The organism is Actinoplanes sp. NPDC048988, assembly GCF_043197815.1.
In the GTDB taxonomy this organism is placed as follows: domain Bacteria; phylum Actinomycetota; class Actinomycetes; order Mycobacteriales; family Micromonosporaceae; genus Actinoplanes.
In genome coordinates this window covers 169288-224408 of the sequence record NZ_JBICTW010000012.1, presented here as the reverse complement: position 1 = coordinate 224408, position 55121 = coordinate 169288, and the positions used below count along the sequence as shown (strand labels likewise).

At 71.3% G+C, this 55121-nt stretch carries 54 protein-coding genes and 1 pseudogene (2 of these 55 only partly in view); 31 read left to right on the top strand and 24 right to left on the bottom strand.

Annotated elements, in window-relative coordinates; genetic code table 11:
- The 3 genes from ACGFJ7_RS31570 to ACGFJ7_RS31560 all read left to right on the top strand — a co-directional run.
- Positions 1-1106, top strand: the 3' portion of a protein-coding gene (locus ACGFJ7_RS31570) for a histidine kinase (protein ID WP_360259911.1). Its footprint begins 1 nt before the window's first position; 1106 of the gene's 1107 nt are visible here — the last part of the coding sequence; the start codon is cut by the window's left edge — 2 of its three bases fall inside, at positions 1-2; the stop codon is at positions 1104-1106.
- A complete protein-coding gene (locus ACGFJ7_RS31565; protein ID WP_360259909.1) occupies positions 1103-1750 on the top strand; it encodes a response regulator transcription factor in 648 nt (215 codons plus the stop codon). The genes ACGFJ7_RS31570 and ACGFJ7_RS31565 overlap by 4 nt, the downstream gene beginning before the upstream one ends.
- 77 nt (positions 1751-1827) lie before the next feature.
- Positions 1828-4035: an MMPL family transporter gene (locus ACGFJ7_RS31560; protein ID WP_392645371.1), complete on the top strand. Its 2208-nt coding sequence runs from the start codon at positions 1828-1830 to the stop codon at positions 4033-4035.
- On the opposite strand, the gene ACGFJ7_RS31555 is transcribed toward ACGFJ7_RS31560, so the two are convergent.
- The gene (locus ACGFJ7_RS31555; protein ID WP_392645369.1) at positions 3959-4522 is read right to left on the bottom strand and encodes a TetR/AcrR family transcriptional regulator; all 564 of its coding nucleotides are present in this window, start codon (positions 4520-4522) and stop codon (positions 3959-3961) included. The two genes, ACGFJ7_RS31560 and ACGFJ7_RS31555, sit on opposite strands and share 77 nt — an antisense overlap.
- Positions 4523-4612: 90 nt before the next feature.
- Here ACGFJ7_RS31555 and ACGFJ7_RS31550 point away from each other — a divergent pair, with 90 nt between their 5' ends.
- Positions 4613-4966 (top strand): DUF4267 domain-containing protein, encoded by a 354-nt coding sequence (locus ACGFJ7_RS31550; protein WP_392645367.1) that lies wholly within the window; start codon positions 4613-4615, stop codon positions 4964-4966.
- Position 4967: 1 nt separating this feature from the next.
- Here ACGFJ7_RS31550 and ACGFJ7_RS31545 read toward each other — a convergent pair whose 3' ends face one another.
- The 4 genes from ACGFJ7_RS31545 to ACGFJ7_RS31530 are packed head-to-tail and all read right to left on the bottom strand — an operon-like array spanning position 4968 to position 7468.
- Positions 4968-5600, bottom strand: a complete 633-nt coding sequence (locus tag ACGFJ7_RS31545) for a pyridoxal 5'-phosphate synthase (RefSeq protein WP_392645366.1) — start codon at positions 5598-5600, stop codon at positions 4968-4970.
- Positions 5597-6364, bottom strand: coding sequence for a class I SAM-dependent methyltransferase (locus ACGFJ7_RS31540; RefSeq protein WP_392645364.1), 768 nt, complete (start codon positions 6362-6364; stop codon positions 5597-5599). The genes ACGFJ7_RS31545 and ACGFJ7_RS31540 overlap by 4 nt, the downstream gene beginning before the upstream one ends.
- A 35-nt stretch (positions 6365-6399) precedes the next feature.
- Complete coding sequence (locus ACGFJ7_RS31535) at positions 6400-7278, bottom strand: MerR family transcriptional regulator (RefSeq protein ID WP_392645362.1); 879 nt, start codon at positions 7276-7278, stop codon at positions 6400-6402.
- A complete protein-coding gene (locus ACGFJ7_RS31530; RefSeq protein ID WP_360259895.1) occupies positions 7265-7468 on the bottom strand; it encodes a hypothetical protein in 204 nt (67 codons plus the stop codon). The genes ACGFJ7_RS31535 and ACGFJ7_RS31530 overlap by 14 nt, the downstream gene beginning before the upstream one ends.
- A gap of 279 nt (positions 7469-7747) precedes the next feature.
- Here ACGFJ7_RS31530 and rpoD point away from each other — a divergent pair.
- The 3 genes and pseudogenes from rpoD to ACGFJ7_RS31515 form a co-directional block, all read left to right on the top strand.
- Positions 7748-8788: pseudogene (gene rpoD, locus ACGFJ7_RS31525) on the top strand (RNA polymerase sigma factor RpoD); the annotation flags it as partial.
- Positions 8789-8837: 49 nt separating this feature from the next.
- The gene (locus ACGFJ7_RS31520) at positions 8838-9167 is read left to right on the top strand and encodes a metalloregulator ArsR/SmtB family transcription factor (RefSeq protein ID WP_360259893.1); all 330 of its coding nucleotides are present in this window, start codon (positions 8838-8840) and stop codon (positions 9165-9167) included.
- Positions 9164-9634 (top strand): SRPBCC domain-containing protein, encoded by a 471-nt coding sequence (locus ACGFJ7_RS31515; RefSeq protein ID WP_360259890.1) that lies wholly within the window; start codon positions 9164-9166, stop codon positions 9632-9634. Before ACGFJ7_RS31520 ends, ACGFJ7_RS31515 begins: the two co-directional genes overlap by 4 nt.
- Positions 9635-9657: 23 nt before the next feature.
- Here ACGFJ7_RS31515 and ACGFJ7_RS31510 read toward each other — a convergent pair whose 3' ends face one another.
- Positions 9658-10056: a hypothetical protein gene (locus tag ACGFJ7_RS31510; protein ID WP_392645360.1), complete on the bottom strand. Its 399-nt coding sequence runs from the start codon at positions 10054-10056 to the stop codon at positions 9658-9660.
- Between the two features lie 133 nt (positions 10057-10189).
- On the opposite strand from ACGFJ7_RS31510, the gene ACGFJ7_RS31505 reads away from it, so the two are divergent.
- Genes ACGFJ7_RS31505 through ACGFJ7_RS31495 form a run of 3 tightly spaced genes read left to right on the top strand, consistent with a single transcriptional unit; the run spans position 10190 to position 12797 of the window.
- The gene (locus tag ACGFJ7_RS31505; protein WP_360259888.1) at positions 10190-10753 is read left to right on the top strand and encodes a TetR family transcriptional regulator; all 564 of its coding nucleotides are present in this window, start codon (positions 10190-10192) and stop codon (positions 10751-10753) included.
- A gap of 11 nt (positions 10754-10764) precedes the next feature.
- Positions 10765-11832 (top strand): alkene reductase, encoded by a 1068-nt coding sequence (locus ACGFJ7_RS31500; protein ID WP_392645358.1) that lies wholly within the window; start codon positions 10765-10767, stop codon positions 11830-11832.
- Positions 11829-12797, top strand: a complete 969-nt coding sequence (locus ACGFJ7_RS31495) for a zinc-binding dehydrogenase (RefSeq protein WP_360259882.1) — start codon at positions 11829-11831, stop codon at positions 12795-12797. Before ACGFJ7_RS31500 ends, ACGFJ7_RS31495 begins: the two co-directional genes overlap by 4 nt.
- On the opposite strand, the gene ACGFJ7_RS31490 is transcribed toward ACGFJ7_RS31495, so the two are convergent.
- Complete coding sequence (locus ACGFJ7_RS31490; protein WP_360259880.1) at positions 12787-13491, bottom strand: ElyC/SanA/YdcF family protein; 705 nt, start codon at positions 13489-13491, stop codon at positions 12787-12789. The genes ACGFJ7_RS31495 and ACGFJ7_RS31490 overlap by 11 nt on opposite strands.
- Positions 13492-13543: 52 nt before the next feature.
- On the opposite strand from ACGFJ7_RS31490, the gene ACGFJ7_RS31485 reads away from it, so the two are divergent.
- Genes ACGFJ7_RS31485 through ACGFJ7_RS31470 form a run of 4 tightly spaced genes read left to right on the top strand, consistent with a single transcriptional unit; the run spans position 13544 to position 17623 of the window.
- Entirely contained in the window at positions 13544-14155 is a 612-nt protein-coding gene (locus ACGFJ7_RS31485; RefSeq protein ID WP_360259878.1) for a TetR/AcrR family transcriptional regulator, read from the top strand.
- Positions 14156-14175: 20 nt separating this feature from the next.
- On the top strand, positions 14176-16527 hold the full coding sequence (locus tag ACGFJ7_RS31480) for an MMPL family transporter (protein ID WP_392645355.1): 2352 nt from the start codon (positions 14176-14178) through the stop codon (positions 16525-16527).
- Between the two features lie 47 nt (positions 16528-16574).
- A complete protein-coding gene (locus ACGFJ7_RS31475) occupies positions 16575-16877 on the top strand; it encodes a PadR family transcriptional regulator (protein ID WP_360259874.1) in 303 nt (100 codons plus the stop codon).
- On the top strand, positions 16874-17623 hold the full coding sequence (locus ACGFJ7_RS31470) for a hypothetical protein (RefSeq protein WP_360259871.1): 750 nt from the start codon (positions 16874-16876) through the stop codon (positions 17621-17623). The genes ACGFJ7_RS31475 and ACGFJ7_RS31470 overlap by 4 nt, the downstream gene beginning before the upstream one ends.
- Before the next feature lie 956 nt (positions 17624-18579).
- Here the strand turns inward: ACGFJ7_RS31470 and ACGFJ7_RS31465 are convergent.
- Complete coding sequence (locus ACGFJ7_RS31465; RefSeq protein WP_360259869.1) at positions 18580-18942, bottom strand: hypothetical protein; 363 nt, start codon at positions 18940-18942, stop codon at positions 18580-18582.
- Between the two features lie 122 nt (positions 18943-19064).
- Between ACGFJ7_RS31465 and ACGFJ7_RS31460 the strand changes: the two genes are divergently transcribed.
- On the top strand, positions 19065-19280 hold the full coding sequence (locus ACGFJ7_RS31460; protein ID WP_392645353.1) for a hypothetical protein: 216 nt from the start codon (positions 19065-19067) through the stop codon (positions 19278-19280).
- A 45-nt stretch (positions 19281-19325) separates the two neighbouring features.
- On the opposite strand, the gene ACGFJ7_RS31455 is transcribed toward ACGFJ7_RS31460, so the two are convergent.
- Together ACGFJ7_RS31455 and ACGFJ7_RS31450 are read right to left on the bottom strand one after the other, a co-directional pair.
- A complete protein-coding gene (locus ACGFJ7_RS31455) occupies positions 19326-22358 on the bottom strand; it encodes a PAS domain S-box protein (protein ID WP_392645351.1) in 3033 nt (1010 codons plus the stop codon).
- A gap of 4 nt (positions 22359-22362) precedes the next feature.
- Entirely contained in the window at positions 22363-23814 is a 1452-nt protein-coding gene (locus ACGFJ7_RS31450) for a GGDEF domain-containing protein (protein ID WP_360259865.1), read from the bottom strand.
- Between the two features lie 163 nt (positions 23815-23977).
- Here ACGFJ7_RS31450 and ACGFJ7_RS31445 point away from each other — a divergent pair, with 163 nt between their 5' ends.
- Complete coding sequence (locus ACGFJ7_RS31445; protein WP_360259863.1) at positions 23978-24232, top strand: hypothetical protein; 255 nt, start codon at positions 23978-23980, stop codon at positions 24230-24232.
- Position 24233: 1 nt separating this feature from the next.
- Here the strand turns inward: ACGFJ7_RS31445 and ACGFJ7_RS31440 are convergent, their stop codons facing one another.
- Positions 24234-25040, bottom strand: coding sequence for a LysR substrate-binding domain-containing protein (locus ACGFJ7_RS31440; RefSeq protein ID WP_360260054.1), 807 nt, complete (start codon positions 25038-25040; stop codon positions 24234-24236).
- 82 nt (positions 25041-25122) lie between these two features.
- On the opposite strand from ACGFJ7_RS31440, the gene ACGFJ7_RS31435 reads away from it, so the two are divergent.
- Both ACGFJ7_RS31435 and ACGFJ7_RS31430 read left to right on the top strand, forming a co-directional pair.
- Positions 25123-25824: an SDR family oxidoreductase gene (locus tag ACGFJ7_RS31435; protein WP_360259861.1), complete on the top strand. Its 702-nt coding sequence runs from the start codon at positions 25123-25125 to the stop codon at positions 25822-25824.
- A 61-nt stretch (positions 25825-25885) separates the two neighbouring features.
- Positions 25886-26959 carry an FAD-dependent oxidoreductase gene (locus ACGFJ7_RS31430; RefSeq protein ID WP_392645348.1) on the top strand — a complete coding sequence of 358 codons (1074 nt, stop codon included), beginning with the start codon at positions 25886-25888 and terminating at the stop codon, positions 26957-26959.
- Between the two features lie 4 nt (positions 26960-26963).
- On the opposite strand, the gene ACGFJ7_RS31425 is transcribed toward ACGFJ7_RS31430, so the two are convergent.
- Complete coding sequence (locus ACGFJ7_RS31425; RefSeq protein ID WP_360259857.1) at positions 26964-28631, bottom strand: DEAD/DEAH box helicase; 1668 nt, start codon at positions 28629-28631, stop codon at positions 26964-26966.
- A gap of 78 nt (positions 28632-28709) precedes the next feature.
- Between ACGFJ7_RS31425 and ACGFJ7_RS31420 the strand changes: the two genes are divergently transcribed.
- From ACGFJ7_RS31420 to ACGFJ7_RS31400, 5 genes are all read left to right on the top strand, one after another.
- Positions 28710-30077, top strand: coding sequence for an APC family permease (locus tag ACGFJ7_RS31420; RefSeq protein WP_360259855.1), 1368 nt, complete (start codon positions 28710-28712; stop codon positions 30075-30077).
- Complete coding sequence (locus ACGFJ7_RS31415) at positions 30074-31063, top strand: acetamidase/formamidase family protein (RefSeq protein WP_392645346.1); 990 nt, start codon at positions 30074-30076, stop codon at positions 31061-31063. The genes ACGFJ7_RS31420 and ACGFJ7_RS31415 overlap by 4 nt, the downstream gene beginning before the upstream one ends.
- Entirely contained in the window at positions 31060-31800 is a 741-nt protein-coding gene (locus tag ACGFJ7_RS31410; protein ID WP_360259850.1) for an SDR family oxidoreductase, read from the top strand. The genes ACGFJ7_RS31415 and ACGFJ7_RS31410 overlap by 4 nt, the downstream gene beginning before the upstream one ends.
- Positions 31797-32720 carry a serine/threonine protein phosphatase gene (locus tag ACGFJ7_RS31405; protein ID WP_360259848.1) on the top strand — a complete coding sequence of 308 codons (924 nt, stop codon included), beginning with the start codon at positions 31797-31799 and terminating at the stop codon, positions 32718-32720. Before ACGFJ7_RS31410 ends, ACGFJ7_RS31405 begins: the two co-directional genes overlap by 4 nt.
- A 109-nt stretch (positions 32721-32829) precedes the next feature.
- A complete protein-coding gene (locus ACGFJ7_RS31400) occupies positions 32830-33678 on the top strand; it encodes a hypothetical protein (protein ID WP_392645344.1) in 849 nt (282 codons plus the stop codon).
- Here the strand turns inward: ACGFJ7_RS31400 and ACGFJ7_RS31395 are convergent.
- Positions 33604-34242, bottom strand: a complete 639-nt coding sequence (locus ACGFJ7_RS31395) for a hypothetical protein (protein ID WP_392645342.1) — start codon at positions 34240-34242, stop codon at positions 33604-33606. The genes ACGFJ7_RS31400 and ACGFJ7_RS31395 overlap by 75 nt on opposite strands.
- 50 nt (positions 34243-34292) lie before the next feature.
- Between ACGFJ7_RS31395 and ACGFJ7_RS31390 the strand changes: the two genes are divergently transcribed.
- Complete coding sequence (locus ACGFJ7_RS31390) at positions 34293-34844, top strand: hypothetical protein (protein WP_360259842.1); 552 nt, start codon at positions 34293-34295, stop codon at positions 34842-34844.
- Positions 34845-35094: 250 nt separating this feature from the next.
- Here ACGFJ7_RS31390 and ACGFJ7_RS31385 read toward each other — a convergent pair whose 3' ends face one another.
- The 5 genes from ACGFJ7_RS31385 to ACGFJ7_RS31365 form a co-directional block, all read right to left on the bottom strand.
- A complete protein-coding gene (locus ACGFJ7_RS31385; RefSeq protein WP_392645340.1) occupies positions 35095-35883 on the bottom strand; it encodes an inositol monophosphatase family protein in 789 nt (262 codons plus the stop codon).
- A gap of 99 nt (positions 35884-35982) precedes the next feature.
- Positions 35983-36597, bottom strand: a complete 615-nt coding sequence (locus ACGFJ7_RS31380; protein WP_360259838.1) for an Ltp family lipoprotein — start codon at positions 36595-36597, stop codon at positions 35983-35985.
- Positions 36598-36890: 293 nt separating this feature from the next.
- Positions 36891-37469, bottom strand: a complete 579-nt coding sequence (locus tag ACGFJ7_RS31375) for a dihydrofolate reductase family protein (RefSeq protein WP_360259836.1) — start codon at positions 37467-37469, stop codon at positions 36891-36893.
- Positions 37470-37562: 93 nt separating this feature from the next.
- Positions 37563-38597, bottom strand: a complete 1035-nt coding sequence (locus tag ACGFJ7_RS31370; RefSeq protein ID WP_392645338.1) for an alpha/beta hydrolase-fold protein — start codon at positions 38595-38597, stop codon at positions 37563-37565.
- A 41-nt stretch (positions 38598-38638) separates the two neighbouring features.
- Positions 38639-40171 (bottom strand): heme peroxidase family protein, encoded by a 1533-nt coding sequence (locus ACGFJ7_RS31365; protein ID WP_392645336.1) that lies wholly within the window; start codon positions 40169-40171, stop codon positions 38639-38641.
- 190 nt (positions 40172-40361) lie between these two features.
- On the opposite strand from ACGFJ7_RS31365, the gene ACGFJ7_RS31360 reads away from it, so the two are divergent.
- Positions 40362-40703 carry an immunity 53 family protein gene (locus ACGFJ7_RS31360; protein ID WP_392645334.1) on the top strand — a complete coding sequence of 114 codons (342 nt, stop codon included), beginning with the start codon at positions 40362-40364 and terminating at the stop codon, positions 40701-40703.
- A gap of 21 nt (positions 40704-40724) precedes the next feature.
- Here ACGFJ7_RS31360 and ACGFJ7_RS31355 read toward each other — a convergent pair whose 3' ends face one another.
- Both ACGFJ7_RS31355 and ACGFJ7_RS31350 read right to left on the bottom strand, forming a co-directional pair.
- Positions 40725-41222, bottom strand: coding sequence for a DUF6985 domain-containing protein (locus ACGFJ7_RS31355; RefSeq protein ID WP_360259828.1), 498 nt, complete (start codon positions 41220-41222; stop codon positions 40725-40727).
- Positions 41223-41239: 17 nt separating this feature from the next.
- A complete protein-coding gene (locus tag ACGFJ7_RS31350; RefSeq protein WP_392645332.1) occupies positions 41240-44545 on the bottom strand; it encodes a beta-L-arabinofuranosidase domain-containing protein in 3306 nt (1101 codons plus the stop codon).
- 164 nt (positions 44546-44709) lie between these two features.
- Here ACGFJ7_RS31350 and ACGFJ7_RS31345 point away from each other — a divergent pair, with 164 nt between their 5' ends.
- Entirely contained in the window at positions 44710-45867 is a 1158-nt protein-coding gene (locus tag ACGFJ7_RS31345; protein ID WP_392645330.1) for an MFS transporter, read from the top strand.
- Positions 45868-45920: 53 nt separating this feature from the next.
- Positions 45921-47531, top strand: a complete 1611-nt coding sequence (locus tag ACGFJ7_RS31340) for a lectin (protein WP_360259821.1) — start codon at positions 45921-45923, stop codon at positions 47529-47531.
- Positions 47532-47558: 27 nt separating this feature from the next.
- Here the strand turns inward: ACGFJ7_RS31340 and ACGFJ7_RS31335 are convergent, their stop codons facing one another.
- On the bottom strand, positions 47559-47987 hold the full coding sequence (locus tag ACGFJ7_RS31335) for a nuclear transport factor 2 family protein (RefSeq protein WP_392645462.1): 429 nt from the start codon (positions 47985-47987) through the stop codon (positions 47559-47561).
- On the opposite strand from ACGFJ7_RS31335, the gene ACGFJ7_RS31330 reads away from it, so the two are divergent.
- A complete protein-coding gene (locus ACGFJ7_RS31330) occupies positions 47904-48530 on the top strand; it encodes a TetR/AcrR family transcriptional regulator (RefSeq protein ID WP_392645327.1) in 627 nt (208 codons plus the stop codon). The genes ACGFJ7_RS31335 and ACGFJ7_RS31330 overlap by 84 nt on opposite strands.
- A gap of 146 nt (positions 48531-48676) precedes the next feature.
- Here the strand turns inward: ACGFJ7_RS31330 and ACGFJ7_RS31325 are convergent, their stop codons facing one another.
- Positions 48677-49084: a transposase gene (locus ACGFJ7_RS31325; RefSeq protein WP_392645326.1), complete on the bottom strand. Its 408-nt coding sequence runs from the start codon at positions 49082-49084 to the stop codon at positions 48677-48679.
- 595 nt (positions 49085-49679) lie between these two features.
- On the opposite strand from ACGFJ7_RS31325, the gene ACGFJ7_RS31320 reads away from it, so the two are divergent.
- Together ACGFJ7_RS31320 and ACGFJ7_RS31315 are read left to right on the top strand one after the other, a co-directional pair.
- Positions 49680-50912 carry a VWA domain-containing protein gene (locus ACGFJ7_RS31320; protein WP_392645324.1) on the top strand — a complete coding sequence of 411 codons (1233 nt, stop codon included), beginning with the start codon at positions 49680-49682 and terminating at the stop codon, positions 50910-50912.
- Complete coding sequence (locus ACGFJ7_RS31315) at positions 50912-51613, top strand: peptidase (protein WP_360261086.1); 702 nt, start codon at positions 50912-50914, stop codon at positions 51611-51613. Before ACGFJ7_RS31320 ends, ACGFJ7_RS31315 begins: the two co-directional genes overlap by 1 nt.
- Positions 51614-51630: 17 nt before the next feature.
- On the opposite strand, the gene ACGFJ7_RS31310 is transcribed toward ACGFJ7_RS31315, so the two are convergent.
- Both ACGFJ7_RS31310 and ACGFJ7_RS31305 read right to left on the bottom strand, forming a co-directional pair.
- Positions 51631-54378 carry an ATP-binding protein gene (locus ACGFJ7_RS31310; RefSeq protein WP_392645322.1) on the bottom strand — a complete coding sequence of 916 codons (2748 nt, stop codon included), beginning with the start codon at positions 54376-54378 and terminating at the stop codon, positions 51631-51633.
- A 43-nt stretch (positions 54379-54421) separates the two neighbouring features.
- The gene (locus ACGFJ7_RS31305) at positions 54422-55009 is read right to left on the bottom strand and encodes a TetR family transcriptional regulator (protein ID WP_392645320.1); all 588 of its coding nucleotides are present in this window, start codon (positions 55007-55009) and stop codon (positions 54422-54424) included.
- A gap of 96 nt (positions 55010-55105) precedes the next feature.
- Here ACGFJ7_RS31305 and ACGFJ7_RS31300 point away from each other — a divergent pair, with 96 nt between their 5' ends.
- A protein-coding gene (locus tag ACGFJ7_RS31300) for an FAD-dependent oxidoreductase (protein ID WP_392645318.1) crosses the window boundary here: on the top strand, positions 55106-55121 show its beginning. It continues 1112 nt past the right edge of the window; only the first 16 of its 1128 coding nucleotides appear in the window; its start codon is at positions 55106-55108; its stop codon lies off the right edge, out of view.

Below are 55121 nucleotides of genomic sequence, written 5' to 3'. Positions count from 1 at the left end.
TGATCAAAGGGCTGGCGCTGCGCTATCTGTGGTGGGCCGAGACCTGGTTCACGCTGGCCTGCCTCGTGATCCTCGGCTTCGCCGTCGCCGGGCTCGTCACGGGGGCCCGCGACGGGCCGGCCCTCGGCGCGACCCTGGTCACGCTGGCGTTGCTGCTGGGGTGGCGGCGGGCGGCGGTGGCGGGCTGGGTCGCCGGGTTCTGCGCGATGGCCGTGCTCGCCGTGCCGGGGCTGTGGTCGGGGGTCATGGCCGGGGCGCTGCAATTGGCGCTGACCAACCTCTTCATGCGCCGGGGCGGGAAGCTCGCCGTGGCCGCCGCCGTACTCACGTTCGCCGAGCTCTATGCGGTTCTCGCGGTCGCGCAGGCTCCTCCCGGGCTCACCGCGACCGTGACGCTGGCGGTCTGGACGCTGGGCGCGGCCGGGTCGGGGGCGGCTATCCGGTCGCGGCAGCAGTACATCGCGGCCATCGAGGAGCGGGCGCGGTGGGCGGTCGAGACGCGGGAGGCCGAGGCGCAGCGGCGGGTGGCCGAGGAGCGGCTGCGGATCGCCCGGGACCTGCACGACGTGGTCGGTCACCAGGTGGCCGTGATCAAGCTGCACACCGGGCTGGCCCGGCGGACGTTGCGGGCCGACGCCGACCGGGCCGAGGCGGCGCTGCGGGAGGCCGAGGCGGCGACCGGGACGGTGCTGCGGGAGATGGCCGGCATGCTGCGGGTGCTGCGGGAGACCGACGAGCCTCCGGCGGGGCTGGCCGGTGTCGAGGATCTGGTCGCCACCTTGCGGGCCGGCGGCATGGACATCGCCGTCGAGCGCGAGGGCGACCCCGGCCGGGTGCCGGATCTGGCCGGGATGACCGCCTACCGGGTCGTCCAGGAGCTGCTCACCAACGCCCGCAAGCACGGGCACGGGCCGGTCGAGCTGGCCGTCCGGATCGGGGGCGGAAGCCTGGTCGTCGAGGTGTCGAACCCGGTCGCGGCCACGGCGGCGGGCACGCCGGGCTACGGTCTGATCGGCATGCGGGAACGGGTGGCGGCGGCCGGCGGCCACCTGAGCGCCGACCGACGGGGGACCATGTTCCGGGCAACAGTGGAGCTGCCGCTATGAGCGTGCGGGTGCTCATCACCGACGACCAGGCCCTGATCCGGGCCGGGCTGCGCGGCATCCTCGAGTCGGAGCCGGGCATCGAGGTGGCCGGTGAGGCCGCCGACGGGGCGGCCGCGGTCGAGGCCGTCCGGGCCGGTGGGGTCGACGTCGTCCTCATGGACCTGCGGATGCCGGTCATGGACGGCCTCGAGGCGACCCGCCGGATCGCCGCCGAGCCGGGCGTCGCCGTGCTGGTGCTCACCACGTTCGAGAACGACGCCAACGTGCTCGACGCGGTGGCCGCGGGCGCCCGCGGATATCTCGGCAAGGACGCCGACCCGGAGACGGTCGTCGACGCCGTGCGCCTGGCCGCGCGCGGGCAGACGCTGCTCTCGCCGAAGGCGATGGCCGCCCTCGCGTCGCGGGCGCACCTGCCGTCCGTACCACCGCAGGCACCCGATCTGCCCGGCGCCGGGCTGACCGACCGGGAGCGCGAGGTGGTCCGGCTCGTCGCCACCGGCATGACCAACGACGACATCGCCGCGCGTTTCACCATCTCCCCGCTGACCGTGAAGACGCACGTCAACCGGGCCATGGCCAAGCTGGGCGTCCGGGACCGGGCCGCCCTCGTCGTGGCCGTGCTCGGCATACCGCGAGAAGAGTAGGTACTCCGGCGGCGGTACGCCGCGGTGTCTGCGGCGGGACGACGACACCGGGGGGTGCCGGCGGCCAGGCTTTCGGTATGGCACGTCTTCTCTATCGGCTCGGTGTCGCCAGTGCGCGCCGTCGCGGTCTCGTCCTGCTCGTGTGGGCGCTGGTGGCGGTCGCCGTCGGCGCCGGCGCCGCGACCGGCATGAAGTTCGGCGACGGCGGTTTCTCCATGCCCGGCTCCGAATCCAGCCGCGCCCTCGAGCGGATGGGCACGTACTTTCCCGGCACCGGCTCCTCCTCGGATCAGGACAGCCTTCAGTTGGTGCTGAGCACGCGCGACGGCTCGCCGCTGACCGTTGGCGCCGCGCGGACCGCGCTCGCGGAGGCGCGGAAGGTTCCCCACGTCTCCTCGGTGAGCAACCCCTTCGACCCCCAGCGGCCGTACGTCTCGGCCGACCGCACCACCGCGGTCGCGACCCTCACCTTCACCGGCCTCACCGACGACGACACCGAGGCCACGTACGACCGGGTCGTCGCCGTCGCCGAGCAGGCCCGTACCGCCGGCCTGAACGCCGAGGTCGGCGGCTCCATCGAGGCCATGGGGGCCGAGGTGGGCGGGGTCAGCGAGATCGTCGGCGTGCTGCTGTCGTTCGTCGTCCTGCTGGTCACCTACGGCTCCCTGGTCGCGGCCGGCGCCAACATCCTGGTCGCGCTCGTCGGTGTCCTGGTCGGCATCCTGGGCGTGCTGGCCTTCTCGGCGCTGCACCCGATCAGCTCCACCACGCCCACCCTGGCCGTCATGATCGGCCTGGCCGTCGGCATCGACTACAGCCTGTTCATCCTGGCCCGCGTCCGTAACGAACTGCGGGAGGGCCGCGGCCTGGAGGACGCCATCGGCCGGGCCGCGGGCACGGCCGGCTCCGCCGTCGTCTTCGCCGGCACCACTGTCATCATCGCCCTGGCCGGTCTGTCGGTCGTCCGCATCGGCTTCCTCACCGAGATGGGCCTGGCCGCCGCGGCCACCGTGGCGGTGGCCGTGCTGATGGCCCTCACCCTGCTTCCGGCGCTGGCGCGCTTCATGGGTACGAGGGTGCTGCCGCGCCGCGAGCGCGGGGGCGCCTCGCACGCGCAGGCCCGGGCCACCCGCCTCACCTTCCTGGACCGCTGGATCCGGGTGGTCGTCCGCCGGCCCGGCCTGATCGCGGTCACCGTGGTGGTGGGGCTGCTCGCCCTGTCCGTGCCCATCCTCTCCATGAAGACGGCCCTGACCACGCCCGGCGGGGAGGACCCGGCGAGCACCCAGCGCGCCGCCTACGACCTGATCGCCGAGAAGTTCGGGGCCGGCTCGCAGAGCCCGCTGATCGTGCTGCTCGAGGGCGACGGCGCCGGCGGCCAGGTCGCCGAGGTCACGGCCGCGCTGGGCAGGCTGCCGGACGTCGCCGCGGTCGATCCGGCCGGGGTCACGAAGTCCGGCGGCGCCGCGCTGCTGCGGGTCATCCCCGAGAGCGGCCCGATCGACGACAGCACGTACGAGCTGGTGCACAGCATCCGCGGGGTGACGTTCGCCGGCGTCCAGCTGTCGGTGACCGGCCAGACCGCCATCGACATCGACCTCAACCACGCGCTGCGCCAGGCCCTGATCGTCTACCTGGTGCTGGTGGTCGGGCTCTCGCTGCTCCTGCTGATCGTGTTGTTCCGCTCGCTGCTGGTGCCGCTGATGGCCACGCTCGGCTTCCTGCTGTCGCTGGGCACCGCCTTCGGCGTGACCGTGGCGGTCTTCCAGTGGGGCTGGCTCAGCGGCCTGTTCGCCGCGCCGGCCGGCAACCCGATCCTGAGCTTCGTGCCGATCCTCATCGTCGGCATCCTGTTCGGCCTGGCCATGGACTACCAGGTCTTCCTGGTCTCGCGCATCCACGAGGCCCACCGCAAGGGCCTGACCCCGGCCGAGTCGGTTCTGGACGGCTTCGGCCGTACGGCGGTGGTGGTGGCCGCCGCGGCCCTGATCATGACCTCGGTCTTCGGCTCCTTCGCCATCGCCCCGATGTCGATCATCGCCTCGATCGGCCTGGCCCTGACCGCCGGCGTGCTGGCCGACGCCTTCGTGGTCCGCATGATCCTGGTGCCGGCCCTGCTCGCCCTGCTCGGCGAGAGGGCCTGGTGGATGCCGCGCGGGCTGGACCGGATCCTGCCCCACATCGACGCCGAGGGCCAGTCGCTGACGGTCAGCGCGACAGCCGGCTCAGCAGCAGCGCCAGCCGTCGCTCATGGAGCTCACGCGGCAGGCGGCCACCGCGGGTGAGCGTGGCCAGGCCGTGCAGGGCGCTCCAGAGCAGCTCGGCGAGCAGGCCCTCGTCGTCGCCGGCGGCGATCGGGCGTACGGCCGCAAGCAGCTCGTCGAAGCAGTCGTGCAGGGCGCCGGGTGCTTCCGGGGTGGCGAACGGCAGGGTGCTGGCGCGGTTGAACATCGCGTCGTAGAGGGCCGGCCGCCGCTCGGCGAAGTCGAGGTAGGCGGCGCAGACGCCCGCGAGCCGGTCCCCGGACCGCTCGCGGGCGTCGCGCATGTGGGCCGCCATCTCGGTGAAGCCCTCGACGGCGACGGCGGCCATGATGGCCTCCTTGCCGGCGAAGTGGCTGTAGAGCACGGGCTGGCTGTACTCGACCCGCTCGGCCAGGCGCCGGGTGGTGACCGCCTCCCAGCCCTCGGCCTCGGCCAGTTCCCGGGCCGCCGTGATGATCAGTTGCTCGCGCTCGGCCCGCTCCCGCTGCCGCCGTGCCTGGGTCGTCATACCCACGATTCTAGCACCGCTAGGTTTTCTACCAACGCTCTGTTAGCGTCGGTAGGAGTTCTAGCGGCGCTAGCAATTCATGGAGGAACCATGCTCGCGTACGGCCTGGCCATTGCCCTCGACCTGTTCATCATCTTCATCGGTGCCCGGTTCCTGCTCCAGCCCGAGACAGCGGCGGCCGGCTACGGCGTGCCGTCGCCGCGCGGCGCCTACCTGAGCGTCAAAGGGGTGCGCGACCTGACGTACGGCGTCCTCGGCCTTTGCCTGCTCTTCTTCGCGGGCACCACGGCGGCGGCCTGGTTCATGCTCGTGGTCGCCATCGCCCCGTTCGGCGACACCGTGATCGTGCTGCGCAACGGCGGCACCCGCGCCACCGCCTTCGGCATCCACTTCGCCACGGCCATCGTGGTGCTGATCAGCGCGGCCCTGCTGTTCGCCGCCTAGCTCACGGCCAGAGCAGGTCGCGGGTCCAGCCCGAGGGCGTTCGGGCGTAGCGCAGGCGCGTGTGTTTGCGCTCCTTGTCGGCCTGCCAGAACTCCACCCGGTCCGGGGCGAGGGTGTAGAGCGTCCAGCCCGGATCGACGAAGTCCGGGTCGGTGTCGATCCGGTGGCGGGCCCCGGCCACGGCCTCGTCGAGGACGGCCCGGTCGGCGAGGACCTGGCTTTGACGGCCGAGCGAAGCCTCCGCGCGGGAGCCGGGCGGGCGGGCCAGGAAGTCGGCGGCGCTCCGTTCGGGCGGCGCGGGGTGCACGGGGCCGCGGACCCGGATCTGGCGGCCCTGCGGCGACCAGTAGAAAGTGAGCGCGGCGACCGGATCCCGGGCCAGCTCGCGGCCCTTGGGGCTGGCCGCGTGGGCGGCGAACTGCCAGCCGTCCTCGTCGACGTTCTTGAGGATGAGGACGCGGGCGCCGGCCCCGGCCGTGGACAGGGTCATGGCGTGCGGCTCGTGGACGCCCGCGTCGACGGCGGCCGTCAGCCACTCGATGAAGAGCTGGTCCGGCCGGGCCGGCGCCGCCGACGGGTCGAAGGACGGCAGCTCACCGGCGAAGACGGGCAGGGCCCGCAGGTAGTCCCTCATCGGCGGTGCCCCACGATCAGGCGCAGCGAGCCCTCGAACCGCGGTTGGGTACGGAGGTGGCCGTATCTCTCGTCCCACGCCCCCGATTCGAGGTCGGCGCGCAACGACTCGACGGCTCGCGTCGTGGCCGCCTCGTCGACGAACCCCCAGGCCGACTGGGCCGCCCGCACCCGGGGATCGAGGAATTCCGACGGGCGGGCGTAGAAGGCCTCGGTGAAACCGTCGGTGCAGTCGATGGGTACGGGCACCTCGCGCACCTCGGAGCGGGGCCCGATCGCGTGGGCGATGACGTCGACGGCGGGAAACCGGCGCCGCTCGGCGGCGATGAGCTCCGGCACGTAGGCGGCCAGCCAGAACCGGTCGAGGGCGGCAGCGTCGAAAGTCAGCACGAGCACCGGCCCACGGGCGACGCGGCGCAGCTCGGCCAGGCCGCGGGCCGGGTCGGGCCACTGGTGCACGGTGACGGTGGCCATCACCGCGTCGAACGCGCCGTCGTCGAACGGCAGGTTCTCGGCGACCGCGTCCAGCGCGGGAACAGCCGACGGTGGGCGCTGGGCGCGCATCCGGGCCGAGGGTTCGACCGCTGCCACGTACCGGTCGGTGGGCTCGTAGGAGCCGGCGCCGGCGCCGACATTGAGGACGGTCCGGGCGTCGCCCAGGGCCGCGTGCAGGGTCGCGGCGATCCGAGGGTCGGGGCGCCGCTGAAGCGCGTACCCCGAGCCCCGGGTTTCGTAGTCGACGTCGCCGCTCAAGATTTTCGTCATGACGGCGACGCTAAACCCGTACCCAAGGGTCCGGGTCAAGAGCGATTGAGCCAGCGCATCACCTCGAGCGCGTGCGCGGCCGGGTCGGGAATCGGGTGGAAGACGTGCTCCACGCGGTCGCCGGCGACGACCAGGGTGAGCCGCTCGTAGAGGGTCAGATCGCCGGCCGCGAGGGTGGGCAGGCCGAGAGCGGCGGCCAGGCCGAGGCGCGGGTCCGGGATCAGGGGGTACGGGAGACGGAGCCGGTGCACGAGCTCACGCTGGTAGCCCGTGGACTGCGCGGACAGGCCGTACACCCGGGCGGCGCCGGCGGCCAGGAGCTCGGCGTGGTGGTCGCGCAGCCAGATCGCCTGGTCGGTGCTCCCCCGCGCGCCGTGGATCTCCAGCAGGCCGCGCGGCAGGTCGACGCCGGGGCGGCCGGTCAGCGGATAGACGAAGATCACGCTGCGGCCGGGGCCGAGTGCGCGCAGGTCGACCAGGCGGCCGTCGCTGGCGAAGAAGGTGAGCGGTGGCAGCCGCCGGCCGGCCAGCTCGGCCACGCCCGGGCCGGGGGAAACCCCGCCGGTCACCACCTGGCGCGCGGCCTCGTCGATGCGGGCGTCGAGGGCGGCGCGCTGAGCGGTCAGCTCACTGATGCGTTTCTCCAGGTTGGTGACCGTGCTGCGGAAGGTCGCGAGGGCCGCCGCGCAGACGTCGTCGCCGTTGGCGATGGACTCGACGAACGGGCGGGTCTCCTCGACGGACAGGCCCAGCGCCATGAGCTCGCGGATCTGGGTGACCTGCCGCACCGCCACCGGCTCGTACTCCCGGTAGCCGTTGCTGAGGCGCCGGGGCACGACCAGACCGGCCGCCTCGTAGTAGCGCAGGGCCCGCACCGTCGTGCCGGTGCGGCGCGCCAGCTCACCGACTCGCACGCCGCCCCCGTCGGCGCGGCAGGCGCGGCCAGCGCTTGCCCAGCACCAGGTAGGCGGCGTACACGGCGGCGACCAGGGCCAGCGCCAGGCCGGGCCATCCCTCGTGGATGACCAGCGGCGGACCCGCCGACAGCAGCGCCAGCGCGAGGGCCAGCCGGTGTGAGCTGAGCCGCCGGGGACCTTGTGGCAACGCGATCCCCCTACCCGTCACAACTGTTCTGGCCCCAGAAGTATCCCAGCGGCCCCCATCGCGCCCGGCGGCACCGTCACCCCGGGTCGTTCACCACACGGTCTGGCCGGGCTCTGACCACGTCTCGGGCGGCGGGAGCGGCCCCAACCCGGTTATAATTCCCTGACCTCGCGGTTCGCGAGGACCAGATGGCCTCTCCGCGGTGCGAACCCTGCGGCCCGCGATGCCACGAGCCATCCCGGGAGCCTGGGCATGACATCCAGTACCGCCCGTTCCGCCACCGCCGTCAGTTCAGCCGCCGCCGGTTCCGCCGCCGGGCCGTCTGATTTCGACTGGGACACCGACGAGGCCGCCGAGACCGAGGCCGTGCGCCAGGCCGCGGCCGAGGCGCAGAGCGTCGCCACGACCGACACCGTGCGGGCCTACCTGCGCGAGATCGGCCGCGTTCCGCTGCTCACCGCGGAGCAGGAGGTGACCATCGCCAAGCGGATCGAGGCCGGGCTCTACGCGGCCGAGCTGCTGCGCGCGGCCGACGCCGACGGCACCGAGATGGACGGCGTGCACCGGCGCGACCTGCGGTGGATCGTCCGCGACGGCGACCGGGCCAAGAACCATCTGCTCGAGGCGAACCTGCGGCTGGTCGTGTCGCTGGCCAAGCGCTACACCGGGCGCGGCATGGCGTTCCTCGACCTCATCCAGGAGGGCAACGTCGGCCTGATCCGCGCGGTCGAGAAATTCGACTACGCGAAAGGCTTCAAGTTCTCCACGTACGCGACCTGGTGGATCCGCCAGGCCATCACCCGCTCGATGGCCGACCAGAGCCGCACCATCCGCATTCCGGTGCACATGGCCGAGATCATCAACAAGCTCGGCCACATCCAGCGCGACCTGCTCCACCGCAACGGCCGGGACGCCACGCCCGAGGAGCTGGCGGCCGAGATGGACATGCCGGTCGAGAAGATCCTCGAGATTCAGCAGTACGCCCGGGAGCCGATCTCGCTGGATCAGACGTTCGGCGCCGAGGGCGACTCCCAGATCGGCGACTTCATCGAGGACAGCGAGGCGGTCGTCGCCCTCGACGCGGTCAGCTTCGGCATGCTCCAGGACGAGATCGAGGCGGTGCTGGCCACGCTCACCGAGCGCGAGGCCGGCGTGGTGCGGCTGCGCTTCGGCATCCGCGACGGCAACCCGCGCACGCTCGACGAGATCGGCCAGGTGTACGGGGTGACCCGCGAGCGTATCCGCCAGATCGAGTCCAAGACGATGGCCAAGCTGCGCCACCCGGCCCGCTCTCGCCAGCTGTCCGACTACCTGTTCTGATCTTCCGGAGCCCTTGCGCGGTGCCCACACGGCGTCAATACTTAGCCTCGTGGCTAACTATTCGGCGCAGCTGGACGACGTCTTCGTCGCCCTGGCCGACCCGACCCGCCGCGGCGTCGTCCGCCGGCTCGGCGAGGGCCCGGCGACGGTCGGCGAGCTCGCCCGCTCGTACCCCATGGCCCTGCCCTCCTTCATGAAGCATGTGCGCACGCTCGAATCGGCCGGCCTGATCCACACCGCCAAGCAGGGCCGGGTCCGCACCTGCGCGCTCAACCGCGAACGCCTCGCCGTCGTCGAGGACTGGCTCGCCGAGCAGCGCGACGTCTGGGAGCGGCGCACCGACCGCCTCGAGCAGTTCCTTCAGGAGGACCGATCGTGAACCCCGACCTCGACCTCAGCCTGCAGCGCGTCATCCGCGCCCCGCGCGCCGCCGTCTGGAAGGCGTGGACCGACCCGGACCGCTTCGCGAAGTGGTGGATCCCCGCCCCCGCCGTGTGCCGCGTCGACCGCCTCGAACCCCACGCCGGCGGCGCCCTGCGAACCAGCGTGAGCGACGGCGGCTCGGCCTTCGCACCCCACATGGACGCGGCCTTCCTGGTGGTCGACGACCTGGAACGCCTCGTCTTCACCAACGCCGTCGACAGCGCCTGGCGCCCCGCCACCCCACAGCCGGTGGCCATGACCGCCGAGATCACCTTCGCCGACCATCCCGACGGCACCGACTACCGCGTCCTGGTCCGCCACGGCGACCCGGCCGCCCGCGCCCACCACGAAAAGCTGGGCTTCCTCGACGGCTGGGGCACCGTCACCGGCCAACTGGCCCGCGAGGCCGAACAGCTCAGCTAGTCCGTCACCCTGGCCGCTTTCGCCTAGCCCGGGCCGGCCGACCACTCTCGCAAGCGTTGCTCGATCTCGTTGCCGGCCGGGTCCGACGAGACGAAGGTGTCCAGGCCGAACCGCGTGGTCAGAGTCCTGACCTCGAGGTACAGCAGTTCCGGATCCGGGCTCGAGATCCACCAGTCGCACTGGCCCACCCAGTTCCACAACAGGATCCGCATGCCGCCGGCTTCGAAGCGCAGCACCGTGTGCCCGGGCCATCCCGCCGACGGCGGCCGCTCGTCGTAGCGGTGGCGAAGGAGCTGGATGGTCGGCGCGTCGAGCTCATCACTCTGCGCGCCGATCCCGTACGGCTGGTCCAGACAGTCCGTGTCCCAACGGCGCGCCGCGATGAACTCTTCGACGCCGGCCGCACGGCGCGGCCAGGACACGAGCGACCTCGGGAGTGATCCGTTCGCGCAGTCGCCGAAAAGGCTCAGGCATCGCCGTCGATCCTGGCGCCGACGTGGCAGCCAGCGGCAAAGTGCCGGTCACTGCCACGTTGGCAGGTGCTAGCATGTTGCTGTGACAGGCAATGATTTGCGCGAGCGCCGCCGGCTCGCCACCCAGGCGGAGATCGAGGCGGTGGCGCTCGAGCTGTTCAGTGAGCGCGGGTCGGAGCGGACCACCGTCGAGGACATCGCCGCCGCGGCCGGGGTGTCGCAGCGCACCTTCTTCCGGTATTTCCCGACCAAGGAAGATGCCGCGCTCGGGGTCAACCGCTCGTTCCAGGAGGCCTTCACCGCCGAACTCGCGCGGGGCAGGAACGTGTTCGAGGCCGTCGAAGCGACACTGGCCGCGGTGCGGACGCGCGACGGGGCCGTCGACCGGCTGTTGCGGGTGCGCTGTCTGCTCGCGCGCGACGACAACCTCAACCGGGCCGCTGTCGCCTTCGACAGCCAGGCCTGCCATGCCAACCAGGAGCTGATGGGCGGTGGCCTTCGGGCCCGGGTGGTCATGGAGACCGTCAGTGCGGCGCTGCGGGCCGCTCTCGACGACTGGGCGCTGCGGCGGCACGACGGCGAGGACGCCGATCTGCTCGAGATCTTCCGCGAGGCCTGTCGCTACACCAATTTGAGCACGGACTGACGGGACAACTGATGCTGTTCACTCCCCTGGAGCTCGGCTCCATCAAGCTGCGTAACCGCCTGGTGATGGCGCCACTGACCCGTATTCGCGCCGGGCAGGACGACGGCGTACCCAATGATCTGCTCGTCGAGTACTACCGGCAGCGGGCCTCCATGGGGCTCATCGTCACCGAGGGCACCTGGCCGGTGCGGGAGGGCCGCACCTGGATCGGCCAGCCCGGCATCGAGACGGCCGAGCAGGTCGCGGGCTGGCGCCGGGTCACCGACGCCGTGCACGAGGCCGGCGGCGCGATCGTCATGCAGATCATGCACGGCGGGCGCATCTCGCATCCGGCGGTCGGTGGCACCGGGCGTACCGTCGCACCCAGCGCTCTCGCCGCCTCCGGCGAGATCCGCGTTCCCGACGGCAAGGCCGACCTGCCCGTCCCCCATGCCCTGACCACCGGCGAGATCGCCGAGATCGTCGCCGGGTTCGCCGCCGCCGCCGGCAACGCCATCGCGGCCGGCATGGACGGCGTCGAGATCCACGGGGCCAACGGCTACCTGATCCACCAGTTCCTCTCCCCCGCGGCCAACGTCCGTACTGACGAGTACGCCGACCGGACCCGGTTCGCCGTCGAGGTCGTCACCGCGGTGGCCGCCGCCGTCGGCGCCGAGCGCACCGGCATCCGGCTGTCGCCCGAACACAACATCCAGGGCGCGCTGGAGACCGATCCGGCCGACGTCGCCGCCACGTACACCGCCTTGGCCGAAGCCCTCGCCCCGCTGGGCCTGGCCTTCGTCGACATCCTGCACGCGGACCCGGCCGGCGAGCTGGTGCAGAAGCTGCGCCACGCGATGGCCGCGCCGGCGATCGTGAACACCGGCTTCGGCACGCCGACCACCCGCGAGGAGGCGGCCCGCCTGCTCGCCGACGGGCTCGGCGACGCCGTGGCGGTCGGCCGGGCCGCCATCGCCAACCCGGACCTGGCCGTCCGCTGGCACCGCGACACCGACGAGAACACCCCGGACCCCGCCACCTTCTACGTCGGCGGCGCCACCGGATACACCGACTACCCCACGCTGGAGGAGCTGGCATGAAAGCGGCTGTCTACTACGAGAACGGCGGACCCGAGGTCCTGCGCTACGAGGAGGTGCCCGACCCGGCCCCGAAGCCGGGCGAGGTGCTGCTGCGCGTGCAGGCCGTGGGCGTGCAGGGCGGCGACCTGCTGCACCGGCAGGGCACCCCGCTGCCGGCCGCCCCGCACGTCGGCGGCTACCAGGCGGCCGGCACCATCGCCGCCGTCGGTGACGATGTGACCGGCGTGCGCGTGGGCCAGCGGGCGGTCGCCTTCATGATGGCCGGCTCGCACGCCGAGCTGGCCGCGGTGCCGCTGCCCAACGTGTACGTGGTGCCCGACGACATGGACCCGCGGGTCGCGGCCGGCATCCCGGTCGAGTTCGGCACCGCCGACGACTGCCTGTTCGAGTTCGGCCGGCTCCGCGCCGGCGAGACGGTCCTGATCCAGGCCGCCGCGGGTGGGGTCGGCCTGGCCGCCGTGCAGCTGGCCAAGGCGGCCGGCGCCACGGTCCTGGGCACCGCGTCCAGCGATGAGAAGCTGGCCCGCCTGGCCGGCTACGGCCTCGACCACGCCATCAACTACAAGGACCAGGACGTGGTCGAGCGGGTCCGGGAGCTGACCGGCGGCCGCGGCGTCGACCTGGTGGTCGACCCGGTCGGGGGCCGCACCCTGGAGGGCAGCATCAACGCCCTCGCCTACCGGGGCCGGATCAGCTGGGTCGGCCAGGCCAGCCGCGACACGTACTCGCCGCAGCTGGGCCCCCTGATGGGCAAGAGCGCTTCCCTGAACGGGGTCTACTTCGGTGCCGAGATGTCGTACAACCCGGCCCGGACCCGCGCCCTGATCGAGAAGCTGATCACCCGCGTGGCCTCCGGCGAGCTCAAGGTGGTCATCGACCGCGAGTTCCCGCTGTCCGAGGCGGCCGACGCCCACCGCTACATCGAGAGCCGCGCCGCCTTCGGCCGGGTCCTGCTCATTCCCTGATCGCTTGCCTGACCGGGAAGTCCGCCCGCAACCGCTCGAACGCGCGCGTGACCTCGTCCGGCACGTCGACGTGGGCGATGAAGTCGCGCCCCGAGGGACCGTAATCGGTCATCCGCGGGATCTCGCCCATCAGCAGCGTGACGTAGTGCTCCATGGACCACATGCCCGCCGGCGGGTCCACGTACGATAGCCGCCCATCGGCCTCTTCCACGAGAGTCCGGTGGGCGGCGTAGTTCACCAGCCGGATCGCCGGCGCGTGCCGGCGGAACCCGGCGTCCATCCGCTGCTGCATCGTCGCGTCCTGGATCAAAATCAGACTCGCGTGCCGTACGCCGGTGGCCCGCAACAGTCGCAGCGCGAAAGTGACGTTGTTTCCGCAGTTCGTCGACTCCTCCTCGAGGAAGTCCGCCGCCAGCCCGTGCCGCTCCCGGAGGTAGCCGTCGAACAGCGCGGCCTCCGTCCCGCCGTCCACACCCAGCGCCTCCCGCAGCGCCGCCGTCGTGTGCCCCTCGCCGCCGACGATCATGTAGTGGTCGGCGGCCCCCGCCCGCATGGCCTCGGCGAAGACCTCGGCGCCGGCCACGATGCTGCCACCGAACAGGATGGCCACATCGGCCGTTCCCGGAGTCAGCTCGGGTACGTCGCGGCGAGCGCAGAAGCGCACCAGGGTGTTGATGTCATCGGCCCAGCGCATGATCACCACCCTACTTTGCGCCGAGTGCAACGATGCACTTAATGTAATTGGGGTGACGGATCGGCGGGCGGCGCTCAAGGCACGGCATCGGCGGGCCATTCTCGACGCGGCCAAGGAGCTGATCTCCTCCGAGGACGGCAACTCTCGCCTCAGCGTCGACCTGCTGGCCGAGCGGGCCGACGTCTCGCGGCGCACGATCTTCAACCACTTCGCGTCCATCGACGACGTCGTGACGACCGTGTGCACCGAAGTCCTCGGTGTCGTCGTCGACAATGTGCTCGACCGGATCAGCACCGCCCCGGCCGCGTCGACCTTCGCCACCGTGTCCGCGGCGCTGCGATCCACCGACGTACCCTCGCTGATTGCTTTTCTCTATCGCGCCCTCGGCGGCTTCGGCGCCGGCGATCCCCGGCCCCAGCAGATCTTTCAGGCCACCTTCTCCCGTACGACCATCGACCTCGCCCGCCTGCTCGCCGAGCGGCACACCGATCTGGACGCGCTCGAGGCGGAGATCCTGGTCAGCTCGCTGATGCACGGCACCGAGGTGATCGCCCACCACTGGATCGCCGAAACCGGCGCCGTGGTCGGCGAGGACGCCCGTCTGCTGTGGAAACACCTGCTGGACCGGCTCATCGACAGCATCCGCACCGGTTACCCCACCTGATATCAGAGAGGCACTCCCCCGTGGCCGAGTTGCTTTACCGTCTGGGGCGCTTCAGCGCCAGGCGGGCCTGGACCGTCGTGATCGCCTGGGTGGTGATCCTGGGGCTGTCCGTCACCGCGTACTTCGCCTTCGGCGGCACCCTGTCGTCACAGGTCACCATCCCCGGCACCAAGACCGACCAGGTCACCCAGCAGCTGGCGCAGCGGTTCCCCAGCGCCAGCGGCGGCTCCGGCACCATCGTGTTCCACACCGCGAACGGTTCCGCCTTCACCGACGAGCAGAAGGCGGCCGTCGGCGCCCTGCTCAAGAGCACCGGCGAGCTGGACGGCGTCGCCTCGGCCACCGACCCGTTCGCCACCCAGGCCCAGGCCGCTCAGCAGGCCGCCCAGGTCACCGGCGGCCTGGAGAAGGTGAACGCCGGCCTGGCCCAGCTCGCCGCCGTCCCCGCGGCCGGGCCTGAGCAGGAGGCGGCCAAGGCTCAGCTGGAGGCGCAGGCCACCAAGCTGAAGCTGTCGCAGCAGCTGCTGGCCATGTCGGCCGGGATCCGGCTGGTCGCCGAGGACGGCAGCGCCGCCACCGCCCCCGTCGTCTTCGACAAGCCGCGCATGGAGGTCACCCAGGAGACCAAGGACGGCGTCGTCGACCACGTCTCGGCCGGCGTCCCGGCCGGGGTCGAGGCCGCCTTCTCCAACGACATCACCCAGGGCGTCCCCGAAGTCCTCGGTGTCGGCGAGGTGGTCGGCGTCGTCGTCGCCGCCATCGTCCTGCTGGTCATGCTCGGCTCGCTCCTCGCCGCCGCCCTGCCCCTGGTCGGCGCGCTGGTCGGCGTCGGGGTGGGCGTCACCGCGTCGCTCGCCCTGTCCGGCGCCGTCGACATGCTCTCGATCACCCCGGTGCTCGGCGTCATGCTCGGCCTGGCCGTCGGCATCGACTACAGCCTGTTCATCCTCAACCGGCATCGCCGCCAGCTGCTGGCGGGCGTGGACCTGCACGAGTCGATCGGCCTGGCCAACGGCACCTCGGGCAACGCGGTCGTCTTCGCCGGCGCCACCGTGCTGGTCGCCCTGCTCGCGCTCAACGTCACCGGCATCGGCTTCCTCGGCATGATGGGCACCGTCGGCGCCATCTGCGTCGCGGTCGCCGTCGTCGTCGCCGTGACGCTGACCCCGGCCCTGCTCTCCCTGCTCGGCCGGCGGGTGCTCGGCCGCCGAAAGCGCGCCGCCGCCGCCGTTCCCGGCAAGCCGATGAGCACGAGCCGCGCGCTGCTCACCGCCCTCGCCGGCCTGGCCGCCCTGATCGTCATCGCCATCCCGGCGCTCTCCATCCGCCTCGGACTGCCCGACGGTTCCTCCGAGGCGGAGGACTCGTCGCAATATCAGGCGTACAAGCTGACCGAGCAGAAGTTCGGCGCCGGGGTCAACGGCCCGCTGCTGGTCGTGGCCGAACTCCCGGCCGCGGTGACCGGCGACGCCGTACTGGCCGAACAGGTCCGCGTCGGCAACGCCCTGATGGGCGCGAGCGACGTCACCGCCGTCGCCCCGATCGGGCAGTCCAAGGACGGCGCGCTGCTGGCCTTCCAGGTGATCCCGGCCGACGGCCCGTCCAGCGAGTCGACCGAGCAGCTGGTCCGCGACCTGCGCGACCTGTCACCGCTGGACGGCGACGTCACCCTGGGCGTGGCCGGCAGCGCCAGCGGCAACATCGACATCTCGGAGCAGCTCTCCGACGTACTCCCGCTCTATCTGGGCGTCGTACTCGGCCTGTCCCTGATCATTTTGATCTTCGTCTTCCGCTCGCTGCTGGTGCCGCTCACCGCGACGCTCGGCTTCGTCCTGTCGCTGTTCGCCACCTTCGGCGCGATCACCGCGATCTTCCAGTGGGGCTGGCTGGGCGCGGTCTTCGGCGTCCACGATCCGGGCCCGATCCTGAGCTTCCTGCCGACCATCCTGATCGGCATCCTGTTCGGCCTGGCCATGGACTACCAGCTGTTCCTGGTCTCGGGCATGCGGGAGGCGTACGCGCACGGAGCCCCGGCCCGGCTCGCCGTCCGGCAGGGCGTGCACGCCGGCCGTACGGTGGTGACCGCCGCCGCCATCATCATGATCTCGGTCTTCGGCGGCTTCATCTTCTCGCACACCGCGATGATCAGGTCCCTCGGTTTCGGCCTGGCGTTCGGCGTGCTGGCCGACGCTTTCCTCGTACGCATGCTGGTCATCCCGGCCGTGATGCACCTGCTCGGCCGGTCGGCCTGGTGGATCCCGCGCTGGCTCGACCGGATCCTGCCCAACGTGGACGTGGAGGGCGCCGCCCTCGAACGCAGCCACCCCGCCACCCCGCACGAGGAGCGCGTGCCCTCGCCTACAGGTGCCTGACGATGGTCGCGCTTTACATATGTAAGTAGCCGCCATATAGTGCCGCCATGAGGGAGCCGACGTACTTCATCTTGGCGGCACTCCAGGACGAGCCACGCCACGGCTACGCGATCATCACGCGCGCCGCCGAACTGTCCGGCCAGCGCGTCACGCTGTCCACGGGCACGCTCTACCAGGCACTCGACCGCCTCAGCCGCGACGGCCTGATCGAGGTGGTCCGCGACGAGGTGGTGAACGGCCGAGCCCGCCGCCACTACGCGCTGACCCCCGACGGCCGCGCCGCCCTCGAGGCGGAAGCCACCCGCATGGCCGAGGCGGCCCGGATCGTCCTGCGGGTGAGGCCGGCATGACCCCGTACGAGGCGATGGTCCGCCTCTACCCCTCGGACCACCCCCGCGACGAGATGCTGGGCGTGCTCGAGGAAACCGGCCGCCCCTGGCATCGCGAGGCGCCCACACTCCTGCTCGGCGCCCTGCGCGCCCGCAGCGGCGGCGACCATCCGGCCCGCCTGCGCTGGCTCTACGCGACCCGCGCGGCCGCCCTGATGCTCCTGGTCGCCGGCGCGACAGCCCCGGTCCTCGACCTGCGCTACAGCGTGATACTCCTCAACGACCTCATGATCGCCACCTGGATCTGCGCCGGCCTGGCCGCCGCCGCGGTGATGCTGGGCGCCCGCCTGCCGGCGCTGGGCCTGTCCCTCTCAGCGCTCCTGCTCAGCGGCACCGACCAGACCAGCACGGCCGCGATAGCCGCCTACACCCTGGCCGCCGTCCTGCTGCTGCTCCCCGCACCCACCCTCCCGGTCCGCAACCCCCTCCCGATCCTGCTGGCCATCGCCTGGGCCGTCGACTACACCCTGCCCCCGTGGTCGCAGTCGGCCCTGATGCTGGCCCTGCTCCTCTGGACCCTGATCGACGAGCGCATCCTGCTGGCCGCGGGCCTGGCCCTCTCCGCCGGCCTGATCACAGCGACCGAGGAGATAGCCCAGGCCACCGACCCGCGAGGCCTTCTCATCGTGGCCGCCTGGCGCCTGGGCATCCCGGTCGCCCTGATAGCAGCCGGCGCCTTCCTGATCCATCGCCGAGTAAGCACCTGACCGCCCCGCCGTCCTCGGCCGCCTCCCACCTCGCCCCGCCGCTACCCGACCGGCACGCAGCCACCACCACCTGCCGTTGCGCGTGAGCCCGCCCCGCTCTCGCACGCCGGCTCCGGTCCGCCGCCTCGCACGCCGCCGGACCGGAGCTTGGCGCCGCTCTCCGCGTGCGGTCCCGACAGACCAACCGCTGTCCGCCGCCCCACACGCCGCCGGACCGGAGCCTGGCGCCGCCCTCCGCCTGCGGTCCCGACAGACCAACCGCTGTCCGCCGCCCCGCACGCCGCCGGGTTCCCAGCGCTGCACGGCCCACCGCCTTCGGGTGGCGCCCGATCAGTGCTCGACTTCAACCAGGCACCGTGGCGTGCCGCCGGCCGCTACCTGCGGCCGTCGGATGCCGCACGGCCAGCACCCGAGTAGCCGACGCTCGACCGCGAGCGTCGTGCGCCGCCGCGCTGAGGCCCCACTGCGACTGCCGCCGTCGTGTGCCGGCCGGCCAGCGCCCGGGCACGACCCGCCGCCATCACGGAGCCACCCCTCCAGGGGCGACCACAACCAACCTGCCACCACCGTCAGCCACCCCGCCCCATCCGCCACCATCGTCGGTGCCCGGCTACTGACGTCGCCATTGAGGGCTGCGAGACAGGCCACGGTGCGGGCGACGCTTCGCGCGGTCCGTGGGGCTCGTGCTCAGGGCGACGCTTCGCGCGGCCCGTGGGGCTCATGCTCAGGGCGACGCTCCCCCGCGCGGCGCGTCGGCGTGCCCAGCGCAGTGCGCTGGCAAGATTTCCTGGCGGGAGATCGTTGGTGAATCGCTGCGAGGCTATGACGGAGCGGAACCGGCTGCAGCCGGGACAATCTCCGCCGGCCGCACCTGGAGATCCTGTCCAGCTCATCCCTTCGGCTGCCGGGTAGCTGCGCGCGCTCATGCCGATGAGTGAGCTGTCCGACCGGGCCGGTCAGAAATCCTCCGGACGTATTCCGAGTGCCGACAACGTCTCGCGGCCCGCTTCCTCCGGCAGCCAGTCAACGGTGTAGCTCCCCTGATGTGCGTCGGCCTCTTCCCAGAGGAAGCTCCCCGCCACCATGTCACCGACCACGGTCCACGGCGGGTAATCCTCGTCGAGCGGTTCGCGATGCCCGTCCGCCCACACGACAATGAACCAGACCCACCACTGACGACGGCGGGAAAAGCTCAAAGGCGCCCAGAACGTGCCCACCTGCGTCGCCACATGGCCGGCCACTTCGCCGTTCCGCCGCAAAGCCGCCACCCCGCCCCGGAACGGGTCTAGATCGGGGAAAGGCTCGGGAGGTTTCAGCATTCATCCATGATCTCAGTCCGGCGCTGGGAACTTCCGGATCTGCCGCCGTCCGTGCGGCCACCGGAGCCGATGGCCAAAAAAACCGTGGTGGCTAAAGAGACCGTGGTGGCTAGCATGCCGTCGTGGCCAAACCGAACTATGGGAGCAGGACTCGCCTGCTGCCCCCGGTCCTCGGACTGCTCGTGGGTGGCGCCATGATGGCGATTTCCAGCCTGTACTGGTCTGAAAGTACAGGCTGGAAATTCGGTGCCTTTCTCTTGACCCTGATGTTCGGAGCGGGGCTCGTTGTCGAGGCCTTCCGCGACCTATGGCGGGTGCTGCAGCGGACTAAGAGATAGCCGTCCCGGCACGATCACGCCGGTGGCGGTCTCGCGAGGGGGCGGTCAGCGGCTGACCGGGGCTCGGCGGGACAGGACGTCGCGGACTCGGTGGAGCAGTTCTCGGCTGGTGAAAGGCTTTTCGACCATGACCACGCCGTCGGGGAGGGTGCCGTTGTCGGTGAGGACCGGTTCGGCGTAGCCGGACATGTAGAGCACGGGGACGCCCGGGCGGACGTCGGCGAAGCGTACGGCTACCTCGTTGCCCATCATCTTGGGCATGATCACGTCGGTCAGCAGGAGGTCGATGGCCTCGGGGTGGGTCTGCGCCAGGTGCAGGGCCTGGGCGCCTCCGTCGGCCGCCAGGACCCGGTAGCCGGCACGGGTCAGGATGCGGGCCGTGGTCTGGCGCAGGGCGTCCTCGTCCTCGACCATCAGGATGGTCTCGTGTGCCGGGGGTGAGGTGGTCTCGCCGGGCGGCTCCGTGGCGCTGTCGCCGGTGGGCACGGACCGGTCCGTGGCCGGCAGCATGATGGTGACCGTGGTGCCTATGTCGAGTTCCGAGTACAGGTGCACGTCGCCGCCGGCCGCCGTGGCGATGCCGTAGACCGTGGCCAGGCCCAGGCCCGTGCCGGCGCCGCGCGGCTTCGTCGTGTAGAACGGCTCGAAAGCGCGTTCCTGCACCTCGCGTGGCATGCCGCTGCCGGTGTCGCTCACCCGCAACCGGACGTACGGGCCGGGGCGCAAGTTGTAGTCGCCGGCGTCCTCCGGGCACAGGTCGGCGTTGCCGGTGTCGATGGACAGGGTGCCGCCGCCGGGCATGGCGTCGCGGGCGTTGACGGCCAGGTTGACCAGGATCTGCTCGAGCTGGCCGGGGTCCGCGTGGACCGTGCGCAGCCGGCGGTCCAGGTGGGTGATCAGGTGGATGTGCTCGCCCAGGGTGCGGCGCAGCATCTGCTCGACGTCGCCGACCACGTGGTTGAGGTTGAGCACCTGGGCCTGTGTCACGTCGCGGCGGCCGAACGCCAGCAGCTGCTTGGTCAGCTGGGCCGCCCGTTCGGCCGCGTGCCCGATCTGGCCCAGGTCGTCGCGGGCCGCGGCCAGGTCGGCCGGCGCCGGGTTGTCGGCCTGCAGCGTGTCGAGCAGCAGCTCCGTGTAGTTGCCGATGATGGCCAGGATGTTGTTGAAGTCGTGGGCCACGCCGCCGGCCAGCTGGCCCAGGCTCTCCAGGCGGCGGGTGTGCTGCAGGCGGCGTTCCGCGGCGTCGCGTTCGGCCTGGGTGATCAGGCGTTCCCGTTCGGCCTGGGCGGTCACCCGGTCGGTGACGTCGCGGATGGCGGCCGACACGATGAGGCCCTCGTCGGTCTCCAGCGCGGACAGGCTGATCTCGGCCGGGAACTCCGAGCCGTCCTTGCGTACGGCCGCCAGCGTCGCCCCTCCTCCCAGCTGCCTGGTCCGGGGCTCGGCGAAGTAGCGGGCGCGCTGCCCCGGATGGCCCGCGCGGACCCGCTCGGGGACCAGGATGTCGACGTTGCGCCCGAGCAGCTCTTCACGGGCGTACCCGAAAAGCTCCTCGGTCTGTGCGTTGACGAGGGTGATGGTGCCGTCCCGGTCGACGCCGACCATGGCGTCGGGCGCCGCCTCGAGCAGGCCCTGGAACATCCGCTCGGCCCGGCGGCGCTCGCTGATGTCACGGTAGATCCCGGCCACCCCGGTGACCTGGCCGGACGGGTCGCAGATGGCCGAGAGGGTCAGCGCGACGGTGACGATCCGGCCGTCCCGGTGCCGCCGCCGCACCTGGTCCTGTTCGACGCGCTCACCGGCGGCGGCCCGGGTCACCAGCGCCCGCTCGGTCTCGTCCTGCCCGTCCAGGAAGATCAGGGCGATGTCCTGGCCGATGGCCTCGGCCGCCCGATAGCCGTAGAGGCGCTCGGCGCCGGCGTTCCAGCTGGTGATCACGCCGTCGAGGGACCGGCCGATGACGGCGTTCGGCGACGACTCGACGATGACCGCCAGCCGCTGCCTCTCGGCCAGCACCATGGCTCGCTGGGCGAGGGCGGCCGCCTGGTCGGCGAGCTCGGTGAACAGGGCTATGTCGTCGTCGGCGAACAGGCTCCGGTGGCGGCTGAGCATCACCAGCGCGCCCTGCCCGCCCGGCGTGGTGATCGGCGTCGCGGTGACGTAGCGGGTGCCGGTGGCCTGGGCGAGCTCGACCGCGACGGCCGGCGGGCCGGTCCAGCCGGCGAGCGCGTCGAGGGTGAAGCCGGCGGCCAGCAGGTCGTCGAGGTCGCGGTCCTCGGCCTCCCGGGAGAGAAGGGCCCGATCGTCGTACGCCAGGACCTGCAACCGCCCGGGTGTCGTGGGCAGCAGCACGGCCGCCACGTCGGCCCCCAGCACCTGGCTCGCGCCGTGGCAGAAATGCCTCCACGTCTCGGTCGCCGGGGCGTCCGGCGGCACCGTCAGCAGCTGCTGGGTCATGGCGTACGCGGCGCCGGTCGACCAGATCCGGCGCAGCCGCCGGGGCGGCACGAAGGCCAGCAGGTAGAGCAGGCCGGCGGCCAGGGCCAGGACCCGCGAGTGTACGGCCGTGGACCGCCCGGCCGCGGAGGTCAGCACCGCGACGCCGAACAGGGCGGTGGCGGCCGCGGCGCTCCACAGCCGCACCCGGGCCGCGCCGCCCAGGGAGCGTGCCTGGGCGGCCAGCAGCACGCCGGCCAGGGCCTCCAGGCAGAAGAAGACGCCGGCGGCGAGCCAGATCTGCGCGCGGGGCGGGGTTCCGCCGGTGGCGACGACCAGCGGGGCCGCGCTGACCGCCCACGCTCCGGTCGCGGCGGCCAGCAGCCACGCCGGGACCGGCCGCAGCCGGGCCACGAGCCGCAGGGTGATGACGGGCTTGGCCAGCAGCGTGGCCACCAGCACGCCCCGCACCACGGGCGAGGCCGATCCGCCGAACGCCTCCACCAGGCCGAGCGCGAAAATCATCGCCACCGACGCGAACATCACCATCACGTCGCGCAGCAGAGGATCGCGCCGCCGCAGGTAGCGGTAGCCCATCCAGGCGAAGATCACCGCGTACGCGGAGGTCACCGCGAGCAGCATCTTCTCAGTCTAGGAAGCTCCGGGCGAGTTCGTGGGCGGCCTCGTGAACCCGGTTCCGGCCGGCGTCCTTGGCCGCGTACAGGGCGGCGTCGGCGCGGGCGGTCAGGCCTTCGGCGGTCTCCGTACCGTCCCAGACGGCGACGCCGGCCGAGAAGCTCTGCCCGCGCGGGGTGGCCAGGCGCATGCGGTCGACGATGTCGCGGGCCTGGGCGGCCGACGCGGCGGGCAGCATGACGACGAACTCCTCGCCGCCGAAGCGGGCCATGTGGTCGGCCGTGCGCAGCTGCTCCTGCCAGGCGGCGGCCGCCTCCTTGAGCAGGCGGTCGCCGGCCAGGTGGCCGTACGCGTCGTTGAACTGCTTGAAATGGTCGACGTCGATGATCGCCACGGCCAGCGGGTCACCGGTGCGCCGCACCCGCTCGATCGTGCGGGGCAGTTCGGTGTTCCAGGCGCGGCGGTTCGGCAGGCCGGTCAGCTCGTCGGTGACGGCCAGCTCGCGCACCTTCTCGGTCTGCACGTCGAGCTGGCTGATCAGCTGCGACATCCGGGCCACGACGAGCAGGAACAGCAGGACGCAGCCGAGCGCGATGGCCTGGGCGTCGATGGCGTCGTGCCGGGCGGCCTGGAACATCAGCAGGGCGGGCGCGATGAGCGAGACGAGGGTCAGCACGAGCAGCAGGCCACGGCTGGGACGGGCCGAGCGCGGCGCGACGGCCCGGGTCAGCCGGCGGACGCTCGGATGGACGGCGGCGGCCGCGAAGAGCAGGTAGCCGGCCAGGAACACGTCAGACATGATCTTGTGGGCCAGCGGACCGGCCTCCCAGACCATCTGGTTGACCACCGCCCAGGCGCCGTCGCCGGCCAGGAAGCACAGCAGGGCCGCACCCAGCAGCCGGAACGAGGTGTTGCGGGCCCCGCCGCTCAGCAGCAGCCGGGCGGTCATGGCCAGCAGGGCGATGTCGCCGACCGGATAGGCCACGCTGACGATGTGGCCGAGCAGCCCGATCGACGGGTCGGAGGCCGCCGGCTTGATCAGGAAGACCCAGGACAGCAGGCCGGCGCCGGTGGTCAGAATGGCCGCGTCGACCAGGGTCGACAGGTCGCGGTGGGCGGCGCGCCGCCGGATGAGCAGCAGCAGGCCGACCGCGACGGCCGGATAGAGCGACAGGTAGGCGGCGTCGGCCCAGGACGGAAAACCCGGATCCTCCCCGGTACGCGTGAGCAGGTACTCGACGAGGATGCCGCCGGCGTTCCCGGCCACCCCCACCGCGACCAGCCACCACATGACCGGAAGCCCCGGCCGATGGCGCCGCACCCCCACCACGATCATCACGGCGGCGAGCCAGCCGCAGGCCACCTGCCACAGCACCTGCGCCAGACCGCCGTCGGGCACCACGAGGAAGCCACCCAGCGCCACCACGGCGACTACCGCGGCCCACCCTCGACGAGATCTCACGTCGCCTGCATCGGCATCCGGGGCCCCGACATGACGGGTTCCACGCGCGGGTGTGATGAATGAACCGGGTTCCCGGTTAGCCGATCAGCGAGACCGGGCACGGATCGGCCCAACAGCCGCGGCGCCTCCCCGTGCCGCGGTCGGCTCGAGAACGAGGAGTGCCATGAGCGTCGAGAAGACCGCCAGCAGCACCGTCATCGACCCGGAGGTCCCCACCGCCGAGACCCCTCGCCGCCGGTTGCGCGAGACGATCGCCGCGGGCGCTTCCCAGGCGCCGGGCGCCGTACGGCGGAACAAGGTCCCCGCGGCGGGCGCCCTGGCCGCGGTCGGCGGCCTGATCGCGGTGCTCCTGGTCCGGCGCCGTGCCGCCCGCGCCAGGTCCCGCAGCCGCTGGGTTCCGGCCCGCTTCCAGCGCTGAGTCACAGCGCCAGGGCGGCGAACTCAGCGAGGAGCGGGTCGCGGCGCACGGACAACCAGGCCAGAGCGACCTGGTTGTCCGGGATGTCGGCGATCCGGGACCAGGTGACGTCCGGCCGGGTGTAGTAGGTGGCCGCCGACAGCGGCAGTACCACGATCCCCCGGCCGGCCGCCACGTTCTCCAGCTTCTCCTCGACCGCCCGCGCCGGCACCGGCGCGACGGCCGCCACCTGGCGCCACTCGGGAACCGCCTCCGGGCTCTGCAGGAGCGTCTCGCCGGCGAGGTCACCGATGGACACCGTCCCCTGGCCGGCCAGGCGGTGACCGGCGGGCAGCACCGCGACCCGGGGCTCGCTGGTCAGCGGGCGGACCGTGAGCCCACGCTGGTCGACCGGCAACCGGACGTAGCTGACGTCGGCACGGCCGTCGCGCAGGACCTCGACCTGATCGTTCCAGGTGGTGCGGACGACCTCGACTGTCAGACCGGGGTGGCTGTCGCGCAACCGCCGGACGGCCTCGGTGACGATGAGGCCGGGCATGAAGGCGACCACGAACCGGTCCGGCGCGACCACCCGCCGGCGCAGAGCCTCGGCCGCGGCCAGCAACGGCTCGGCCCCGTCCAGCAGGCGGCGGCCGGCATCGGTCAGTTCGGTCGAGCGCCGGTCGCGCCGGAACAGCTCCACCCGGAGTTCGGTCTCCAGGGCCCGGATCTGGCGGGACAGCACGGGCTGGGCGATGTGCAGCTCGGCCGCGGCCCGCCCGAAGTGCAGGTGGCGGGCGACGGCCACGAAGTAGCGAAGCTTCCGCAGGTCGACGTCGATGCCCTCAGGGTATTACAGGCGACGGAACAGGTCTTGGACCCCGATGCCCCGCCGGGCGCACCGTAAGAGCATGAACATTGCGAAACAGCGGGTGGTAGTCGTCGGCGGCACTTCGGGCATCGGGTACGCCACCGCGGCGGCCGCCGCCGAGCAGGGCGCCGACGTGGTCGTCGTCTCCCGCACCGAGCACCGCGTCCGCGACGCCGCCGAGCGCCTCGGCGCCACCGGGCTGACCGCCGACCTCAGCGCCCCTCCGGCCGGCCTCTTCGACGAGATCGGCCCGTTCGACCACCTCGTCTACACCGCCGGGGAGCAGCTCTCCCTCACCCCGATCGCCTCGATGCGGGTCGCGCAGGCCCGGCAGTTCTTCGGCCTGCGCTACTTCGGCGCGCTCGCCGCCGTCCAGGCCGCCCTCCCCCATCTGCGCGAGGGCGGCTCCATCACCCTGACCACCGGCACCGCCGCCGACCGCCCCCTGCCCGGCTGGGCGGTCGCGTCGAGCATCTGCGGCGCGATCGAGGCGCTGACCAGGGCCCTCGCCGTCGAGTTGGCTCCGCTGCGGGTCAACGCGGTCAAACCCGGCGTCACCCGCTCGCCGATGTGGGGTTCCGGCGAGAGCGTGGAGCAGCTGTACGCGGACACGGCCACCGCCGTCCCCCTGCGCCGGGTCGGCGAGGTCACCGACGTGGCCGACGCCTACCTCTACCTGATCGGCCAGCCCTTCACCACGGGCACGATCCTCACCGTCGACGGCGGTGCCCTGCTCGCCTGATCTCAGCGCCGTGTGCGGGCCGTGTCAGGGCCGTGCAAGGCGGGCGCGCCAGCCTGGGCGCATGAACGCACCAGTCACCATCGTCGGCGCCGGGCTCGGCGGGCTCACCCTGGCCAACGTCCTTCACGTCAACGGCATCGAGTCCATCGTGTACGAGGCGGAGCGCTCCGCCGACGCCCGCGCGCAGGGCGGCATGCTCGACATCCACGACTACAACGGGCAGCCCGCCCTCGAGGCGGCCGGCCTGATGACGGAGTTCCGGGCCGCCGTCCTGCCCGGCCGCGAGGCCTACCGGGGGCTGGCCACCGACGGCACGCTGCTGTTCGACAAGGCCGACGACGGCACCGGCGGGCGTCCCGAGGTGCAGCGTGGTGAGCTGCGGCGGATCCTGCTCGACGCCCTGCCGACCGGAACCGTGCGCTGGGGGCACAAGCTCGACGGCGTGCGCACGCTGGGCGGCGGCCGTCACGAGCTGAGCTTCGCCGGACGCGGCCGCGTCACCACGAGCCTGCTCGTCGGGGCCGACGGGGCCTGGTCGCGGGTGCGGTCCCTGCTCACCGCCGCCACCCCGGTCTATGCGGGCACTTCCTTCATAGAGACTTTCCTGTACGACGTGGAGAAGCGTCACCCGGAGCTCGCGCGGCTGGCCGGGCCCGGCACGACGATCGTCTCCGACTTCGCGGGCCGGCAGATCAACGTCCATCGGGAGGCCGGCGGCACCCTGCACGTGTACGCCGAGCTGACCGAGCCGCTGGAGTTCTTCGACGGCTTCGATCTCGCCCGCATCGCCCGCGAGTTCGACGGCTGGGCCCCCGAGCTGCTCGCGTTCATCACCGCGAGCGACACCCCGCCGCTCCACCGGCCGCACTACGCGCTACCGGCCGAGGGCCTCCGCTGGGACCACATGACCGGCGTGACCCTGATCGGCGACGCGGCCCACCTGGCGCCCCCGGACGGGGAGGGCGCCAACCTGGCCATGCAGGACGCGGCCGAGCTCGGCACCGCCCTCGCCACGCGGGACGGGGACGCTCTCCTCTCGTACGAGGAAACGCTCTTCCCCCGCAGCGCGGAGCACGCCGAGGCGGCCACCTACAAGCCGACCCGCGAGGACATGATCGAGTTCTTCGCCATGTAGAACCTCAGCGGTTGTAGCGCTCCCGGCGGACCGTGGGGCGCTTGCCGCGGATGGTGGCCCGCGACAGGGCCTTGATGACCCGGTCGGCCGCCGACTCCGGGACCTCGACCAGCGAGAACCGGTCGGTGATCTGGATGGCGCCGATGTCGCGGGCGGGCAGGCCGGACTCGCCGGCGATGGCGCCGACCAGGTCCTGCGGGCGCAGGCCGGAGCGGCGGCCGATGCCGACGAACAGGCGGGTCACGTCGTCGTCGTTGCTGCCGCGGGAGCGGCGGTCGGGCCGGGGGCCCCGGTTCTCCGGCTGTTCCCGGCGCGGCGGCAGCGGCGACGGGATCTCCTGCTCGTCGATGTCGCCGCCGGCCGCCTCGTGCAGCAGTTTCACCGCGGCCAGGGCGACCTGCTCGACGTCGTGCTCGTCGGTCAGCGAATCGATCACCACGCGGAAGCGGTCGAGGTCGTCGGCGTCCAGGGCCTCCTGCAGCGAGGCCCGGGTCAGCTCGAGGCGCCGGGCCCGCAGGTCGGTCACCGTGGGCAGTTTCTCGAGCGGGATGCGGCGGCCGGTCAGCCGTTCGATCGCCTTGAGCATGCGCTGCTCGCGGGGCTCGGCCAGGCTGATCGCGACGCCCTCGCGCCCGGCCCGGCCGACCCGGCCGATGCGGTGGACGTACGCCTCGGGGGCGGCCGGCACGTTGAAGTTGATCACGTGGGTGAGTTGTTCGACGTCCAGGCCGCGGGCGGCCACGTCGGTCGCCACCAGCAATTCCGTACTGCCGCCGCGCAGCCGGCCCATGACCCGGTCGCGCTGGTCCTGGCTCATGCCGCCGTGCAGCGCCTCGGCCCGGTAGCCGCGGCCGTTCAGGGTCTCGGTGACCTGGTCGACCTCCTCGCGGGTGCGGCAGAAGACGATGGCCGCGGTGGGCGCCTCGACGTCGAGGATGCGGCCCAGGGCGGCCGCCTTGTAGGCGCGGGCCACGATGTACGCGCTCTGGCGCACCAGCGGCAACTCGCCCGGCGAGGGCTCCTCACGGCCCATCGTGACCCGGACCGGCTCGCGCAGGTGGCGGCGGGCGATGGCGTCGATGCGGGGCGGCATCGTCGCCGAGAACAGCACGGTCTGCCGCTCGGCGGGCGTCTCGGCCAGGATCGCCTCGATGTCCTCGGCGAAGCCCATGTCGAGCATCTCGTCGGCCTCGTCGAGGACCACGGTCCGTACGTCACCGAGGTGAAGCGTGCCCCGGTTGATGTGGTCGAGGACCCGGCCGGGGGTGCCCACGACGACGTCGACGCCGCGCGACAGGGCCTGGAGCTGACGGCCGATGGGCTGGCCGCCGTAGACCGGCAGCACCCGCACGCCGAGCTCACGGCCGTACCGGTGCACGGCCTGGGAGACCTGCTCGGCCAGCTCGCGGGTCGGCACCAGGGCCAGCGCCTGCGGGCCCTCGGTCTCGCCGCGGGTCAGCGACTGGAGCAGGGGCAACGCGAAGGCGGCGGTCTTGCCGGTGCCGGTGGCGGCCTGGCCGACCAGGTCCTCTCCGGCGATCAGGGGCGGGATGGCCCCGCGCTGAATCGGGGTGGGCTCCTCGTAGCCGAGGCTGACCAGCGCGCGCAGCAGCTCCGGCCGAAGCCCCAGCCCCGCGAAGCCTGCCTCGGGCTCGAACAGGTCTTCGTCCATGCCAGCCAGGATACGAGCCTCGGAAATCTCGATGCGCGGCGGCGCGACTCATCGGCGCTTCTCGATTAATGTTCGACCATGGCGCAGGACGATCTCGAGCAGTTCGGCTACCGGCAGGAGCTCAGCCGTTCGCTGAGCTTCACCGACCTGCTCATCTACGGGCTCATCTTCATGGTGCCGATCGCCCCGTTCGGGATCTTCGGCAGCGTGTACAGCGGCTCGGGCGGCATGGTCGCCCTGGCATACGTCATCGGCATGGTGGCGATGATGTTCACCGCCCTGTCGTACGCCCAGATGGTCCGTGCTTTTCCGATGGCCGGGTCGGTGTACAGCTACGCCGGGCGCGGCATCGCCCCGCCGGTCGGGTTCCTGGCCGGGTGGGTGATCCTGCTCGATTACGTACTCGTGCCCGGCCTGCTCTATCTCGTGGCCAGTGTGGCGATGCACTCGCTGGTCCCGGGCCTACCGGTCTGGCTCTGGCTGGTGGCGTTCGTCCTGCTCAACACCGTGGTCAACTATCTCGGCATCAAGATGACGGCCCGGGTCAACCGAATCATGCTGGTGGCCGAGCTGATCATCCTGGCCGTTTTTCTGGCCGTCGGCGTGGCGAACATCGACAAGTTCTCGTTCAGCCCGCTCTTCAACGCCGACACGTTCTCCTGGTCGGTGGTCTTCGGCGCGGTGTCCATCGCCGTGCTGTCGTTCCTGGGCTTCGACGGCATCTCGATGCTGGCCGAGGAGAGCCGCGAGGAGGCCCGCCAGATCGGCCGGGCCATGGTCGGCGCGCTGCTGCTGGCGGGCACCCTGTTCGTCGTGCAGACCTGGGTGGCCGCGTTGCTCGTACCGGACGCTCCGGGCCTGCTCGAGAACGGCGACCCCGAGGGCACGGCCTTCTACGACGCGGCCCGGGCGGCCGGGGGCGGCTGGCTGGCCACCCTGACCGCGCTGGCCACGGCCATCGCCTGGGGTTTCGCCAACTCGCTGGTCGCCCAGGCGGCGACGAGCCGATTGCTGTACGCGATGGCGCGCGACCGGCAGATGCCACGCTTCCTGGCCCGGATCAACGAGCGGCACCGGGTGCCGGCGAACGCCACCCTGCTCGTGGCGGCCGTCTCGCTGGCCCTGGGCCTGTACATGGCGAGCCGCGACGACGGGATCTCGCTGCTGTCGACGCTGGTGAACTTCGGCGCGATGACCGCTTTCCTGGCGCTGCACGTGGCCGTGGTGGTGCACTACGTCGTACGTCAAGGAAGCCGGGACTGGTGGCGGCACCTGATCGTGCCGGTGGCCGGTTTCCTCATCCTGCTCTACGTGGTGATCAACGCGGACATCGCCGCCCAGACCCTCGGCTTCGCCTGGCTGGCCATCGGCGTGATCGTGCTGATCGTGTTCTACGCGACCGGGCGGCGCCCGTCGCTCGCCGGCCTTTCCGAGGGAGATTCGTGACCGTCCGCTTCCACCCCACGCCCGAGCAGCTGTCCTACACCTTCGGCGGCCGCGAACCCGTGCTGCGCGTGGCGCCCGGCACCGTCGTCGAGCTCTACACCGAGGACTGCTTCGGCGGCCGTGTCCAGTCCGTCGACGACCTGCCGTCGGTGGTGTGCGAGTTCCCGTACCTGAACCCGGTGACAGGCCCCATCCACGTCGAGGGAGCCGAGCCCGGCGACACCCTCGCTGTGCACTTCGTGAGCATCACGCCGGCCCGCGACTGGGCCGTGTCGTCGACGTTCCCGCACTTCGGGGCCTTGACCGGCACCCACACCACGGCCACCCTGCACCCGCCGCTGGACGAGGTGGTGTGGCGCTACGACGTCGACGTGGCGGCCGGCACCGTCACCTACCATGCCCGGCGCGGCGACTACAGCGTGTCACTGCCGCTGGATCCGATGCACGGCACGGCCGGGGTGGCGCCCGCGGCCTTCGAGAGCCGGATGACCATCGTGCCCGACGTGCACGGCGGCAACCTGGACACGCCCGAGCTGAGGGCCGGGGTCACCGCCTACTTCGGGGTCAACGTGCCGGGCGCGCTGTTCGCCCTCGGTGACGGTCACTGCCGTCAGGGCGACGGCGAGGTCTGCGGTACGGGCGTGGAGGCGGCCATGAACACGGTGGTGATCCTCGACCTGGTCAAGGGGGTGGCGACCCCGACGCCGCGCTTCGAGACCGACGAGGCGCTGATGTCGGCCGGCTCGGCCCGGCCGCTGGAGGACGCGTACCGGATGAGCCAGCACGACCTGGTCACCTGGTCGGCCGAGCTGACCGGCCTCGACGTGCTCGACGCGTACCAGCTGATCAGCCAGGCCGGCGAGGCCCCGGTCGGCAACGTCTGCGACCCGAACTACACGATGCTGGCCAAGATCGACAAGAGATACCTGCGGGAGGTGACCGCGTACGAGGGGATCCACGCCCGCCTGCGTAGTCTGCGATCATGAGAAACGTCCTCGTCACCGGAGCCTCGCGCGGCATCGGCCGGGCCATCGCCATCGCCTTCGCGGCGAAGGGCGACCGGGTCGCCGTCCACTACGGCTCCGATCGCGACGCGGCCTCGGAGACACTCTCGCTCCTGACCGGGACGGGACACGCCCTCGCCGGAGGCGACCTGGCCGATCCCGCCCAAGCGCTCTCGGTGGTCTCCTCCGCCGCTGGTTCCCTGGGCGCGCTCGACGTCCTGGTCAACAACGCCGCCGTGGCGCCCGGCCCCGGCAACCGCCATGCGATAGCCACGACGTCGTACGAGGACTGGCAGCGCCTGTGGCGCGAAACGGTCGACGTGGACCTGCTGGGCGCGGCCAACGTGACGTACGGCTTCGCCCATCACCTCATCGACCGCGGCGCCCCCGGCAGCATCGTCAACGTGGGTTCCCGGGGCGCCTACCGCGGCGAACCGGACTACCCGGCGTACGGCGCGGCCAAGGCGGCCCTGCAGGCCTTCGGCCAGTCGATGGCGATCGCGCTGGCCCCGCACGACATCGCCGTGACGTCGGTGGCGCCCGGCTTCATCGCCACCGAGCGCCAGCAGGTGGGCGACGCCGTACGGCGGCAAAGCCCCTTCGGCCGTGTCGGCACCCCGGAGGAGGTCGCCGCCGCGGTGCTGCACCTGAGCTCCCCCGAGGCCCTGTGGTCCTCCGGCGCCGTCCTCGACCTCAACGGCGCCTCCTACCTGAGGTGATCGCCTTCGACGCGCTCGACGACGCCGAACTGGCCAGCCTCCTGCGGTCGGCGCCCGCCGGCGCGGCCGGGGTGGGCGGCGGCTCCTCGGTCATCGACGCCGACGGCGTGCCGGTCTTCGCCAAGCGGATCCCGATCACCGACCGGGAGCTGGCCCACCCGCACAGCACGGCGAACCTGTTCGACCTGCCGCTCGCCTGCCAGTACGGCATGCACCGCCTCCCCGGCCCCGGTTTCGGCGCCTGGCGCGAGCTGGCGGCCAACACCATCATGGGCTCCCCCACGCTGTATCACTGGCGAGTGCTGCCCGGCCGCCCACCCGTAGCCCCGGAGCACCGCGACATCGACGCCGTGGTCACCCAGTTCGGAGGCAGCCCGGCCGTACGCACCCGCTTCGAGGAACTGGCCGCGGCCACCCACAGCCTCGTACTGTTCTTCGAATACCTCCCCCACCCGGCGTCGGCGCTGCTGACCGATCCCGTTGCGGTTGAACGCCAGTTGTTCGAGATCGTGGCCGCCCTGCGCACCCACGACATGCTCCACATGGACGCCCACTTCGACAACATGCGAACCGACGGCACCCGCTTGCACCTCGTGGACTACGGCCTGGCCACGTCACCCCACTTCGAACTGTCCGAAGCCGAACGTGACTTCGTCACCCGCCACGCCGGCCACGACGCCGACTACGCCGCCATGCGCCTGGTGAACTGGCTGGCCACCACCGCCTGCGGCGTCCCGTCCGCGCCCGCCATCCGCAACGCCCACGTGCTCCGCTACGCGAACGGCGACATCCCCGCGACGGTGCCCGCACCCGTGGCCGGCATCCTCACCCGCCACGCCGCGGCCGCCGCCCGCATGAATTCCTTCTGCTACCGCTTGTACGACGGCGAGGATGTCGAATACGGGCGCCCCCGTTCGTAGCCCCGCCGCCCTCTGAACCGCCTCAGCCCGACCGGACGATGGCACTCCGGGGTTCTGCCGGGCCATCCTCCAGGTAGGTAGTTCGGGAATGCCGCGAAGGTGGGCCCACATGAATGTCTGCGATGACGTGGACTGGAATCCGGTCGAGGTCGGCCAGACCCATTCTCAGCTGGCGGCCGTGATCGCGGGTTTCCTCTTCGCCGGCATCGTTTTCCTCCTCGGAAGGCGTCGCCCACCGCAGAACGACTCATACCCGTACGTGCTGATGTTGCCGTCCTTTTTCGTGCTGCTCCTCGACAGCTTCTTCTTCTCGGTCATCTCGGGTGAACAGAGCTGCAATCGCGCCTGGACCGAAACGATGATCGCCGCCGGACTACTCGGCACCGGAAGCCTGGGCGTCTTCGGCGGCCTGTGCTGGTTGATCTACAACTCCAGGCGGGGAGAGCGCGAGCCGCTGAGGATCATGCTCGTGACGTGCCACATCATCGCCGTCGTGGTCTTGACGCACCTACAGGTGACGACAAGCTACTACTTGGACGACATCTTCCGGCCGGGCGACCCGCCGTTCTGGCTCAGCGCTACCACCTGGGTTGTCACCGGCGCCATCGCCTGCCTTCTGGTCTGCGCGTCTCTTGCCCGGCGGCTGCCGCGGAGAAAGTCTCCCCTGGTGCACGCGGCGGCCTATTGCTCCCTGTTCTACGGGGTCATCTGCTCGGTCGCCTTCGCGTTATTGGGCGGCCGGCCCAAATCATCGTGGGAACCCACTCCTGGGTGGATTGCCATGACCGCCGTACTCCTTGCCCTCACGACAGCCGGCATAGCCGTCGCTTCGCAGGTCGCCGCCTTGCCGACGCGAAAGGAAGCGCAGACCGCGACGCCCCCTTCAGCTCCGGGCGCGCCAATCACCGATCGGCGCGACGGCGTGGCCACCGGCACCGGTGCACCACCAGACGGCTGACTCGTGGTGGTCTTCGGCGTGGACGCCCAGGTGGTGCTCGGGGCATACCGGCCAGGCGGCCCAGATGGTGTGCATGATCGCGTCCTGGGTGTCCTCGGCCACCGCTACCAGCGCGGAGACCGGGTCGGCGCCCGAGCGGGGGAAGACGCCCTGCGCCGTGCCGGTGTGGCCGTCCCAGGAGGCGGCGTAGGCGTTCCCGGTGAGGTCGGGCTGGTCGGGGTGGACCTTGAGCCGGCAGGGGTGGGGCAGACCGGTCGCGGTCACGTCCTGGTTCACCAGGCGCATGGCGTCCTGGAGGCCGGCCAGCCATGCCGGCTCCTCCGCGAAGCCCGGCTCGTAATCGACGGCATCGAGCACCGCGAGGGCGAGCTCGGCCATCCGGGGGCGGCTCGCCTCGACGCAGTCGATGCTCAGCGACGCCAACTCGGTCGCGGCGGCGTCCCCCGGTGTCGACTCCAGCGCCGCGGCGGCCAAATCGAAGGCGTCCGTGCAGTCCACCGAGCCGGCGCGGGCCGCCACGTACACGGTTCGGCAGAGCCGGCGGAAAGCCGCGTAGTCATCCATGACTCCATGATCATGGATGGGCTTCCCCAGCGCCGTGGCATATTGGCGCGGTGAGGGACTGGTCTTATTACGGCGCGGCTCACCGCTATGACATCCACGGCGACCCCGACGCCGAACGGCGCTGCACGGAGACGACGCGCGCGCTGCGGTCGGCCGGCGACGAGGACGAGTTACGGCGCCGGGCCGGCGCCGGTGACAGGTGCGCCCTCATCACCCTGCTCGAGATCCTGGTCGACGCCGACCGCCTCGACGAGCTGCGCGTCATGCAGGAGGCGGGAGACGACCGCGCCGGTACGACACTCCTGGAAGCACTGATCAGGCAGGAACGCGAGGATGAGCTTCGCGCCGAGGTCGCCGACGGCCACGACGTCATGTGGCTGGTGGACTACCTCAGCGAGCGCGACCGGCCGGACGACGCCCTCGAAGCCTTACGGCACTGGGCCGACGCGAATCCCGACCTGGACCGCCTGGCCCACGCCCGACGCCTCGACGTGCTGCTCGCCCACGGCCGCGTAGCCGAGGTCCGCCGACTCGCCGAGTCGGGCGACCACACAGCCATCCGCCGCATGCGCAAGCTGCCGGGCCGGCCACCTGAGACGTGACCTCAGTCAGATGAATCGGCTGTTCGAGCCGGGAATGTCGCCTGTGTGATGGTCGCCTGGCGGAGCGGGTCGGGGATGTCCATACGCGTCATCCTTCAGCACGGCCGAGCCGGAGCGCTCCCCGCAGACATCGGCTTCCGGCCTCAGCAGGACGCGCCTTCCGGTGGTGGCGCACTCGCGACCGCCGTGCCGGATCGCGGACGGCGGTACTCCGACTACCGCGAATGCGGTATCGGTGTTGCGGGGCGGCCTACCGCGCCGCGGTGGAGATCAAGTCGAGGAGGGCGTCGTGGTGGCGGCCCGTGCTGAGCAGAGCGGTTCCGTCGCCGGCGAGCAATGGACGGCCCCGCAGGTCGGTGGCGCGGCCGCCGGCCTCCTCGAGGATGACGGGAAGGGGCGCCAGGTCCTCGTAGCCCATCTCCGGGCCGGCGATCACCATGGCGTCGACCAGACCGGTGAGCAGGCCGCTGATGCTGCCCAGATGTCCGGTGATCCGCGTCGCGCGGTGCAGGGTGAGCAGCAGCTCGGCCGGCCAGCCGGCCGGGTTCACCAGTTCCACCCGGGCCGTCGACAAGTCGGGGGTGTCGCGCAGCAGCGGCGCCGCGTCCCGGCCGTCGGTGCGGATGCGGCAGCCTCGGCCGCGGCCGGCGTAGATGAGCTGCCGGGCCACCGGCTGGTTGACCACGGCCAAGGCCGGGCCGTGCTCGTCCTCCAAGGCCAGGTTGGTGCCGAAGACGGGGATCCGGTACGCGAAGTAGCGTGTGCCGTCGATGGGATCGATGACCCACCGGCGGCCCGAGGTGCCCGATGTGGAGCCGTGCTCCTCGCCGTAGACGCCGTCCGCCGGGAACCGATCGGCCAGTTCGCCCCGGATGAACTCCTCCACGGCGAGGTCGGCTTCGGTCACCTCGGTCCCGTCGGCCTTGATCGCGGTCGAGAAGTCGGCCGCGAAGAACCGCTCGGCGGCCAGTCGGCCCGCGCGCGTGGACAGTCCGACGGCGTACTCCAGCAATGGGGTGCTGATCGAAGGTGCTGGCATCTCTGGAGAGTATGAGAAGAGGTCGAAGTCGCTCCCCCGCTGACCGGGGCGCAGCATGACCGGATGGCCGTGCGCGCTTGGACGGCCCTGTTTCCGCGGCTACAGCCCGACCTTTTTGACGCCGTAGGTGGCCTGTTTGGTGGTGAATCCTTCGAATTTCAGCTGCTTGATCAGCCCGGTACGGGAGAACGAGGAATGCGACAGGTAATCGGCGGCTTTCTTGGCGGCCTGTTCGTTCCAGTTGGCCTTCTGCGCGTCCACGCCGAAGGTGGCGTCCTTGGTGGAGAACCCTTCGAACTTGAGCTGCTTGATCAGCGCGGACCGGGAGAAGGCGGTGTACGAGAGATAGTCGGCCGCTTTCTCGACGGCGTTCTCCTGGGAGGCGGTCAGCTCTTTGGTGGGCTCCGCGGTCGGCTCGGCGACGGCCTCGACGGTGGCTTCGTTGCTGACCTCCACAGCGGGCTCGGTGGTCGGCGGGGCCGAAGATCCGAGGCTGCCCTTGTACGCACCGCACAGAGCCGTATCCCACAACGCCGGGTCGTAGGCACGGGCACCGGTGGTCATGTCGATGCACACCTGGAGCTGGTCGATCGCTTCGCGATTGCCAGCGGCGGTCGGATCCGTCGCCGTGGTGGTTACCGCAACGGGCGCGACGGCGGGCGTCTCGTCGCCTCCGCCGGCCGCGACCCCGATGATGACCAGGCCGGCCAGCACGCCACCGCCGATCAGGGTGGCCTTTCGGCCGCGGCTCATTCTCTTCTTCGGAACAAGGACGGAGGGCGTGGACATAAATGCATCTCCTTGCGCGGCTAAACGCTTTCGGGGCCGCCACCAGGCTAAATGCCGCCGACGCGGAATCAATCCGTCAGACGTGCGGGGACATAGGCTTCGCGACCCACTCGGCGATGACGTTGATGTCGCCTGACCGGCCGATGGGATGACCCGATCGGTCTTAAGTGGCCATTGCCAGGTGGTGCGATACGGGCGATGGCCCGGTGAGTGATCGGTCAATGGGCGGTGGGGCGGTAGACGAGCTCCAGGGTTCGGCCGTCGAGGGTGCGGCTCTCGAGCAGGTCGAGGTCGAAGTCGCCCGCGCCGGCGAGGATCGGGCTGGTTCCGGTGCGGCCGGAGATGACCGGGAAGACGGTCAGGTGGAGGCGGTCGACGAGGCCGGCGGCCATCAGGGCCCGGTTCAGCGACAGGCTGGCCTGGGACCGCAGCGGCACGTCCGACTCCTCCTTGAGGCGGGCCACGATGTCGACGGCGTCGCCCTTCGCGATGGTCGCGTCGGGCCAGCCGAGCGTGTCCGTCAACGTCGAGGAGATGACCGTCGCCGGTGACCGCATGGTTCGGATGTTCCACTCGTCCACGGCGTTCGGGTCGATGCCCGAGGACATGATCTGGGCCATCTCGCGGAACGTGGTCGCCCCGTAGACCATGCGCTGCCCGGTGTCGAAGATGGCGGCACGGCTCGCGAGCAGCTCGGGGCCCTGCTTGCTCCAGTAGCCGCCCCAGTCGGCCCCTTCGGCGTACGAGCCGTAGCCGTCGAGGGTGGAGAAGACGTCCCAGGTGTAGATGGCGGTCATGTCAGTTCCTTTCGCCTGTGATGAGCACTCTCACCACCTCCACGAACGGCGGCCGGCGTTTCCTACATCCTTGGCCGGTGCGGCTCGTTTCTGTCAGCCGTCCGCCGACGACAAGCGGTGGGCCAGCCAGCACACCGCCTGGGGGTAGCGGTGGTCGATGCCGCCGTGGCCGGCCGGGAACAGCTCGAAGTGGATGCGGTCGGGCGGTACGCCGATGCGGTCGAGGCCGGCCCGGAACGCCTCGGCGCCCAGGTCGAGGAACCATTCGTCGCGGGTTCCGGCGTCGATCCAGATGGCCCGCTGGGAGCGCAGGGCGTCCGCGTACCGGTCGATCATGCGGATCGGGTCCCAGGCCAGCCATTTCTCCCACAGCGCGGGGATCAGCTGGCCCGTGCGGGGGTCGAACGGTAGCTGCGGCGTGCCGTCCTCGGCCGGGGAGAACGCGGCGGCGCAGCCCAGCACGAGCACCAGCAGCGAGTCGTGGTCGGCCGTGAACGCCGTACGGCCGCGGAAGTCTGACCACCACGCCTGGATGTCGTGGTCGTAGTCGCGCAGCGCGCGGGTCGCCTTGGCGAACTCGTTCAGGTAGCAGTACTCGTACAGGGCGTCGCCCGCGTGGGTGGCCAGCGCGCCGAACAGGTCGGGGCGCAACATCGGGGTGATCATCGCGCCGAAGCCGCCCGACGACTTGCCGCTGATCGCGCGGGACTCGGGGGCCGGGATCGTCCGATAGCGGGCGTCGACCCAGGGGACGACCTCATCGCAGAGGTACGAGTGGTACGGGCCGGTGCCCGCCGAGTCGACGAACTGCGATCCGCCGTACGCCGTCCAGGCGTCCACGTACACGAGAACGCACCCGGGGGCCTCGCCCCGCGCGAACACCTGGTCGGCGGTCTCGATGAACGGCTGCCGGAACGGCGTACGGTTCGCCCACATGGCGACGTGCCCGGTGTAGCCCTGGATCACGTAGATCGCCGGGTAGCGCGACGTCCCCGACTCGTAACCGGGCGGCGTGTAGACCCACAGCGGCCGCTCGTGCGGATCGCCCAGCGGGTTCCCGCGCAGCAGCGCCGAGTCGATCGTCTCCCGATGCAACCGGCCGGACAGCTCGTGACTCCAAGGCAACATCACCCGAGTCAATCACGTACGGCGGTTCACGCCACCCCGGTTCACGCCACCCCGGCCATGGTCAGCAGGTCGGTCATCGTGAACGATCCGGCGTCGCGGGGGTCGCGGGTCGGCAGGTCCGGCGTCCAGCCTCCGGTCACGTTCCGGTACGAGTGCGGGTCCGCCGCGAGCAGCCCGAAGAACACCTCGGCCACGATCCGGCTGCCGACCTGGCCGAGCCGCTGCCCGTGGTGCTGGATCAGCGCCTCCTTGAGCACGTAGTACCAGAGCGGCGTGCTGTCGCGGAAACCGAGCGGGTGCAGCTCGGCCGTCTCGGCCGCGGTGAGCGGCGTGTAGTGGAACCGGGCGGCGATGGCCTGGCCGGAGGCGATGCCGTGCTGGAGGTGCCGTTCCAGGTTGCGCCCGGCCAGCGACTTGAGGTCGTCGTCCGGTTCGACCAGCCCGGGACCGACCGGCAGGTCGAACAGGGGCGAGGAGAGGTACGGGTCGATCCGCTTGTTCCGCTTGACCTTGTCGACGACCTCGCCGGTGTCCTGCTTGATCTCCTTGGTGCCGAAGTCGAAGAAGTTGTCCCACTCGACGAACCGGCGCGGCGCCCGGCGCCCGCCCCGCAGGTCGTTCGGGTCTCCTTCGCGCGGATCGACCCGGCGGTCGAAGATCGGCGCCCCGAACCCGGCGTTGAGCTGGTAGCCGGGCCGGACCTGGCTGTGCCCGAACCGGTAGGCGGCGACCTGGAACTCGCGCGGGATCTTCTCGGTCATCTCGTCCCGGTAGACCTTCGGCCCGTTGCTCTCGACGGCGGCGAAGACGACCGGGTCGAGGGTGGCGGCCAGGAACTGGTTGACCACGATCCACTGGTAGTGCCGCCGGACCGAGCACTGGGCCCACTCGAACAGCTTGCGCGGCCGCTCGGTGGGTTCGAGGAGGGCCAGGTCGTCCGCGCGGGTCTCGGCCAGGTGGTCGGTGACCTCGTTGTGGAAGCGCAGGAAGGCCAGGTGCAACTGCGAGATGATGACGTTCTCGTCGTTGCGGGGGTCGGCGATGATGGCTCGCTGCTGGCTGGTCCGGGGCAGGTCCCGCGGCGCGTCGAAGTCGATGAGAAACTTGATCGGCGCCGCGTGGTCCAGCTCGGACGCCCGGTCGTACAGATGCCGGTCCTCATCCGGCCCCCGCCCGTACACGCTGTCCAGATCGAAGAAGCGGCTGCGCAGGTTGGGGCTCTTGGTCTGCCCGCACCGGATCGGCATCGGGTCGAAGGTCAGGTCATGGTCGATGAACTGCCCGAGGAACGTGAACCCCACGGTCATGTCCGGGTTCGGGTTGTCGGGATTGCGGATGGGGTTGGCCGCGATCGGATCGGCGACGGTGATCCGCGGATCTTTCGCGTCCATCAGCCCGTCCCGCGCCCCCAGCAGCCGAACGTTGTGAATGACCGCGTCGGTGCACGGCGCGAAGGGTTCCAGCTCAGGAAACATCGTGGTGAAGTCGTCCGGCTCCGCCGCCCCGGTTTCCCGAAAGAGAGAGTCCTGCAGCATGTACGCGTCCTGGACCGACGGCCGTTCGATCAGATCCATGAGAACCCCTCCGAGAGGTCGAATCGGGCGAATGCCGTAAATCCCGCCCGGCTGAGGCCAGCGTAGGTCCGGCCGCCGGTCGCCGGAGTGCCGATCCCCGCCGAGTCGGAAAGGCGACTCACCAGCGTGCCCGTTCGGCGGCGCCGGCCCTCGACCTCCACGCCGAGGGCGTCGGCGGCATCATGACGACGTGACCGGACAGGATCTCCAGTTCTCTGGCGGGCCTGATGCCCTGACGTGGCTTCAAGGCTGGTACGCCACCCAATGCGATGGAGATTGGGAACACGAGTACGGATTGTCGATCGAGACGCTCGACAATCCCGGTTGGTTCCTCCAGGTCGATCTACAGGACACGGCGATGGACGGCCGGGCGTTCCCCCGGTACGAGGTCCACCGCAGCGAGCATGACTGGCTGATCGCCCGCGTGGTCGACATGCGTTTCGAGGTCGCCTGCGGACCGCTCAATCTCAGTGAAGCCATCCACCAGTTCCGGGCCTGGGTGGCTGAGCAAGCGCGCCCGCTACCGGACTAGGCCCGGCCGCCGGTCGACTCGTCAGTGGTAGACGACGTCGGTCAGGGACGGGTCGCCGTAGGCGGAGGCGTTCGTCAGATGACCGTCGTAGGGGCCGGCCTTCGTCACTGTCCGGCCGTCGCGGAACACCAACTGCAAACCGTGCTCGGGCTCCCAGGCGCACTCGCACTCGAGTGACACGTACACGTGCCGGTCGGTGTAGGTGTCGCGGGAGACCGTGGGCTCGCGGCCGAGCGTGATGTGGTCGAGGACGTCGGCCGGGCCGTCGATGTGTACGTCGACGGCGTCGGTGGTCTCGGCGACGTCCCGGTAGTAGGCGAAGATCGCTGGAGCGGCCGCCTCGAGCACCGAGCGGTCCAGCGTCAGGAACGCGCGTATCGCCTCGTGAAAGTCCTCCGGCGCCTCGTCGTCGCCGTAACCGTCCAGGATGATGGGCACCGGTGGCCCGCCGAGCAGGGGAATCTCGACGGGACCGGTCGTGTGCCATTCCTCGTTCGGGTCCTCGGTGATGTCCAGCATCGCCCGATAGTAGGACGTCAGCCGTAGGTGGCCTCGAACGAAGCTGTCACCTGTCCCCCGCCGACCGTGCCGGTGGCCTTCACCGTGGCCGTGCCGGGCGGGACTGTGGCGGAGCGGGTGTTGAAGGACTGGTAGGCGGACTGGCCGGGGGCTACGGCGGAGACCGTCTTCGAGCCGTACGGGGTGCTCAGCTCCAGAGTCAACGGGACGCTGTCGGTGTTGCGGGCCGTCACCTGCAAGTAGACGGCCGTGCCGATCTGCTGGGTGCGGGCCCGCACGTCGACGCTGAGGGCCGTGGCCGGTGAGAGCTCGCGGTCGGCGGCCGCCGCGCGGGCCACCACCGTGTCCCGCTCGGCCGGCGTGAAGACGCCGGCGGCCGCGAAGGCGTCGGCGGTCTGGGTGACGGTGGCTACGAACTGGGCGTGGGTGGTGAACGGGGCCCGGTCCCAGACCAGGTCCAGGAACGTCGGGCCGTCGGTGCCGGGTGAGATGACGCCGGTGACCGGGACGTCGTAGTTCGGCAGGCCGTCGTCGCGTTTGCGGTTGGGGACGCCGGTGTCGATGGAACCGAAGACGATCGACGGCTCGACGCGGCGGAAGTACGACGAGGCCGCCTGGCTGTCGCTGATGTAGTACGGGCGCAGGGAGTAGTCGCCCGCGGTGAACGTCGGGTCGCCGGCCGCCGTCACGGCGCCGGCGGTGATCGCGGCGCGGCCGTAGTCGCCGTCGCGCTTGAGGTGGCGGTAGAGGGTGAGCTCGCGCCATTGCGTACCGCTGCCCATGATCTGCAGCAGGATCGGGCCCCAGAAGATCGCCTGGGTGTCGGGGCGGTCGAGGGCGCGTTCGACGCGGATGCTGAACGGCATCGTGATGTCGACGATGTCGCCGGGCTTCCAGGTTCGGCTTATCGAGACGTACGAACCCGGCGTGGCCTGAAGGTTTTGAAGAACGCCGTTGACCGCGACCGTGAAGCCGCGCTCGGCCCACGCCGGAACGCGCAGTTTGAGGGTCAGCGGGCCGGTTCCGTCGATGGTGAGCCGCGTCCGATCCGTACGAGGGAACGAAGTCTCCTGTTTGACTTTGAAATCCCACGTCAAGGTGGAGGGCACGTAGAGGTTGACCCAGAGCGTGCCGCCGTCGGCCGATCTGAAGTAGACGGTCTCCTGATATTTCGTGTGGTTCTCCAGGCCCGTTCCGCCGCAGCAGGTGCCCGTGTTGCCGTAGCCGCGGACCGTGCCCGAGCCGAGCGGCTGGAAATAGGTGACTTGCGGATCGCCGGTCGACGTGGTGTCCGCGCGCGACCCGAGAATCATGTTGTAGAGGCCGCGCTCGTAGTAATCCAGGTAGGCCGGGTCGTGCTCGTGCAGGAACAGATTACGGGCCAACTTCATCAGGTTGTACGTCGTGCAGGTCTCGGCGCCGCTGGTGGGCACCGAGTTGGCGATGTTCCCGCGGTTCTGGAACAGCTCGAGGTTGTTGTTGGAACCCGGGTAATTGCCGCCGGCGCCGCCGTTGGCGAACGTGCGGTGCGGCACCACCATGCCGTAGAAGTTCTTGGCCGCGGTGAAGTAGTCCCGGCCGCCGCCCTGCTCGAAAACGCGCAGATAGCCGATGAACTGCGGCACGTGGGTGTTGGCGTGCAACCGCTCCGGGCGACGGCGGCCGGGCCGGTTCTGCGGGGTGACCACGAGAATGTCGCGGTTCTCCACAGCGGCGCCGAACAACGATTCCCGGTTGTCGAACGCCTTGGCCGTCTCGAGGTGCTTGGCGTCGCCGGTGATGGCCGCGATCTCCGGGAACACCTCGTTGGCCCCGCCGAATTCACCGCCGATGTAGAGGTCCCACATGTAATTGAGGTCGTCGCGGGTCAGCGGGCCCTGGTAATCGGGGTGGTTCTTGTCGCCGACGGTCAGCGCCAGATGGGCCCAGTCGGCCATTGTGGTGACCACCGCGAGGGCCTGGGCGTTGCCGGTGTTGTAGTACGCGTCGAGCAGGCCCCGCATGATCTTGTGCTGGGTGTACCAGGGCGCCCACGTGTTGGTCTGCGCGTTGCCGCCGTAGACGGCCCAGCGCGGCGGGCCGAGGCGCAGCACCGCGTCCTCGGGGATGGCGCCCAGGTAGCCCGGATGGGTGGGCACCCAGTCGGCCGGCCCCTCGGTCGAGGCGGCCACCACGCCCGCGTCCCGGCCGTTGGGCGACGAGTCCTTCAGCGCCGTGCCGCCGGCCTCCTCGAAGCGGTACCAGGCGATGTTCCCGCCGCCCGTGGTCGCGGTCCGCAGGGCCGTCACCTCGGCCGGGCCGAGCGCGCGGTCGAAGATGTGGAACTCGTCGATGGTGGCGTCGAGGAACGGGTCGCCGTACTGCGACCGGCCGATCCACCGGTTGCCCGGGTTGCCGAGGTTCGACGGGTTCAGCGTCATGTTCGGGTTGGTGCCGGCCGGCTGCCCGTCGACGTAGAGGGTGCCGACTCGCCCGGCCAGCGTCACCGCGACGTGCACCCACTGGCCGACCGGCAGCGCGGAGGTGCCGTTGATCTGCTGCTCGCCGCCGGAGCCGCCGACGGTGATGGCGAAGCGCGGCACGTTTCCGGTGACGCCGGCCCGCGGCGTCAGGAACATGTTGATCGCGGTGGACTGGCCGAAGTCGAACAGGCGGGTCCAGCTCGCGGTGGAGCCGAGGTTGATCCAGGTGGCGATGGTGAAGTCGGTGAGCTGGTTGATCGCCTCCTGGGGCAGGGTGCAGTACTGCGCCGGGGTGCCACCGCCCAGCCGCAGCCCGGTGCCGATCCGGCCCGGGACCCGGCCGATGGCGGCCGCCGGCTCCGCCGGCCCGCCACCGCCGCCGGTGGTCATCCGGGCCGTGATGGCGGCCTGGCAGGCGGCCAGCTCGCCGACCATCCAGTCCAGTTTGGTCTTGTAGACGGCCTCGCCCTGATCGGCGTACGCCTGAGCCAGCGCCGTCATGTAGTGCCCGGCCCAGTGGCCGCTGAGCAGCCCGCCGTCCTCCCAGCCGCCGGGCACCGCCACGCCGGCCGGGTTGGGGCGCCCGGCCTGGTCGTTGAAGAGCACCACGAAGCGGCGCTCGTCGTAGGCCCGCAGCCACGCCTTGGTGCGGTCACGCTTCTCCTGGAGCAGCCCGTCGCCCAGGCGCACGTCGCCGAGCGGGAACGGCCGTACGGGAGCGGTGGCGCCCGGCCCCTCGGCGGTCGCGGCCAAGGCGGGGGCGGTCGCGGCCCAGGCGGGGGCGGGGAACTCGAGGCCGGCGAACGCGGCGGTGCTCAGGGTGGAGACCTGCAGGAACTGACGACGGTTGAACGGTGCCATACAGCTGCCCTTCCGACCGAAATGAAAACGTTTTCGGCAATCGTGTCAGCGCTATACCACCATGTCAACGGGGGCGTTTTCGCACGTCTACCGAAAACGTTTCGGCGGGGGACCGTGACGCAGGACATGAAGCATTACGTGATATCTCATGTAGCTTGCGGATCATGGTTGAACTGCGGGAACGGCCCCGAACCGGGTGGGCAGCGGTGGCGCCGGTGGCCGCCGCCTCCTTCACGCTGGTGCTGTCCGAGTTCATCGCGGTGGCCGTGCTGCCGTCCCTCGCGGCCGATCTGCACGTGTCCGAGGGCGACGCCGGCCTCGCGGTGGTGCTGCCCGGCCTCGTCGCCGCGGTGGCCGCCCCGGCGGCGGTGCTGGCGGCCAACCGTACGGACCGAAGGCTTGTGCTTCTGGCCCTGACCGGCCTGCTGGCCGTCTCCAATCTGCTGGCCGGCCTCGCCCCCTCCTTCACGATGCTGCTGGTCGCGCGGGCCCTGCTCGGGGTGGCGGTGGGCGCCTTCTGGACCATCGGCGTGGCCGTGGCGCCCCGGCTCGTACCGGCCGGCCGGGGAACCGCGGCGACGGCTCTGGTCACCGCCGGCATCTCGGCCGCCACGGTGGTCAGCCTGCCCGCCGGTCACCTCGTGGCGCAGACCTGGGGCTGGCGGTGGGCGCTGCTCATCGTGGGCGCCCTGGCCGTGCTGATCACCATCTGGCAGGTGCTGGCACTACCCTCGATGCGCCCGGACCGAGCACTGGGCTGGAGCGCGCTGACGTCACTGTTCCGTTCCCGGCGCGACCGGACCGGCCTGCTCCTCGGTGCGCTGCTGTTCTTCGCGCACTTCGGGGCGTACACCTTCATCACGCCCTTCCTCACCGACCGGTCGGCCTTCTCCTCCGGCTCGGTGACCCTGCTGCTGCTCGGTTTCGGCGTCGCCGGGCTCGCCGGCAACTTCGGCGCCGGCGCCGCGGTGACCCGCAACCTGCCGCTGACCCTGGCCGCGGCCGCCGTGCTGCTCGGCGGCTCGGTCGCGCTGCTGACCGCCGTGACGTCGCTGCCGGCGCTGACCGTCGTGCTGGTGCTGGTCTGGGGCGCGAGCTGGGGTGCCGTCCCGCTCATCGTGCAGACCTACATGATGGGCGGTACGGCGGCGGAGGGCGGCCTGGCCCTCTTCGTCTCCACGACCCAGCTGTTCCTGGCGGCGGGCTCCGCCCTCGGCGGCCAGGTCGTCGACCGGTGGGGCCTGAGCCCGGACTACCTGCTGTTCGCCATTCCCGCGGTCGCCGCCGCCGTGGTCGCCCGGCTCTTCCTTAAAACTACCTGAAATAGTACTAAACCAATTTTACTAAAATATCGGTCGATCTTTACGGTGACCGCATGAAAATGACCCGCCGCGCCTTCCTCGGCGCCGCCGTGGCCGGAACCGCCGCCGTGGCCACCGGCGTCACCCTCGACGCGTTCGCCGCCGACACGCCTGGTGATGTCGTCGGAAAGATCACCGTCGGGTACCAGGGCTGGTTCACCGGCAAAGGCGACGGCGCTCCCCTGGACGGCTGGTGGCATTACGGGCAGGCCTGGCAGAACCCGCCGTCGCCCACCAACCAGGCCCTCAAGTCCTGGCCGGACATCCGCGACTACGACAAGACATACCCGACCGGCTACCCCGCCCTGGGCGACGGCCGGCCGGCCACCGTCTTCTCCTCGTACGACCAGCAGACCGTCGACACCCACTTCCGGTGGATGCGCGAGAACGACCTCGACACCGCGGCGCTCCAGCGCTTCAACCCGTTCGGCGGCGAAGGCCCCGTCCGCGACGCCATCACGGCCAAGGTCCGCGACGCGGCCGAACGGCACGGCCGCAAGTTCTACATCATGTACGACGTCACCAACTGGAAGGACATGCAGCAGCAGATCAAGGACGACTGGACGGCCACGATGAAGGCCTACACGGCCTCCCCCGCGTACGCCAGACAGAACGGCAAGCCCGTCGTCTGTGTCTGGGGCTTCGGGTTCAACGACGACGCCCACCCGTGGAGCGCCGCGGTCTGCCTGGACGTCGTCAACTGGTTCAAGGCCCAGGGCGTTTACCTGATCGGCGGCACCCCCACCCACTGGCGCCTGAGCGACGGCAAGGACGACTCACGGCTCGGCTTCCAGGACGTCTACCACGCCTTCGACATGATCTCGCCGTGGATGGTGGGCCGCATCGGCGACGCGGCGGGCTCCGACTGGTTCTACACCAACGTCACCGTCCCCGACGTGAAGGACTGCGCCGACCACGGCATCGACTACCAGCCCTGCGTGCTCCCCGGCGACCTCCAGGAACGCCAGCGCGAACACGGCGACTTCATGTGGCGCCAGTTCTACAACGTCATCCGGGCCGGCGCCCCGGCCCTCTACATCTCCATGTTCGACGAGTACAACGAGGGCAACCAGATCGCCAAAACAGCCGAGACCAAGGCCGACGTCCCCACCGGCAGCAACTTCCTCCCTCTGGACGAGGACGGCACTCCCTGCTCAGCCGACTACTACCTGCGGCTCAGCGGCGACGGCGGCCGCATGCTCAAGGGCCGGATAGCGCTGACGGCGACCCGCCCCACCCAGCCCGTCCTGTCCACGGCGGCGGCGGTGGCGCTCCGCTCACATGCCAACGGCCGCTACCTGACGGGCTCGCCCTTGACGGCCTCAGCCCCCACCGCCGCCGAGCGCTTCCTCATCGAAGACGCGGGCAACGGCTCCGTAGCCCTCAAATCCACCACAACCGGCAAGTACGTCTGCGCCGAAAACGCCGGCGGCAGCCCTCTGACAGTCAACCGCGACACGGTAGGCGACTGGGAACGCTTCACCCATGTCGCCAACCCGGACGGCTCCGCCAGCTTCCGAAGCACCGCCAACGGCCACTATGTCTGCGCCGACAACGCCGGCGCCGGCCCTCTGATAGCCAACCGCACCGCCATCGGCCCGTGGGAAAGCTTCGACCTCATCTGACCCCGGGCCGGCCCAGCCGGTGACGGATCAGACCGGGGCGATCGCGAGGTCGATGACCTGGTCGTCCTCGATGCCGAACACGAACGAGAAAGACAGCGGCCCGCCGGGGAAGTCGCCGTCCCCGGCGGCCACCAGCCGGTCGCCCGCGAACGAGATCGGCGTGAGCACGATCCTGGGACTGATCAGATGTCCCTGGATCCACTCGCGGATCTCCGTCTCGCCGGCCCAGGTCTTCCCGTCGTCGCGCACGGTGGCCCGGTCGCCGAAGACCGCGGCCAATGCGTTCGCGTCGTGGGCGTTGGTGGCCGCGACGAAGTTCTCGACAGCGGTGGGCAGCGTGATGTGGTTTAGGCGCGCCGGCGATGCGCTGCGGTGGAGCTGCTGGAGAGCGGCGGCACGGTGTCCACGAGGGCGGTGTGCGAACGCGCCGGGGTGCAGGCCCCGACGCTGTACCACCACTTCGGCAGCAAGCAGGGCCTGATCGACGCCGTGGCCAATCACGGCTTCACCCAGTACACGGCGGTCGAGGACTTCGGCGACCCCCTGCACGACCTGCGCGAAGGCTGGGACAGGCACGTACGGTTCGGGCTCGAGCACCCCTCGTTCTACGGGCTGCTCTACGGCCGCGCCGAGCCGGGAAAGCCCTGCGCCGTCACCGCTCCCGCACACGCCGCGCTGCGCGACCGGTTCACCGCCGCCGCCACCCAGGGCATGCTCAAGGTGCCGGCCGCCGACGCCGCCGAACAGCTGTTCGCCGCCAACATCGGCGTCACCCTAACCTTGATCAGCCAGCCCGAGCCCGACTTCATGCTTTCCGAACGCGTCCGCGAAGCTGCCCTGGCCGGAGTCCTCCACACTCCCACCACCGACACCCCCACCACCCGCGCAAGCGCCGCAATGACCTTGCGCGCCCTGGTAGGCAACGACCCAGCCGACCTCACCCCAGGCGAACGAGCCGTACTGGACGAACTACTGGACCGCCTAGCCCGTGTTTCGTAGTGCGTGGAGCCATTGGTTGACGGCGGCGATGGTGAGGGTGGCCTCGTAGCGGACGGCAAGTTTGTCGTACCTGGTAGCCATGGCGCGGTGTTGTTTGAGCCGCGCGCTACTCGGAGTTTGGTCGGCACAGCAACGAACGGGGGCTGTCACCGCGTTGCCCGGCAGTCACCACGACAGCCATCAGTTTGCGGCCCTGTTCGCAGGGCAGATGCGTCTTGGCGATCCAGCCGCCCCGGGACCGGCCGAGCCCGTGATCTGCCGGCTCTTTCCGCCGGCCCGGGTGGCTCCTTCTGTTCGTCGCCGTCGCGGCGGGCTCCAGCGGCGTGCTGATGGGCGCGACTGATAGTGGAGTCCACGCCGACGGTCCATCCGATCAGTCCGGCCGCGTCCGCTTGGGCCTGCAACGAGGCGAGGATCTGTGCCCAGACGCCGGCACGCTGCCACCGGCGGAACCATCGATACAGGGCTTGCCACGGCGAATACATCTCAGGCATGTCCCGCCAGCGCGAACCGGTCCGCACCCGCCACCGGATCCCGTCAATGACCACTCTCATGGTCCATGCCCGGCCCGGTCCTGCCACCCCGAATACCTCAGCGACGCGAACACATCCCCGACATACTCGGCCAGCTCATCACCAAGCCGTTGCACCTGCGCAGTGTCCGTCTCTCGACGACACCAACATCAACCTGTATCTGTCACCATCAGCCACTCGAAGGGTGACAAAGCCCTACTAGACGAGGTCACCCACGCGCAAGCCCGGGCAGACGAAGGCGAGGCGAGGCGAGGCGAGGATGCGTACAGCAAGCCTCGCCCCACAAACCCGCGCAACCGGCCTGGAATTGCCGCCCAATCCCCCCACCCAGCAGGCCCGCCCGACCGACGCACCCACCCGAACCCCCACGCGGCAGCGAACCCCACCCCGCACCCAGGCGCAAGGTGACCACCCACCCCACGTACCACCAAGCAGCCACCAACCCACGCCTGGCCGGCACCGAAACCCCACGCAAGGTTGAGGGCCGGGTGTGGCCGACCCAGACGTCAAGCGCTCCCCAGCCAGTCAGGGTCGGCCACACCCGGCCCTCAACCGTCCCAGCGCAACCAAGCCCCCCACCACACCCCCAGAAACAAAGCCTTTATGATCTTGCCGCGTGATCCATAAAAGACTGTCCATATTGGCATTAGTCGGGATGATCGCTACATCCTGGTTAATGGGTGCAACGCCCGCCCAAGCCGACGAAACCGAAGTAGCCCCCCAAGTGGAGCTGGTCCTGGACGTCAGCGGCTCCATGCGCGCCAAGGACATCGACGGCCAAACCAGGATCGCCGTAGCCAAGCGGGCCTTCGGCCAGGTAGTAGACGCCCTGCCCGAGACCACGCAGCTAGGCATCCGCGTGCTGGGCGCCACCTACCCCGGCGACGACAAGAAGAAAGGCTGCCTCGACACCCAGCAGATCGTCCCCGTAGGCCCCGTCGACCCCACCGTCGCCAAGGCTGCGATCGCCGCCCTCAAACCCACCGGCTACACCCCCATCGGCCTGGCCCTGCGCGCCGCCGCCAACGACCTCGGCACCGGTGAAGGCGCCCGGCGCATCGTTCTCATCACCGACGGCGAGGACACCTGCACCCCGCCCGACCCGTGCGCTGTTGCCCGCCAGCTCGCCGCCCAGGGCACCAAGCTGGTCGTCGACACCCTCGGTCTCACCCCCGACGAGAAGACCCGCAAGCAGCTTGTCTGCATCTCCACCGCGACCGGCGGCACCTACGCCTCGGCGCAGAGCGAGCAGGAACTGACCGACCGGGTTCAGCAGCTTGTCGATCGGGCCGCCGTGCCGCCGCCGGTGACGCCGGCCGTGGTCACCGGCACCGAGTCGTGTGACAAGGCGCCCGTGCTGTCCCCCGGTGTCTACAGCGACCGGGAGCGGATCGGCGAGCACCGTTACTACCGGGTTCCGTTGCGGGCCGGTGAGGAGCTGCGGGCCTCGGTCAGTGTGGCCCTCGACCGTCCCGTGAACCGGGACTACGGCGTACTCCTGAAAGCAGCGACCCCGAACGGCCGTGAGCTGGTACGGGGTCTGGACGCCGCCAGCGGGCGGGCCGATGTCATCTCGGCCGGGCTGCGCTGGTCGTTCGCCGAGGACGAGGAGACGGCCGCCGTCTGCCTGATCGTCAGCAACTCGTTCGCGTCCGCCACTTCGGCCGGCGCCCCCGGCATGCCGCTCGAGCTCAGCATCGACACCGTCGCCGCCTCGACCGCGCCGGACGCTCCCGGTCTGGGCCGCGGCTGGCTGCTTCTGCTGGTTCTGGCCGTGGCCGGACTGATCGCCGGCGTGCTGGCCGGCTGGCTGACCCGCTGGTGGGTCGCCACCTGGAGGGAGAACTGATGTCCATCATCCTCGCCGCGCTACTTCTGGCGCCCGGCAGCGCCGGCACCTCCTATTTGACGGCGACCCCGGTCGACGCCACGAAACCGGTCCAGGTCTCGGCGGTCACCGGCGACTACCTGTACTGGTCTTTCCCGGCCACCGCCGGGCAGCAGCCCGAGCTCAGCGCCAAGGTCACGCTGCCGCCGGCGGCCGACCGGCACGGCTACCAGGCGTGGACGATCGAGGTCTTCGACGGTCTGCGCCGCCGGCAGCCGTGTGTGGCCGGGGAGCAGAGCCCGGTCGTGGCCGGCAATGCCACCGAGGTCGCCCTGGGCTGCAAGCTGCGGCAGGTGCGTTCGTGGGCCGAGCCGTCGGATCAGGACCCTCTTCCCGGTACGTACTACGTGCGCCTGTCGTCGACGGCGCTGCCCGAGCAGGATCTGGGCCTGCCGGTGAAGGTGGATCTGACGCTCACCGCCGAGAACGGCGACACGGGCGCCGACCAGGGCAAACTGGCCGCTCCCCTGAACCCGGTCGACCAGCCCGGCCGGGTGGTGACCGAGGTGCCCACGCCGACGGCTTCGGCGGCGCCGAGTGAGGCGTCGGACTTCGTGCCCGAGTTCTCGTCGCGCTGGGTGTGGACGGCCGCCGGCGGTGTCCTGGCTGCGATCGCCGGCCTGGTCGGCTTCTCGTTCACCCGCCGGCGGCGCCGGGCCTGACCGTCCGCTCGCCCGGGCTACGGCCCGGGCGAGCTCGCCGGGTCGCGTGGGAGGGCTTCGCGCAGCTGGCGGCGGGACGTGACGCCGAGCTTGGCGAAGACCTTGCGCAGGTGCCATTCGACAGTGCGCGGGCTCAGGAACAGCCGCTCGCCCACTTCGGGGTTGGAGAAGCCGTCCCGGGCCAGCACCGCGATCTGCCTTTCCTGAGCGGTCAGTTCGTCATGGACGGAGCTTTCGCCGGTACGCTTGCGGACCGCCTCGCCCGTGCCCAGGAGCTCCCGCCGGGCGCGCTCCGCGAACGCCTCCAATCCCATCGCGGCGAACATCTCGTGTGCCGTGCGAAGGTGGTCGCGGGCCTCGCCCGGCTGCCGGTCGGCGCGCAGCCGTTCGCCGTACAGCAGCTCGGCCCGGGCCAGCTCGGCGCGCAGGCCGGTGCGCCCCAGGTGCTCGATGGCCGTACGGAAAAGGGCTGGAGCCTCCGCCGCGTCGCTCAGAAGGGCCCGGCACCGGGCCAGCGTGGCCTGCGCCCAGTCGGTGTCGCACGGCTCCGTGACCTCGGCCAGCCGGGCCAGCGCCTCTCTCGCGACGTCGAGCTCGCCCGCCCGTACGGCCGCCTCGACCAGCTCGGGCAGTGACCACTCGGCCACCCAGATCACGGTGGCGCCGGCGGCGACCCGGGCCGCCGCCATCGCCTCGGCGAACCGGCCCAGCCCGTTGTTCAGCACCGCCGCCGACCACTGGGAGATCGCCACGCCCAGCGCCTCGCCTTTCGCCTCGGCCCGGGCCACCGTCTGTGCGAGCAGTGCCGACGCCTGCGGTTCGCGGCCGCGCAGGGCGGTCAGGCGCAGCCGGACGAACGGGGAGAGGGGCAGGCCCAGCGCGCCGGCCACGGTCTCGGCCTCGGCGGCGAGCGAGGCGGCCCGCTCGAGGTCGCCGGTGAACGAGGTCGCCATGCCCGCGGCGGTCAGGTCCAACGGCAGGTGGGCCAGCGCGCCGGCGGCCCGGACGACCTCGACCTGACGGTCGGAGAGCGCGCACATGGCGGCGTCGTCCCAGATCGACGGTGGTACGGCGTTGGCCACCCACCCCCACAGCATGGCGTCGGCCACCGGCAGGCCGATCACCAGGGGCGTGGCCCGGCGCAGCAGCCGCACCGCCTCGGACCGGCGGCCGATCAGCAGTTCGGCGTAGCCGTCGAGGACCAGGTCGAGCGCGCGCGGCCCGCCCTCGCGCGGCGGCAGCAGCGCCGTGGACCGGGCGGTCGCCTCCAGCGTCGGCCGGTCGCCCGCCATCAGGGCCGCGCCCCAGGCCAGCAGGTACGTCTCACGGGCCAGGTCCAGGTCGTACGGCTCGAGCCGCTGGGCCGCGGTCAGCAAAGCTCGGGGCGCCTCGCGCGTACGGCCGGAGGAGAACGCGATGTGGCCACGGATCAGCTCGGCCCGGGCCCGCGGGAAATCGTCGTCGGCGTCGCGCCGGGCCAGGCCGGCGAAGCGGCTCGCGGCCTCGAAGTCGCCGGCGGCCAGGGTGGCCTCGGCCGCCGCCAGCGCCCGCCGGACACGCTGCCGGGGGTCGAGGGTGAGCTGCACCGCCCGCTGCCGGAAGGCGGCCGCCGCGGCCTGCCCGCCGCGCGCCTGGGCCCGGCCGGCCGACCGTTCGAGCTCGGCCGCCACCTCCTCGTCCGGGCCGGGCGCGGCCGCCGCCCGGTGCCAGGCCCGGCGGTCCGGGTCGGTCGTCTCGTCGGTGACCTCGGCCAGGGCCAGGTGCACGGCCCGGCGCAGCCTCGGCTCGCCCGCCTGATAGACGGCCGAGCGCACGAGCGGATGCCGGAAGGTGACCCGCTCGTCGATGGCGAGCAGCCCGTCGGTGCCCTCGGCCAGCGCCGCCGCCGGGTCGACGCCGAGCCGCTCGGCGGCCGCCCACAGCAGCACCGGATCGCCGAGCGGCTCGGCCGCCGCGATCAGCAGCAGGGTCCGGGCCGCCTCGGACAGGCCGCCGATCCGGTTGATGAAGCTCTGCTCGATGTGCCCGGGCAGCGACGCGCCGGATCGCAGCAGGCCCAGGCCGCCGGCGATCTGGGTGAGCGACAGCCCGCGCGGCAGCTCGACCAGGGCCAGCGGGTTGCCGCGGGTCTCGGCCACGATCCGGTCGCGGATGGACCGGTCGAGCCCGGCGTGGGTCAGCGAGCTCAGCAGGGCGTGGGCGTCGTCGTCGCGCAGGCCGGTGATCTCCAGCTCGGGCAGGCCGATCAGCGCCGGCTCGCGGTCGCGGCTGGCGAACAGCAGGGCCACCGACTCGGCCAGCAGCCGCCGGGCGACGAAGCTGAGCGTCTGGGCGGAGGCCCGGTCGAGCCACTGCGCGTCGTCGACGACGCAGAGCAGCGGGGTCTTCTCGGACGCCTCGGCGAGCAGACTGAGCACGGCCAGGCCGACCAGGAACCGGTCGGGCGGGGTGCCGGAGCGCAGGCCGAGCACCGTCTCGAGCGCGTGGCGCTGCACCTCGGGCAGCCGGGGCAGCAGGTCGAGCAGCGGGCCGCAGAGCTGGTGCAGGGCGGCGAAGGCCAGCTCCATCTCGGATTCGACGCCGGCCGCCCGCAACACCCGCATCCCGGCCCGGTCGCGGCGGGCGTATTCGAGCAGCGCGGTCTTGCCGACGCCGGCCCCGCCGCGCAGGACCAGGACGCGACTCTCCCCGGTCCGCACCGCGGCGATCAGCCGGTCGATCGTTTCGCATTCCTGGCGCCGTCCCAGCAGCTCCACCCGGATCATCCTCGCCGAGCTTCGCCGGGATGAGAATCGTGCGTAAGGCGGATCACACGCCGGACCCGGCCTGGGTCTCTTCCGCCACTGTGCCGCTCAGGTAGTGCCGCACGGCGGGCGCGGTCCAGTCCACCAGCTCGGCCCTTTCCATGGCCACGAGGGGCGGAAGCCGCAGCACGTAACGGCACAGGGCGAGACCGAGGATCTGCGAAGCGACGAGCCCGGCGCGGATCCGCGGCCGATCGGGCGAAAGCCGCTCGGCGACCGGCACGAGCTGCGCGGCGAAGATCTCCCGCATCCGGTCGGCCGCGGCGGGGTTGGTCACACCGGCCCGCAGAAGCGCCATCAGGGTCTCGTCGCCCTCCCAGCGCTCGAGGAAGTGGCCGACGAGGACGGTCGCCACTTGCTCGGGCGGTACGTCCTCGAGGGCCGGCAGGCGCAGATCGAACTCGGCCGCGGCCGCGAACAAGCGCTCCTTGTTGCCGTAGTACCGCATCACCATCGAAGGGTCGATGGCCGCGTCGGCCGCGATGGCCCGGATGGTGGCCCGCTCGTAGCCGTCGGCGGCGAATCGCTCGCGGGCCGCTTTCAGAATGGCCGCTCGCGTGCCGTCGGAGCGGCGAGGCTGTTCCGCACTCATGCCCACAACTGTAGGCCAACGCCTGTTGACTTACCCGCCCGACCGGCGCTACCTTTGCCAACATGTGTTGGCAAACAGATGTTGGCAGGTGAGACCATGCTTCCCGCGACCA

Bases quoted from the DNA above. Each gene is read 5' to 3' on its own strand.
- ACGFJ7_RS31410 (WP_360259850.1), top strand. From the start codon at position 31,060: ATGAGAAACGTCCTCGTCACCGGAGCCTCGCGCGGCATCGGCCGGGCC.
- ACGFJ7_RS31430 (WP_392645348.1), top strand. From the start codon at position 25,886: ATGAACGCACCAGTCACCATCGTCGGCGCCGGGCTCGGCGGGCTCACC.
- ACGFJ7_RS31445 (WP_360259863.1), top strand. From the start codon at position 23,978: ATGAGCGTCGAGAAGACCGCCAGCAGCACCGTCATCGACCCGGAGGTC.
- ACGFJ7_RS31365 (WP_392645336.1), bottom strand. From the start codon at position 40,171: ATGGATCTGATCGAACGGCCGTCGGTCCAGGACGCGTACATGCTGCAG.
- ACGFJ7_RS31465 (WP_360259869.1), bottom strand. From the start codon at position 18,942: ATGCTGAAACCTCCCGAGCCTTTCCCCGATCTAGACCCGTTCCGGGGC.
- ACGFJ7_RS31325 (WP_392645326.1), bottom strand. From the start codon at position 49,084: ATGAGAGTGGTCATTGACGGGATCCGGTGGCGGGTGCGGACCGGTTCG.
- ACGFJ7_RS31500 (WP_392645358.1), top strand. From the start codon at position 10,765: ATGCTGTTCACTCCCCTGGAGCTCGGCTCCATCAAGCTGCGTAACCGC.
- ACGFJ7_RS31475 (WP_360259874.1), top strand. From the start codon at position 16,575: ATGAGGGAGCCGACGTACTTCATCTTGGCGGCACTCCAGGACGAGCCA.
- ACGFJ7_RS31345 (WP_392645330.1), top strand. From the start codon at position 44,710: ATGGTTGAACTGCGGGAACGGCCCCGAACCGGGTGGGCAGCGGTGGCG.
- ACGFJ7_RS31495 (WP_360259882.1), top strand. From the start codon at position 11,829: ATGAAAGCGGCTGTCTACTACGAGAACGGCGGACCCGAGGTCCTGCGC.
- ACGFJ7_RS31565 (WP_360259909.1), top strand. From the start codon at position 1,103: ATGAGCGTGCGGGTGCTCATCACCGACGACCAGGCCCTGATCCGGGCC.
- ACGFJ7_RS31310 (WP_392645322.1), bottom strand. From the start codon at position 54,378: ATGATCCGGGTGGAGCTGCTGGGACGGCGCCAGGAATGCGAAACGATC.
- ACGFJ7_RS31455 (WP_392645351.1), bottom strand. From the start codon at position 22,358: ATGCTGCTCGCGGTGACCTCCGCGTACGCGGTGATCTTCGCCTGGATG.
- ACGFJ7_RS31400 (WP_392645344.1), top strand. From the start codon at position 32,830: ATGAATGTCTGCGATGACGTGGACTGGAATCCGGTCGAGGTCGGCCAG.
- ACGFJ7_RS31385 (WP_392645340.1), bottom strand. From the start codon at position 35,883: ATGCCAGCACCTTCGATCAGCACCCCATTGCTGGAGTACGCCGTCGGA.
- ACGFJ7_RS31305 (WP_392645320.1), bottom strand. From the start codon at position 55,009: ATGAGTGCGGAACAGCCTCGCCGCTCCGACGGCACGCGAGCGGCCATT.
- ACGFJ7_RS31435 (WP_360259861.1), top strand. From the start codon at position 25,123: ATGAACATTGCGAAACAGCGGGTGGTAGTCGTCGGCGGCACTTCGGGC.
- ACGFJ7_RS31545 (WP_392645366.1), bottom strand. From the start codon at position 5,600: ATGAGGGACTACCTGCGGGCCCTGCCCGTCTTCGCCGGTGAGCTGCCG.
- ACGFJ7_RS31350 (WP_392645332.1), bottom strand. From the start codon at position 44,545: ATGGCACCGTTCAACCGTCGTCAGTTCCTGCAGGTCTCCACCCTGAGC.
- ACGFJ7_RS31425 (WP_360259857.1), bottom strand. From the start codon at position 28,631: ATGGACGAAGACCTGTTCGAGCCCGAGGCAGGCTTCGCGGGGCTGGGG.
- ACGFJ7_RS31375 (WP_360259836.1), bottom strand. From the start codon at position 37,469: ATGACCGCCATCTACACCTGGGACGTCTTCTCCACCCTCGACGGCTAC.
- ACGFJ7_RS31340 (WP_360259821.1), top strand. From the start codon at position 45,921: ATGAAAATGACCCGCCGCGCCTTCCTCGGCGCCGCCGTGGCCGGAACC.
- ACGFJ7_RS31470 (WP_360259871.1), top strand. From the start codon at position 16,874: ATGACCCCGTACGAGGCGATGGTCCGCCTCTACCCCTCGGACCACCCC.
- ACGFJ7_RS31560 (WP_392645371.1), top strand. From the start codon at position 1,828: ATGGCACGTCTTCTCTATCGGCTCGGTGTCGCCAGTGCGCGCCGTCGC.
- ACGFJ7_RS31490 (WP_360259880.1), bottom strand. From the start codon at position 13,491: ATGCGCTGGGCCGATGACATCAACACCCTGGTGCGCTTCTGCGCTCGC.
- ACGFJ7_RS31550 (WP_392645367.1), top strand. From the start codon at position 4,613: ATGCTCGCGTACGGCCTGGCCATTGCCCTCGACCTGTTCATCATCTTC.
- ACGFJ7_RS31395 (WP_392645342.1), bottom strand. From the start codon at position 34,242: ATGGATGACTACGCGGCTTTCCGCCGGCTCTGCCGAACCGTGTACGTG.
- ACGFJ7_RS31420 (WP_360259855.1), top strand. From the start codon at position 28,710: ATGGCGCAGGACGATCTCGAGCAGTTCGGCTACCGGCAGGAGCTCAGC.
- ACGFJ7_RS31540 (WP_392645364.1), bottom strand. From the start codon at position 6,364: ATGACGAAAATCTTGAGCGGCGACGTCGACTACGAAACCCGGGGCTCG.
- ACGFJ7_RS31555 (WP_392645369.1), bottom strand. From the start codon at position 4,522: ATGACGACCCAGGCACGGCGGCAGCGGGAGCGGGCCGAGCGCGAGCAA.
- ACGFJ7_RS31370 (WP_392645338.1), bottom strand. From the start codon at position 38,597: ATGTTGCCTTGGAGTCACGAGCTGTCCGGCCGGTTGCATCGGGAGACG.
- ACGFJ7_RS31315 (WP_360261086.1), top strand. From the start codon at position 50,912: ATGTCCATCATCCTCGCCGCGCTACTTCTGGCGCCCGGCAGCGCCGGC.
- ACGFJ7_RS31355 (WP_360259828.1), bottom strand. From the start codon at position 41,222: ATGCTGGACATCACCGAGGACCCGAACGAGGAATGGCACACGACCGGT.